Raw genomic sequence first — 56837 nt, forward strand, 5'->3', positions numbered from 1 at the left:
GAAGACCTGGCGGGCGCGTTCGGTTACGGTCACTTCACCGCGATGCAGGTCCGCGACGGCAAGGTCCGTGGCCTGGACGTCCACCTGAACCGGCTCGTGACGAGCACACGGCGCATGTTCGCCAGCGAACTCGACACCGACGCCGTACTCGGCTACGTCCGCCACGCCATCCAGAGTGACGACGCGCTGTCCGTCCGGGTGCTGATCTTCTCCCGCGCGATGGACTGGTCCGATCCCGGCGCGCCCGCGGCACCCGACGTCCTCGTCCGGACCGGCCCGCCGAAGGAACACGAGCTGACGCCGCTGCGCCTGCGTTCCGTGCGCTACGAACGGGTGCTGCCCGAGGTCAAGCACGTCGGCACGTTCGGCTTGGTGCATCACGCGCGTGAGGCGATGCTGGCCGGCTACGACGACGCCCTGTTCGTCGACTACCAGGGCCGGGTCAGCGAAGCGTCGATCTGGAACGTCGGTTTCCTCGACGGCGGCACCGTGGTCTGGCCGCAGGCGCCGGTACTCGACGGCATCGCGCAGCAGCTGGTGCGCAAAGGCCTGGACCGCAACGGGATCCCGCAGGAGACCCGCGACGTCCGGCCGGCCGATCTCCCGAAGTTCAACGCCACGTTCCTGACCAACTCGGAGTCGGTCGGCTGGCCGGTCGCTTCCGTGGACGACGTCGAGCTGCCGTTCGCGCCGGAGACCACCCGGATCCTGACCGAGGCGTACGAGAGCAATCCCTGGGACGAAATCTAGATCGAACCGTCACCCGCCTCCGCGCGTGTAGTGAGTAGCCGTCTCCGGAAAGGGAGGACCCTTGGCTGCTCAACGGGTTCGAACCAGCTCCGCTTTCGCTGTGGCCTGCGCGGCCCCGATCGCCGCCGTTTTCCTCGGCGGCGCGGCCCACGCTCAGGAACAGCCGCCAGACGCGGTCGTCAAGTACTTCGTCGTCCCGTACTCGGCGAACCCCGACGAGAACACGCTGTTCCGGATAGCGGAGCAGACGTTGGGCGCGGGGGCGCGCTTCACGGAGATCTTCCGGCTCAACGAGGGCAGACCCCGGCCGGACGGCACGACCTTCACCAACCCGGCCTCGATCCAGCCGGGCCAGGTCCTGCAGCTCCCGGACGACGCCCGCGGCGCCGTCAACGGTCCGCTGCCCGCCGGGCAGACTCCCGCGCCGGCCGCCGCTCCCCCGCCCCAGCCCGCACAGACCACCGTCGCGACGACCACGGGCGCGACGTCCGGGAGCCTCGTGGCGTCATTGGCCACCGGGATCGGCGGAGCGCTGCTGGGCCTGCTCGGCGGGCTCCGGCTTCGCCGCGGCTGGATTCAGCGCTCGGCTTCCACCGGCTCCGAGGATCCGCCGACGGAGCCGATGATCAAGCCGGTCGAGCGGGACGAGGAGTACGCCCCCAGCACCGGGACCCTCGACCTGCCCGCCAGGCACCGGCTGGAAGAGACCGGCCCGATCCGGGACTGGTTCCCGCTGCCGAGGCCGCCCGACGAGCATTCGTACTTCTTCCTGAGCATGGCCGACACCCAGCTGATCGCGGCCATCCACCCGGATGCCCGGATCAACGTCACGGTGATGACCGCGCCCCTGCCGAAACCGGTGATCATCGACATGCCGAGCCGTACAGAGATCGTGAGCGGCAACGACGGTCCACCGCGTTTAGTCCTCTAATGGCGGTCTGCCGGTGGGTCGGGTCAGCGGTGGGTGAACTTCGGCGGGCGCCGCGCGAGGAACGCGGCCACACCCTCGGCGTAGTCCTCGCCGTGCAGGGCGCCGAGCCGGATCTCGTCCACCTCGGCGTCGGATTCCTGCTGTCCCGCGACGATCTTCTCGATGATGCGGTTCATCCCCCGCACCGACGCCTGTGAGCGCGAGGCCAGTGTCTCGGCGAACTTCGCCGTCGCGGCCTCCAGTTCGCCGGCCGGGAAGACGTCGTTGAGCAGGCCGATCTCCCGCGCCCGATACGCGTCGACGAGTTCGCCCGAGAGCAGGAAGTACTTCGCGTGCGCGGGCCCGACCAGTGAGACCAGCTGACGCGTCGAGGCGAAGTGGTAGACGATGCCGAGTTTCGCCGGCGTGATCCCGAATCGCGAGCCTTCCGCGGCGAACCGGAAATCGCAGGCGACCGAGATCTGGCAGCCGCCGCCGATGCAGTTCCCCTGGATCATCGCGACCGTCGGCTTCCGCAACGCGGTCAGCGCCGCCACGGCGCCTTCGACGGCCTTGTCGTAGGTCTCGGCCGCGTCGGCGGTGGACCGCAGCTCCTGGAACTCGCTGATATCCGCGCCCGCCGAGAAGTGGGCGCCCGCGCCGGTCAGCACGAGGACCTTGATCGCGGGGTCCGCCTCCACCTTCGCCACCACGTCCGGGATCGCCGACCACATCCCGTAGGTGATCGCGTTCATCTTCTCCGGCCTGGTGAACGTCAGCCGCGCGACATCGCCGTCGTGGGTGAACTCGAACCCGTCAGTCATGTCCGCACCCTAGGTGCGCGCCTCCAGGGGAACCAGCCGAATGTGGTCAAGACGGCCGAACGCGATCTCAACCGAAAGGCGGCTTGCAGCGCGTTCCCGATGTGGTTTTCTGGGCGTCCACGAGCTAGGGGGAACTCGATGGCGAAACGTGTGTCCGGAATTGTGGCGGCCTGTCTGATCGCCTCGCTCTCGTTGAGCGGGCAAGCCGGCGCGGCGGTGGTCACGCCGATCCAGCCCGATCCGCTGCTGATGTTCCCGCAGAGACTCGAGAAGACGGATTGGGCGGCGGTCTCTCGTGATCGCGCGGCGAAGACGCAGGCGCGATCACAAGCACAGGCCGCGCAGAACCCCTTGCCCTACCGGGAAAAAGAGCCATCCGGCACGAGCGGCGCCAACGACTCCCCCGCCAAGGCCGAGCACATCGCGGGGTTCGGCACCCCGCGCGGCAAGAACTCCAAGGTCAGGCTGACCGGCGATCTCAAACCGGACGGCACGATCCCCACGCTGCCGCCGTTCGCCGAGACCAACGACGCCGTCGGTCTCGCGAGCGACACCGGGGTCGGCGCGACCCGCAAGGCCGTCCGTACCAGCGGCACCATCGGCGACGGGCCGCACGGCAGTGCCGGGGACGGCACGGGTGACGCCGACTTCTACCGGGTGAGCGCGGCCGCCACGGCGACGACGTTCACCGCGCGGACGCTGACGCCGACCGGCGATCTCGACACCTTCCTCGCGCTCTACGACGCCGACGGCAACCTCTACCAGTTCAACGACAACGCGGGCGGCACCACCGACTCCTCGCTCACCTTCACGGTCGCGCCGGGCCGGGACTTCTACCTCCTGGTGGCCTCCGGTCCGTCCGGGCTCCCTGCCGACCCCAAAACGCCCGGCACCGGCAAGGGTGTCCTGACCGAAGGCGCGTACGACCTGGGGATCACCAGCGGCAAGAGCGGCGGCGACCTCGACTACTACTCGTTCGACCTGCGTGCCGGTGACGTCCTGGGCGCGTCCCTGGCCGGTGGCGGGACGCGGCTCGCGGTGTACGACCCGGCCGGGCGGGAGGTCTTCGGCTCGTCACAGGACTTGACGGTCATTTTCTCCACCGCCTCGCCGATGCCCGGCGGGGGCAACGCCGTCGTCGACTTCGTGGCGCCGAAGGACGGCCGCTACCGGCTCGGTGTCGAGGCGGGCGAGAACGCGTACGACATCAAGCTCGAAGCGTTCCGGCCGGGCACGGAGACGGCCCCGCGCGGCGGCGTCCACACGATCTTCCTGGACTTCGACGGGGCCAGGGTGAACACGTCGATCTACGGGACGGGCGGCGGTATCCGCGACCTCTCCCCGCTGTCCAGCTTCCTTCCGCGATGGGGCCTCACCGCCCGCGACGAGCGTGCGCTGATCGACGGCGTGATCGCGACGGTGCGGGAGAACCTCGAACGGGATCTGGCCGCGAAGGGCACCAACCCGAGATTCGCGCTGCGCGTCCTCAACAGCCGCGATCACGCCGACCCGTGGGGACAGCCGAACGTCAGCCGCGTCGTCGTCGGCGGCACCATCGCCGAGTCCGGCATCCCGACCATCGGCATCGCGCAGTCCATCGACGCCGGCAACTTCGGCAAGGAGGAGACCGCGCTGGTGCTGCTCGACGAGATCAGCTCGCCCGCCGGCCCCGCGTGGTCGCTGAACACCTACGTCGGGCCGGGGAGCGACAAGGTCGCGTTCGTCGGCCGCGCGGTCGGCAACATCACCAGCCACGAGGCCGGGCACATGTCGGGAAGCTGGCACACGAGCGGGGTCAACGACGTCCCCGGCATCATGGATCCCGGCGGGAACCCGGCCGTGATGTTCGCGGTCGGCCCCGACGGCCGCGGCGGCACCGCCGACGACCCGGATCTCGACCTGGTCGAGGAGGAGATCAGCCCGGCCGAGGGCTTCACCGGGATCGAAGACACCCTCAACCGCAGTGCCTGGGCCTTCGTCCGCGGAACCGGCTAGGCGGCTGAGGTGACCCGATACACGTCGTAGACGCCTTCGACGCCCCGCACCACCTTCAGCACGTGGCCGAGGTGTTTCGGGTCGCCCATCTCGAACGTGAACCGGCTGACCGCGACCCTGTCGCGCGACGTCGTCACCGACGCGGACAGGATGTTGACCTTCTCGTCCGCGAGGACCTTGGTCACGTCCGAGAGCAGGCGATGCCGGTCCAGCGCCTCGACCTGGATCGCGACGAGGAAGACCGAAGACGCCGAGGGCGCCCATTCGACCTCGACCAGCCGCTCGGGCTGCGCCCGCAGGTCGTCGGCGTTGGTGCAGTCGGTGCGGTGCACGCTGACGCCACCGCCGCGGGTGACGAAACCGAGGATCTCGTCGCCTGGCACCGGCGTGCAGCAGCGGGCGAGTTTGGCCCAGATGTCGCTGGCGCCCTTCACCACGACGCCGACGTCGTTCGAGCCTCGGCGGCGGGTGACCGTGGACGGGGTGGCCCGCTCGGCGAGTTCCTCCTCCGCCTCGTCGACCCCGCCGATGAGCGCGACCAGCCGCTGCACGACGTGCTTCGCGCTGGTGTGGCCCTCGCCGACGGCCGCGTACAGCGAACTGATGTCGGGGTGGCGCAGTTCGGTGGCGACCGAGCCCATGGACTGGGCGGAGACCAGCCGCTGGATCGGGAGGCCGACCTTGCGGACCTCCTTGGTGATGGCCTCCTTGCCGCCTTCGATCGCCTCGTCGCGGCGTTCCTTGGCGAACCACTGCCGGATCTTCGCGCGCGCCTTGGGCGAACCGGCGAACTGCAGCCAGTCGCGGCTCGGGCCGGCGGTCTCGGCCTTCGAGGTGAAGATCTCGACGACCTCACCGTTCTCCAGCTTGCGTTCGAGCGCGACGAGCCTGCCGTTGACCCGGGCGCCGATGCAGCGGTGCCCGACCTCGGTGTGCACTGCGTAGGCGAAGTCGACCGGGGTCGACTCGACCGGCAGGGTGATCACGTCGCCCTTGGGCGTGAACACGAAAATCTCGCGCGACGCGAGTTCGTAGCGCAGTGATTCGAGGAAGTCGCCCGGGTCCGCGGCTTCACGCTGCCAGTCGAGTAGCTGGCGCATCCACGCCATCTCGTCGACGTCCACCGAATTGGCCCCGCCGGCGCCGTGGGTGCCCTTGGTCTCCTTGTACCGCCAGTGCGCGGCGATGCCGTACTCGGCGGTGCGGTGCATCTCGTACGTGCGGATCTGGACCTCTAGCGGTTTGCCGTCCGGGCCGATCACCGTGGTGTGCAGCGACTGGTAGACGCTGAAGCGCGGCTGCGCGATGTAGTCCTTGAACCGGCCGGGGACCGGCTGCCACAGCGCGTGGACGACGCCCATCGCGGCGTAGCAGTCACGGACGTCCTCGACGAGGATCCGCACGCCCACCAGGTCGTGGATGTCGTCGAGGTCGCGGCCGCGGACGATCATCTTCTGGTGGATCGAGTAGTAGTGCTTCGGACGGCCTTCGACCTTGGCGGTGATCCGGGAGCCTTCGAGGTTGCTGGTCAGCTCGATGATCACGGAACGCAGGTAGGTGTCCCGCGAGGGCGCGCGATCGGCGACCAGCCGGACGATCTCGTCGTACTTCTTCGGCTGCAGGATGGCGAAGGCCAGGTCCTCCAGCTCCCACTTGACGGTGGCCATGCCGAGCCGGTGCGCCAGCGGGGCGAGGACCTCCAGGGTCTCGCGCGCCTTTCGGGCCTGCTTCTCCGGCGGCAGGAAGCGCATCGTGCGCATGTTGTGCAGCCGGTCGGCCAGCTTGATGACCAGCACCCGCGGGTCGCGCGCCATCGCGATGACCATCTTGCGGATGGTCTCGGCCTCGGCGGCCGTGCCGAGTTTGACCTTGTCCAGTTTGGTGACGCCGTCGACCAGTTCGCCGACCTTCTCACCGAAGTCGGCCTTCAGGCTCTCCAGTGAGAATCCGGTGTCTTCGACGGTGTCGTGCAGCAGCGCGGCCACCAGCGTCGTGGTGTCCATGCCGAGCTCGGCGAGGATGGTCGCGACGGCGAGCGGATGCGTGATGTAGGGGTCGCCGGATTTGCGGCGCTGGTCCCGGTGGAGTTCCTCGGCGACGTCGTAGGCGCGTTGAAGCAGCGCCAGATCGGCGTTGGGATGCAACTCCCGGTGGATGACGGCGAGCGGTTCGAGGACCTGCTTGACCGGGGCGGCGCGCTGCGCGGTGATCCGGCGGGCGAGGCGGGCGCGGACACGGCGCGTCGCTGACGGCGTCGGAGCGGCGCCCTGTCGCGAACCACCGTTCTGCTCGGTGCCGTCCTTCGAGGACACCGCGGCATCGAGCTCTTGACTCACCCGCACCTCCTGCGCTTCGTGCGGCCTACGGACGTCAAGGGTAACCGCTCGTCCTCGCGGCACACTTGGCGCGCCCGATCAACACACCCGGAGGGCCTCCACAGAGAGTCCCCCCAGCACGGAACGGCCACCGAGCGCGGCGAGTTCCATGACCACCGAAACGCCGGTGACCTGCGCTTTCGCGTCTTCGAGCAGCTTGCACGTGGCCGCGACCGTACCGCCGGTCGCCAGCACGTCGTCCACGACCGCGACACGCTGACCGACCGTCACCACGCCTTCGGGCAGCTCGACCGTCGCCGTGCCGTACTCCAGCGTGTAATCGACGCGGCCCGCGACCCGCGGCAGCTTGCCGGGCTTCCGGATCAGCGCGACTCCGAGACCACGGGAGTAGCCGACGGCGGCGGCGAGCAGGAACCCACGCGCCTCCACGCCGGCCAGTAGTTCGGCTTCGGGGTCGATGGTGTCGGCCAAGGCGTCGGTGACGGCCTTGAATCCGGCGGCGTCGGCGAACAGCGGGCTCAGGTCCCGGAACAGCACGCCGGGTTCCGGGAAGTCCGGCACGTCGGCGATCAGGTCGAGTGCCTTGTCCAGATCCATGACTTCCCTGCTCTCGGCTTGGTGGGTTTCGTGACCGGTCGTTATGAAGGGGCCCAAATCATTGCAAAATTCGCAATGAGCGGGCCCCTTCTAAACGGCTCGAAACCGGTTACCTCTTGCGCTTGCCCGTCGGACGCCCCTTGTGCGCCTTCTGGTTCCTGGCCGGGACGCTCGCCGCGGCGGCGTACGCCCTCTCCTTGCGGAGTTCGGCCTCCAGCGCGTCGTCGTCGGTCGGATCGAAGTCGGCGTCGTCCCGCGCGGCCGCCTTGCGGGCCTGGCCGGCGCGCCGCGAAGCGACCCGCTCGGCCTGCTGACGGAACTTCGGGTCGCGCATCTTCAGGTCCACCAGCAGCGGGGTGGCCAGCGCGACCGAAGACAGCACGCCGACCACGGTGCCGGTGAGCTGCACCAGCGCGAGGTCCTGCAGTGTGCCGGACCCGAGCAGGATGTAGCCGACCACGAGCAGGCCGAGGATCGGCAGCATCGCGATCAGGGCGGTGTTGAACGACCGCATCAGCGTCTGGTTCAGCGCCAGGTTGGCCGCCTCGCCGAAGGTGCGGCGGGTGAGCCCGAGCAGGCCGCGGGTGTTCTCGCGGACCTTGTCGAACACCACCACCGTGTCGTAGAGCGAGAATCCGAGAATGGTCAGCAGACCGATCACCGTCGCCGGCGTGACCTCGAAGCCGATCAGCGAGTACACACCCGCCGTCACCACGATGTCGTGCAGCAGCGAGATCAGTGCCGCGGCCGCCATCCGGGTGTCGAAGTACAGCGCCAGGAACAGTGTGACCGCCAGGAGGAACACCCCGAGCGCGATCAGCGCCTGCCTCGAGATCTCCCCGCCCCAGGACGCGCTCACCGCGCTGTCACTGATCGCCTGGACACTCGGCTGCCCGTTGGTCCCGATCGGGCCCAGTTCCCGGAACAGCGCCTGCTTGATCTTGCCGACCTCGGCCGCGTCCAGGGTGTCCGAACGCAGCTGGATGGTCGACGAGACGCCGCTGCCGACCTTCTGTGCCTCGTCGGCGGGCCGGCCCAGAGCGTCGGCGAAGACGTCCTTGGCCTGCTGCTCGGAGATCTGGCCGTTCTTGCCGTTGGACGGCATCTGGATCTGGGTTCCACCTTCGAAGTCGATACCGAAGTTGAAGCCCTTGATCCCCATCGACAGGATGCACAACAGCACCAGCCCGCCGAAGAAGATGTACCAGCGCTTGCGCTTTCCGACCACGTCGAACGCGCCGGTTCCCACGTACAGGCGGCGGAAAACGCTCTCGCGCTTGCCCGCGGTGGTGTTCTGGTCGTCGACCACGGTCACGCCTCCTTGACGTTCGGGCGACCGGGGGCGGGGCGAGCCGCCTTGCGCTCCGAACCCAGCTGCTGCACGGCGCCGAGGCCGAGGTTCTTGGGGTTGGACAGGAACTTCGACTTGGACCGGGACACCATCGCGACCAGCGGGTGCGTCACGAGGTAGACCACGACGAGGTCGAGGACCGTCGACATGCCGAGAGTGAACGCGAAGCCCTTCACGTCACCGACGGCCAGCCAGTAGAGGATCGCCGCGGCCAGGAAGCTGACCGCGTCCGACGCCAGAATCGTGCGCTGGGCACGGGACCAGCCGCGCGGAACCGCGGAGCGGAATGTCCTGCCTTCGCGGATCTCGTCCTTTAGTCGCTCGAAGTAAATGACGAACGAGTCCGCGGTGATACCGATCGCGATGATCAGACCCGCCACGCCGGCGAGGTCGAGGGTGTACCCGATCCACCGCCCCAGCAACACCAACACCGCGTAGACGATCGCGAACGACAAGCCGAGCGACAGGATCGTCAGCACGCCGAGAAGCCGGTAATAGAACAGGCAGTAGATGAAGACGATCAGCAGGCCGATACCGCCGGCGAGCAGGCCCGCCTGCAGCGAGGCGAGACCCAGCGTCGCGGACACCGTGGTCGCGTCCGAGGACTCGAACGACAGCGGCAGCGAGCCGTACTTCAGCACGTCCGCCAGGTCTTTCGCCTCGCTCTGGCTGAACCGGCCGGTGATCTGGGTCTGGCCGCCGAGGATCGCGGACTGGATGGTCGGCGCGGAGACGACCTGCGTGTCGAGGACGAACGCGGCCTGCTTCTGGGTGTTCTTCGAGGTGAAGTCGCCCCAGATGCGGGAACCCTCGCTCTTGAAGTTGAGGTTGACGACCCACTGCGAGTTCTGGGTGTCGTAGGCCGAAGAGGCGTCGGAGATCTCCGTACCGGGGAGGAACTCCGGCTCCAGCAGGTACTTCATGGTGTTCTTGTCACCACAGGCGACCAGCGGCCGGTCCGTCAGGTCGTTGCCGACCAGCGGGTCCGAAACGTTCGCGGCGCAGTTGAGCGACGCGAAGGCCTTCTCGGCGGCGGCGGTGAGCTTCGCCTGGTCCGTCGACATCAGATCGGGGTTCTGCCGGACGCTCCGGGCTTCCTCGATCTCCTTCTTGGTCTTCTCGTCCGACGACTCGTCCGGCTGCTGCTGCGGCGCTGCGGCGGCGCCACCGCCGCCGTTGGCCGGGCTGCTCAGCGGAGCGCTCGAAGCGCCCGGGGCACCCGACGACGCCGGCGGGGCGGACGAAGGCGCGCCGGAGGCCGGCGGGGTCGACGGCTGCGGAACCGGGGTCACCGGCTGCGACGTCACGACCTTGCGGAAGCCCAGCTTCGCGGTCTTGCCCAGGGCCTTGGCCTGGTCGCCCTGCTCACCGGGAACGGTGATGACGACGTTGCTGCCGTCGAGGATCACCTCGGTGCCGCCGACACCGATGCCGTTGACCCGGCGCTCGATGATCGAGCGGGCCTGTTCGAGGGACTCTCGCGGAGGGTCGCCGCCGTCGGGACTACGGGCGGACAGGGTGACCCTCGTGCCGCCTTGCAGATCGATGCCGAGCTTCGGCGTCGGCTTGCCGCTACCGGTGAAGAACACCAGGGCGTACAGCGCCACCACGATCAGGGCGAAGAAGGCGAGATAGCGTCCCGGGCGGAGATGCCCGGCCGGTGCGGCCACTGTGCTTCGGTCTCCTCGAACGGACTGGGTTTTCCCCAATGGACTTGGCTGTTCACACGCCGGGCGGGAGCCCCGCGGTACTGCGAACACGCCTTGACGACCGTGCCCGGTGAACGGGCACGACTATGACGACGGACACGCACGCAGCACCGAGACAGTACTCGGTGCTGCGTGAGCCCGGCGTTGACCCCACACCTACGAAAGTCTGGTGTCGGGGATGGCCTTACAGGCGCTACTTCTTGCCGTGCTCCAGCGGAGGAGCGATCTGCGCGCCTGCCTTCTCCTCGACGCGCTCGTCGTCCTTCGACTCCACGACCACCGTCTCCTCGACGGCCTCATCGGCGTCAGAGGTGTCGGTGGCGTCCTCGTCCGACTCGACGACCGGCTCGATCTTCTCGCGCACGGCCTGACGCAGCCACGTGCTGATCTGGCCGGGGGTGACCTCGAGGTCGATCGTGGTGTCGGCGGAGGCATCCGCGACGGTCGCGTAGAGACCGGAGGTGGTCATCACCCGGTCACCGGGAGCGAGGCTCGCGAGCAGCTCCTGCTGCTTTGCCGCCGCCTTCTTCTGCTTACGGGTGCCCATGACGAGCGGAATCGCCACAACGAGCATCAGGAGCAGCGGCAGCAATAACTGATTCATGACTCTCCAATTCGAGCGGACGCCGCGCGGTGCGCTGTTATGTCCGATTTGGCGGGGTGTGCTCTTCCCGAGTGTGCCAGGTGCCAGCGGAAACTCCACCACCACCCGTCGCCACTGTGGGCCCCGTACCGCGTGAACGGTCCGGTCAGTCCTCGTCGAACAGGGTCGGGCCGCCCTGGTCGCCGCGTGTGAGACCGGCCGGGGCCGGCAGGCCGAGGTGTTCCCAAGCGGCCGCTGTGGCGACCCGGCCGCGAGGAGTGCGGGCGAGCATACCGGCGCGGACCAGGTAAGGCTCACACACCTCTTCCACGGTGGTCGGTTCCTCCCCCACCGCGACGGCCAGTGTCGACACGCCGACCGGGCCACCGCCGAAGGACCGCACCAATGCCGTCAGCACCGCGCGGTCCAGCCTGTCGAGGCCCAGTTCGTCGACGTCGTAGACCTCCAGCGCCGCCCGCACGACCTTGCGAGTGGCGTGCCCGTCCGCCCGGACCTCGGCGTAGTCGCGCACCCGGCGCAGCAGCCGGTTCGCGATCCGGGGCGTGCCCCGCGAACGGCGCGCGATCTCGGCGGAGCCGTCGCGGTCGATGGGGATCTCGAGGATCGTCGCCGCTCGACGGACGACGAGTTCGAGTTCGGCGTCGGAGTAGAACTCCATCTGGCCGGTGAACCCGAACCGGTCGCGCAGCGGACCGGTCAGCGAACCGGATCTGGTGGTCGCCCCGACCAGGGTGAACGGGGCGATCTCCAGCGGGATGCTGGTCGCGCCGGGCCCCTTGCCGACCACGACGTCGACGCGGAAGTCCTCCATCGCGAGGTACAGCATCTCCTCGGCGGGGCGGGCGATGCGGTGGATTTCGTCGATGAACAGGACGTCGCCGGGCGCCAGGTTGGACAGCATCGCGGCGAGGTCGCCCGCCCGTTCCAGCGCCGGACCCGAAGTGATCCGGATGGCGGCGTTGAGTTCGGCCGCGACGATCATCGCCAAACTCGTCTTGCCCAGCCCGGGCGGGCCGGAAAACAGGACGTGGTCCGGCGGGACCCCCCGGCGCCGCGCGCTCTCCAGGACGAGTTCCAGCTGCTCACGCACCCGTGGCTGGCCGACGAACTCGTCCAGCTTGTGCGGGCGCAGCGTGGTCTCGACCTCGCGTTCGCCGTTCTGCGACAACGCCGAAAGCGTCTCGTCTTCGGCGTCGAACTCCGTCACTGCCTCATAGTCCATGGGGCGAGCTACCGCTTACGCCCGAGGGTGGCCAACGCGGCACGCAGCACGGAGGACGTCGTGTGCCCGTCGCCTTCGCCGAGCACGTTGTCGACGGCCAGTTCCGCCTGTTTGGCCGGGAACCCGAGCCCGGCGAGCGCCTCGACGACCTCGCCTCGCAGCACGCCGGGCGCGGTGACCACCGGTGATCCGTCGGTCGGGCCGGCGAGCGCGGTGACCTTGTCGCGGAGTTCGAGGGTCAGCCGCTCGGCGCCCTTGCGGCCGATGCCGGGCACCTGGGTGAGCACGGTGATGTTGCCTTCGACCAGCGCGGACCGCAGTTTGTCCGGGTCGAGCACGGCCAGCGTCGCCAGCGCGAGACGCGGGCCGATCCCGGACACCGTCTGCAGCAGGCCGAACAGTCCGCGCGCGTCGGCGTCGGCGAACCCGAACAGCGTCAAGGAATCCTCGCGGACCACGAGCGCGGTGTGCAGCATCGTCTCATCACCGCGGCGAAGCGTCGCGAGAGTGGCCGGCGTGGCTTGCACGGCGAAACCGACCCCGCCGACCTCGATCACGACGTGGTCGAGACCGATGGAGAGGACTCCACCGCGTACCGAGGAGATCATCGAGCCGCTCCCTGTGTTTTCGCTTCGTGTTTTTTGGCGCGCTGTGCCGCGGCGGCGAGCCTGGCCTTGTGGTTCTTGGCGATCTCGGCCGCCCTGGCCTCGGCTTCGGCGAGCCGGGCCCGCATCGGCTCGCGCCACAGGTGACAGATCGCGAGCGCGAGCGCGTCCGCGGCGTCCGCCGGATGCGGTTTGACCTCGAGACCGAGCAGGCGCATGACCATACTGGTGACCTGCGCCTTGTCCGCGCGGCCGGAGCCGGTGACGGCGGCCTTGACCTCACTCGGCGTGTGGAACACGACCGGCAGCCCGCGTCGGGCCGCGGCGAGCGCGACCACCCCGCCCGCCTGCGCGGTGCCCATCGCGGTGCGCACGTTGTGCTGCGCGAAGACCCGCTCGACGGCGACGGCTTCCGGCTTGTAGCGATCGAGCCAGCGCTCGACGGCGTCGGAGATCCCCAGCAGGCGCACGGAAAGATCGGCGTCCGGCGAGGTGCGTACGACGTCGACCGCCACGGCACGGACGGTGCGGCCCTTGCCGCCGTCGACCACGCCGAGCCCGCACCTGGTCAGACCGGGGTCGACCCCGAGTACCCGCACGCGTTTCCCTCCGCTGCTCCGACTGTTCCGGCGAACATCCGTTCGAGCCTGAGGCTACCCGGAGCGATCGACGGCAGGATGAAGACATGCCGAGCTCCACCGACTTCACCGCCTACATCGACCAACTGGGTCTCCAGCCGCTGCCCGTGGAGGGCGGCCGCTGGGCGCAGAGCTGGCGCGACGAAACCGCGTCGGCGATCTACTACCTGCTGGTGGCACCGGAAACCTCGGCGCCGCACCGGCTGGACCGGCTGGAGATCTACGCCCACCACGCCGGTGCCGCGGTGCGGATGCTCCTGCTCTTCCCGGACGGCCGGATCACACGGCCGGTGCTCGGGCCGGACGCCGCGGCCGGCGAGCGGCCGCAGGTGGTGGTGCCGGCCGGGGTCTGGCAGGCGTCGTCCAGTACCGGTGAGTGGAGCTTGGCCGGGACCGTGGTGGTGCCGCCTTATACCGACGATTGCGTCGAGTTCGGGGATGCGGCGGCGTTGGCTTCGGGGTGGCCGGAGGCCGCCACGGATCTCGCACCCTGGCTGAAGTGAGCCTGCCGGGCTGGCCGGCTCGCGTGGGGCGGTGTGGGTCGCTGCGTTTAGTCCTCTAGTTGCGTTCTCCCTGTGGATGGCCGCGGCAGAGCTGAAGGAACCACGCTCCGCTACCAGTCGACGATGAAGGAATTGGGGCGTTGAGTGTCCCGATTCCTTCATCGTCAGCCCGCGACCACGCGGAAACGCCGTCGCCGGTCATGGGTATCCCGACCGAGGTTCACCAGAACCCGACTTGCCACTCACGCCCCCCGTACCGACACCTCGCGTGGGCAAGTATGTGAATCGCCTCAGTGGCCACATTGGTCACTGGAGTCTCAGCGCGAGTCCTTCGCTTTGGTGAGTGGTCCCGTGAACGCCATGAACGGGCCTTTCCTTGCAAAATTTGCAAGGAAAGGCCCGTTCATGGCACAGCTGTTCAGGGCACAGCGTCAAGGACCGTCGGCTCCGGGCGTCCAGCTCTCCGGGTCACCGGATTCGGTCAGCACCGGCTGGTACCGCGCGAACCCGTCCGGAGCGTCCGGGTGCCACGGGAAGTGGCCGTCCGGTGTGGCGACGATCAGTTGCAGCGCCGGGAAGTCCCCGTCCGGGTAGATCAGGAACGCGCTCCCGAAGTACTCGGGATAGTGCCCCTTCGCGACCCGTTCGAAGACCACCGCCGCGCCCTCGAAGAAATCGTCATAACGCCTGCCGACCTCGAAGATCTCACCGTTGGCCGCACGGTCGACGTAGGCGTCGAGCAGGACAGGGCCCATGTGCTCGGGCAGCCCGATCACGACCGCTTCCGGGACGTTGTGCAGTGCCCAGGCGCACGCGGTGAAGCAGAAGTTCGCCTCTTCGTCGTCGCCCGCGACCGCGATGACCGCGTTTCCTCTGGCCTGCGCCTGGGACTCGATCCACTGGATCAGCTCGAGTTCTTCGGCGGTGAGGGCGTCGGTTTCGGAGGTCGTCACGCGCGACATTGTGCCCCACGTGCGCGTCCATACCTAGTCCCGGGATCGCTTTTCCGGCGCATGACGGGAAAAACGATCAGCCGACCTCGGCCATGACTTCGTCGGACACGTGGAATCTCACGCAGTGCGTAGACGTTCACCCCTCGAACACGCAGGCAACCGTCAGCCGACCTCGGCCATGACTTCATCGGACACGTCGAAGTTCGCGTAGACGTTCTGGACGTCGTCGCAGTCTTCGAGCGCGTCGATGAGCTTGAAGACCTTCTTCGCACCTTCGACGTCCAGCGAGACGCTGACCGACGGCAGGAACGTGAGATCCGCGGACTCGTACTCGAAACCTTCGTCCTGCAAGGCTTTCCGGACCGGGACGAGGTCGGTGGCCTCGGAGACGATCTCGAAGTTCTCGTCGAGGTCGTTGATCTCCTCGGCGCCCGCGTCGAGTACGACCATGAGGACGTCGTCCTCGGTGGCCTCACCCTTGGGCATGATCACGACGCCCTTGCGGTTGAACATGTAGGAGACCGAACCCGGGTCGGCGAGCGAGCCGTTGTTCCGGGTGAGCGCGGTCCGGACCTCCATGGCGGCACGGTTCTTGTTGTCGGTGAGGCATTCGATCAGCACGGCCACACCGTTCGGGCCGTAGCCTTCGTAGGTGATGGTCTGCCAGTCGGCGCCGCCCGCTTCTTCACCGGCGCCGCGCTTGCGGGCGCGCTCGATGTTGTCCTGCGGGACCGAGTTCTTCTTGGCCTTCTGGATGGCGTCGTAGAGCGTCGGATTGCCGTCCGGGTCGCCGCCCCCGGTCCGGCCGGCCACCTCGATGTTCTTGATCAACCGGGCGAAGAGCTTGCCGCGCTTCGCGTCCAGGTTGGCCTTCTTGTGCTTCGTGGTGGCCCACTTGGAGTGGCCGCTCATCTCTCCTCCATCTACTCCTGTGCCCGCCGCTGAGCACAGAGTCGGTTTTGCTTAAGCCTGCCGCACGAGGTCGACGAACAACCGGTGCACGCGCTCGTCCCCCGTGAGTTCCGGGTGGAACGACGTGGCGAGCACCGTCCCCTGCCGGACCGCGACGATCCTAGCGGCCGCGTCCTCCGAGCCCGGCATTTCGGGGACACTGGCGAGTACCTCTACTCCGTCGCCCGCCTTTTCGACCCACGGGGCGCGGATGAAGACGGCGTGCACGGGGCCGCCGTCGATACCGGCGAAATCGAGGTCGGCCTCGAACGAGTCGACCTGCCTGCCGAAGGCGTTGCGCCGGACGACGACGTCGAGACCGCCGAGTTGCTGCTGGTCAGGGCGTCCATCGAGGGCCTGCCGGGCGAGCAGGATCATCCCGGCACACGAGCCGAACGCGGGCAGGCCGCCCGCGATGCGCTCGCGCAGGGGTTCGAGGAGTTCGAAGGTCTCCAGCAGCCTCGACATGGTCGTCGACTCGCCGCCCGGCAGCACTAGACCGTCTACTTCGGACAGTTCGTTCTCGCGCCGGACCGGCAGCGCTCGCGCACCGGCGCGCTCCACCATCGCGGCGTGCTCACGCACGTCACCCTGCAGTGCGAGCACGCCGACCACCGGCCGTGCCCCCGACGCGATCGCCACCCGACCTCCCGAAAGACCTTCCCCCCAGCTTAGGCGCTTCCAGGAACGGCCAGGTCAGGGGACCCCGGCGAGCCGCAGGAGGGCGGCGGTGGCGGCGGCCGCGACGACGACCAGGGCGAACGGCACCTTCCGCCAGGCGAGTACGCCGCCGACCAGGACGCCGGCGGGCCGGGCGTAGCCGGCGAACTCGTGTCCCTCGGTGAACGCGGCGACCGCGACGAGCGCGGCCAGCAGGACGACGGCCGCCCTCGCCATCAGCTTCTCGGCCTTGGGCGAAACGGTGAACCGGGCCCGCAGGACAGGGCCGGCGAAGCGGAAGGCAAAGGTGCCGACGGCGAGCACACCGCCCGCGATGATCAGGTCGAGCGGATCCATCAGTGCACTCCCTCGGGTTCACGTTCGGTGGATTCCCCGGGTCCCGCCGGTTCCTTCGCGGCCACCCCGGCCAGCACGCCGACCAGCGCGAGCAGCACCGGCAGCCCGGCGGGCAGGAACGGCGTCGTGCCCAGCGCGACGGCCACCCCGAGGAACACCGGCAGCCGGGTCGCCCGGTCCTTGAGCGACGGCAGGACCAGCGCGAGCAGGACGGCGGGGAAGGCCGCGTCGAGACCGAAGGCGTCCGTGTCGCTGATCGCCGTCCCGGCGTACGCCCCGGCGAGGACACCGACGTTCCAGCACACGAACAGCCCGATCCCGCAGACCCAGTAGGCCGCGCGACGGCGGTGCTCGTCGCGCTGGGCCAGCGCGAACGCGACCGATTCGTCGATCATCAGGTGGCTGCCCACGATCCGCGACGACCACCGCTTGCCCAGGACGTCGCCGATCGCGAAGCCGAACGGCAGGTGCCGCGCGTTGGCCAGCAGGCCCGCCGCGACGGCGGCGACCGGATTGCCGCCCGCGGCGATGATGCCGACGAACATGAACTGCGAAGCACCGGCGAAGACCAGCACGGAGAGGAACATCGGCGCCCAGACCGGGAAGCCGGAGCTCACCGCGATCGCGCCGTAGGAGATGCCGACGATGGTGTCGGCGAGGCAGACCAGCCCGATGTCACGGAGAAGATCGCGTCCCAGGACACGCGTGGTTGTTCGCCATATCGAACGCATAGCATCATACGATGAACGAACACCCTCGTGTTCGTCAAGGCGAACGCAACGACCGATGGAGCGAACGCATGTCTCCTTCCGCGTCCGACGGCGCACCACTGGACGTCATCGCCACGTCCCTGCGCCGGGAGCGCGCCCGCACCGGGCTGTCCCTCACCGAGGTCGCCAAACGCGCCGGCCTCGCGAAATCGACGCTCTCCCAGCTCGAATCCGGGACCGGGAATCCGAGCGTCGAAACGATGTGGGCACTGTGCGTCGCACTCGACGTCCCGTTCTCCCGGCTCGTCGAACCCGAGCGCCCCCGCGTCCAGATCATCCGCGCCGGGAGCGGGCCGACCGTGTTCGCCGAACACGCCGACTACGCCTGCACACTGCTCAGCTCCTGCCCGCCCGGAGCCCGGCGCGACGTGTACCTCATCCGCGCCGAACCCGGGAAACCGCGGCTTTCCGAGCCGCATATGAGCGGGATCGTCGAGCACATCACCCTCAGCGCCGGGCGCGCCCGGGTCGGGCTGCAGGAGGATCCGGTCGAACTGCTGCCCGGCGACTACATCTGCTACCCCGGCGACGTCCCGCACATCTTCGAAGCGCTCGAACCGGGCACCTTCGGCGTCGAGATCGCCGAGTACACCTAGGCCACGTCCCCTGCTTCCTCCTGCGCGGTGTCCTCGGTGACCTCGGCCAGCCGCCAGCCGCCCTTCCGCCGCAGCACGACGAGGTAGTACCCGACCGAAAGCAGCGCGATCCCGGCCGTCACGATCAGGCTCGGCCTGCCCACCGCCGGGTCGAGCACGTTCTGATAGACCACGAACACCAGCACGGCCAGCGCGAGGACCGGAGCGACCGGGAACCAAGGCATCCGGTACTTCGCGTGGGCGGTCACTCCCGTGCGGCGGCCGACGATCGCGCCGAGGCACAGCGCGGCGTACACCACCACGATCGACGTGCTCGTGACCACCAGCAGCAGCTTCGGGTCGACGAAACAGAGCAGCGCGGCCACCAGCCCGGTGCCGACGGTGGCCACCCACGGCGTCCCGAACCTCGGGTGCACCGCGGCCAGCGCGCGGTTGACCGGCGACGGCCACGCGCGGTCGCGGCCGCTGCTGAACAGCATCCGCGAGCTGATCAGGACGATCGCCAGCACCGCGTTGATGATCGCCAGCGCGACCGCCAGGCCGAGCACGGTGTCGAGCGTGCCGCCGCCGCGCGCGCCGATGAAGGAGGACAGCATGTTCTCCGAGGCGAACAGCGCGTTCAGATCCGGGGCGCCGATGAGTACCGCGGTCACCGGGACCAGTTCGGCGACCACCGTGATGCCGAGCGCGAACAGGATCGCGCGGGCGATCCCGCGGGAAGCGTCCTGGGTCTCCTCACCGAAGTACACCGCCGAGCCGTAGCCGTTGTAGGCGAAGATCGCGATCGAGGTGGCGATCGCGATGGCCCCCATCGTCGCCGGCCCGCCGTCGGCCGCGACCGGGCTCGCGAGCAGGTCGCTGAACGGCCGCACGGGGTTCAGCAGGCCGAGCACGCTGACCACGATCAGCGCGAGGATCTCGATGGCGAGGAAGATGCCGGTGACCCAGGCGTTGAGCTTGATGTCGAAGACCCCGACGACGGCGGCCACCACGCAGGTCACGGCCGCGATCACCGGCCCTGGCACGCCGGGCAGCAGGACCCCGAGGTAGGTGCCGACGCCGAGCGCGATCACCGCGACGATGAGCACCTGCGTGATGATCATCAGGCCCAGCACGGCGAACCCGGGCAGCTTGCCGAGGGTGCGGGCGACGATCGCGTACTCGCCACCCGCCACCGGGAAGGCCGACGCGAGTTCGGCGTAGACGAAGGCCATGAACACGCCGACCACCCCCGCGGCCACGAAGCTGTAGAAGGCGCCCGTACCGGCACCGGAGATCACCCCCGGCGCGATGATGAAGACCGATGAGGCGGGGCTGATCGCGGACAGCGTGATGAGCAACGTGCCGAGGGTGCGCAGACCGCGGCGTAGGGCGGGAGTGGACACGGCCGACCTCCTACAAGGGGCGGGATACCGGTTCTTTGAGTCTCCTTCGAAGAACTGTTGAGCACGGATCAAAGGCCCTTCTCGCTGCCGCGTCAAGACCTGTTCCGAATCGGTACTTGCGTTTTTCGAACAAGCTTCGAAGAATGAGAGGCATGGCGAGACCGAGCAGAGCACCGGAGCGACGAGCCGAACTGATCGAGGTGGCGAGACGCGCCGTCGTCGACCGCGGGGTGCTGAACCTGCGGTTGCGGGACATCGCCGAGGGCGCGGGCCTGTCGTCGGGCTCCGTCCTGTACTACTTCCCCACCCTGGCCGACCTGCTCCAGGAGGTGCAGCGCGAGGCGGTGGCGCGGTTCTGCTCGGCACGGGAACTGGCCGCGAGCACGAAGTCGAGCCCCGGCGAGCGATTGCTGGCGATGATCCGCAGCGGCCTGCCCACCGGCCCGGACGACGAACTGTGCGTGCTGCTCTACGAACTCGGCACGATCGCCCGCCGCGATCCGGTGTACGCCGCCCGGCACATCACGCTCTACGAACAGCAGGTGCGGATCTACACCGGCATCCTCGAAGCCGGCGCGGCCACCGGCGAGTTCGCGCTGACCGCGGACGCGGTGGCGATCGCGCGGAACCTGGTCGCGCTGGAAGACGGCTACGGCCTGCACCTCACCCAAGCCGTGCCGACGCTGGAAACCGCGACCGCCGAAGCGATGTTGCTGTCCTACGCCCGCACCGCCACCACGAGCCCGTTGGAGGAACCGTCATGACCCGCGCCCGCGATCTGGGTGTCCCCCTGCCCGGCCGGACCGGCCCGCACAACGCGCTCACCGACGTCGCCGGCGTCGAGATCGGCTACACGACGCTCGTCGAAGGCGAGTCGGTGCGTACCGGCGTCACCGCCGTGCTGCCGCGCGGACGCGAGGACTTCGCCCTGCCCTGCGCGGCGGGAACCTATGCCCTCAACGGAAACGGGGAGATGACCGGCACCGCGTGGCTCACCGAGACCGGGTCGCTGACCCTGCCGGTGCTGATCACCTCCACGCACGCGGTGGGCGCGTGCCACCGCGGAGTCATCGACTGGGTGGTGCGGGAACGGCCCGACGTGGCGGCGGAATGGCTGCTGCCGGTGGTCGCCGAGACCTGGGACGGCTATCTCAACGACAGCACCGCGCCGACCGTCCACACTGGACACGCGATGGCGGCCATCGACGCGGCACGAGGCGGCGCGCTCGACGAAGGCTCCGTCGGCGGTGGCACCGGGATGACCTGTTATGGCTTCAAGGGCGGCACCGGAACGGCTTCCCGCGTCGTGTCCTATGGGGACGACGAGTACACCGTGGGTGTCCTGCTGCAGGCCAACTTCGGGTCGCGCCGCGAACTCACCGTGGCCGGCGAACCGGTCGGTCTCGAACTGTATGGCGACAACCCGATGGAAGAGGCCTGGTCGGCGCCGGCGGGCGCGGGGTCGGTGATCGTCATCGTGGGCACCGACGCGCCCCTGCTGCCCGGGCAGTGCACCGCACTCGCCCGCCGGGTCCCGCTCGGCCTCGCCCGCACCGGGACGGCGGGCTCGCATTTCTCCGGCGACCTGTTCCTTTCCTTCAGCACGGCCAATCCCGGTGCGCTCACCAGCCGCTTCCCCCGGACCGCGGAGGCCGAGTACGAGAACCTCCGGTTCGTGCCGTGGGGCAGGCTCGACCCGTTCTTCGAGGCCGTGGTGCAGGCGACCGAGGAGGCGGTGCTCAACGCGCTGTTCGCCAACCAGGAGATGACCGGCCATCGTGGACACCGGGTTCCCGCGCTGCCGACGTCGCACTGGCTCGGCTAAGAAGCGGACAAGGCGCCCAGCAGGCGGTCACAAGCGGCCGCGCTGCTGCGGTTCCCCGCCCCGGTGAACTGCGAGGACGCGCCGGTCAGCACCAGCGTCGCGGCCTTCGTCTTCCCCAGGATCGTGTAGGTCCGGCCGATGTCGAGCCGGACCTGCGCGGCGCACAGTTCGTCGCCCAGCGACTCGAGCAGGTCCAGCGCCCGGTGCAGGCACGACATCGCCCCCCGCGGATCCCGGCGCCGCAGGTGCAGTTGTCCTTGCCTGCGCAGGACGTGTGCCATCCGGTGCTCGTCGTCCAGTTCGGCGCAGAGCCGCCAGGCCTCGTCCAGTTCCGCCTCGGCCTCGTCGAGCAGGCCGAGTTCCGTGCTGGCGACGGCGTGCGAGGTGCGGAGGTGCGCCATGCCGAGGACGTCACCGATCTCCGTGACGATGGTCAGCGCGCGCTTCGCCGTCGCCCTCGATTCTTCGGGCCTGCCCGTCGAACGGGCGAGCACGCAGAGCCCGGTCAGCGCGCCGGCCATCCCGGCGGGATCGTCGATGCGCTCGCTGATCCGGTACGACTCGGTGAGCGACCTCGCCGCCTCCGGATAGTCGTCCCAGTAGAGGTGGATCTGGCCGATTCCGCGCAGCAGCGCGGCTTCCCCCCGTGCCCGTCCCGAGGCCCTCGCCGCGTCGAGCGCGCGCCGGTGACACCGCGACCATTCCGCGTACAGTCCACTGTGGTCGAAGTACGAAGCGGCCACGACGGCGAGCTCCCAGGCCAGTTCCCCGAGACCGGCGTCCGCCGCGTGCGAGACGGCGGCCTCGATCGCCGGAAGCTCGGCCTGGAACCACGAAAGCGGGTCGGCGACCAGCGATTCGTCCAGCCGGGTACGGGTGGCCTGCCCGGGTCCGGGCCGCAGAACGCTGCGGGGCAAGCGATCCGTGGCCTTCTCCGCGAGCCACAACCAGCCGCCGAGCACCCGTTCGACAGTGTCGGCCCGATCCTGTTCCGGCTCCGCCACGACCTCTTCGACGGCGAAGGCGCGCAGCAGGTCGTGCACCCGATAACGCGGTGCGCCCGCACCCCGGGAAACCGGCTGGATCATGTGCCGGTGTCTCAGGTCCTCGAGCGCGACGGCGATGGCGCCGGACTCGCCGCCATCGGCGACCGCGGCCGCCCAAGCGGGGAAATCGGCCGCGGGCAACAGACCCAGCCGGCGGAACAGCCGTTGCCGGTCCGGCGCCAGCTGCCGGTAGCCGAGGGCGAGGCTGCTGCGGACGGCCAGATCCCCGGCGCACAGCCAATCCAGCCGCCGACGCTCGACGGACAGCTCGATCGCGACGTCGGCGAGTTCCCAGCCGGAGCGATCACCGATCCGGCTGCCGACGATCCGCAGAGCGAGCGGGAGACCACCGCAGTACTCCAGAACCTGCTGGGCGGCAACGGACTCCTCTTCGATCTCGCCGTTCCCGGTGAGCCTCGCGAGCAAGGCGGCCGCGTCGGCGGGTGCGAGGACGTCGACCGGGACCGGACGGCCGAGTTCGAGACCGTCCAAGGCGAACCGGCTCGTGACGATCACCGCGCAGCCGCCACCGGCCGGCAGCAACGGCCGCAGCTGGGCTTCGCCGGCGGCATCGTCGAGGACCAGCAGAACCCGGCGCCCGTGGACCATGCTGCGGAACAGACAGGCGCTTTCGTCGATGTCGGCGGGGATCGCGTCGTGAGGAACGCCGAACGCTCGCAGGAATCCGGCGAGCACGGCCTCCGGTGACCGTGGTTCGTTCGTGGTCCCGCGCAGGGCGGCGAACAGCCGTCCGTCCGGATACGCGCCGGCCACCCGGCGCGCGAGCCGGACCGCCAGCGAGGACTTGCCGATCCCGCCCGCGCCGGTGAGCAACAGGACGGGCGGAGTGTCGCGGCCGTCGTCCGAAGTCAGTTCCGCCAGCAGTTCCTCGACCAGGGCGTCCCGGCCGACGAAATCGGCGATGCCGGGCGGCAGCTGGCTCGGCACCGGGGGTTCCCGGTAGGCGGGGTGTTCCCGCGCTGTCATGCCAGAGCTGTCGCACAGCATCTCGCCCTGCAGCGCGCGGATCGCCGGAGACGGCTCGATGCCCAGTTCCTCGACCAGCCTGCGGCGCCATTTCCCGTAGACGTCGAGCGCCTCGGCCATCCGGCCGGCGCGGGCGAGCGCGGTCATCAGCTGTCCGCAGGTCCGCTCGCGGAACGGCGCCGCGGCGAACATGTCGCGCAGTTCGGGGACCAGCCGGTCGTGTTCGCCGAGCCCGAGTTCGGCCTCGGCGCGGTCTTCCAGGACCGAAAGACGCTGGTCCTCCCAGTGCGCGATGACCGCGGCCGCGACCGGCACCCCCGCCAGGACCGGCCCGCGCCACAACTCCAGCGCCTCCCGGAACCGCTGGGCCGCCTCACGAAGGCAGCCCCGGGCGAGCAGCTCGCGCCCCTGGGCGGCCAGGCAGCTGAACCGGCCGGTGTCGGTCTCCTGCGGCCGGGCGTTGAGCAGATACGCCGCCCCCTTGGTCAGGATCGGCTGGTCGCCCCAAGGCGAGCGCAGAGCGCGCCGCAAGCCTGAGATCAGGCCTTGGACCTGCACTTTCGCCGACGACGGCGGCCCGCCACCCCAGAGTTCGTCGATGATCCGATCGCACGAGACCAGCTGCCCGGCCTCGACCAGCAGTAACGCGAACACCCGGCGCGCCTGTGGCGGGCCGAGCGGGAGATCCACGCCCGCGCATTCGGCGGACGGCTCACCCAGCAGACGATAGAAGCGCTCCCCGGACCCCATGGAACCCCCTTGTGCTGTGACATCCAAGAACAGAGTGTCACAGTTTCCCGAGGGTCAGCACCATCCGATCGGGCGAATCGCTCAGCGGTCGGTCCGTGAAGCGCGTGGAGCGGGCTCTGTTCGCCGAGGCCGGCGGCACTACTGAGCCGACACCCGGACCCCGGCACGGTGCAGGCGGGTCCGCCTACCCACCCGGCGGGCCCGCTCGACCCACACGCTACGACCGGCCTTCAGCATCTGCTCGGTCCGGTAGTCCACCTCGGCCAGTACCCCGGCGAGCAAAACGTCGTTGCTGTTCATCACTGTTTCCCCTCAGGAACTCACTACCGCGTTCGGTAGTGACCAGATTCGTCCTGAGGGGCGCGCTACAGCATCGGGTGATCACCTACATACCGGCGCGGATCGACCCCTTACTCTCGCTCACACCTGCTCAGGCGCCGTAAGGGGTCGTCCCGTACCCGCGATCGACGCTGGCTGGGTCAGAGCCAGTCCGCCTCGATACCTCGCGCCCGCAACGTCTCCAGAGACTCCTCGTTGCCCGTGTAGAGCAGCGTCATCGACTTCAGGTGGGAAAAGTGTTCGACGTCGGCGAACTCGTCGACGTCGAACAGTCCGTCCTCACCATCCCAGTTCGGCGCGATCTCCAAGTAGATCTCGTTACCGCCGTCCATCTCGATCTCAGTGACCTTCTCCGCGAGCTCAACGGGGACCTCGAACGCGTCGAAGAAAGCCAGGGCCTCGGGTACCGCCTCGACGCTCCCTCCGTCGAAAGTGAAACCCTGCTCGGCGGCGTACTCCAGCAGGCTGAACCTCGGCAGGAGTTCCTGGTTGTACATCAGCTCCTGGACGACGGCGAGCTTGAAGTTGCGATCGGCGAACTGGATCGGCTGACTCATACCCCGAACCCTATTGGCGGTGGCGACACCGCCAATAGGGTTCGAACACACCCCCGGCATCTCGCCAAGGGAACGAGGCGGCTCGACGTCACCATCTCGTTTCCCCTCGAAGGCGATCCTCGATCTGGCTATGATCGACTCGTGGTGCGATTCCACGGTGTGGCCAGATAGCAGGCCGGTTCCGCCAAGGGGGTGGAACGACCCGGTGTGATTCCGGGGCCAGGCGGTGAAACCCCGCGTTCCCTGTGTCCGGCCCTCGCCGGACTCTCCGGGGTACGGCCGTGAAAACGGGGTGTTGATCGATGTTCACTGGGCGAATCGGCGAGCTGGGCGCCGTCGAACAGATCAAGGGCGACGTGCTGCGTGTGCGGGCGCCGAAGAGCGCGGACCGCGTCCGCGACGGCGGATCGGCGTGCGTCAACGGGGTACGGCTCACCGTACGGCCGGCCGACGGCGTCTTGGAGGCGGTGCTCTCCGCGGAAACCCGTCGCCGGTCGACGTTCGACACGCTTGCGGCCGGAGACGCTGTCAACATCGAGACGCCGCTTCACGTCGGCGATCCGCTTGACGGCCACCTGGTCCAGGGTTACGTCGACGCCGTCGGGAAGGTGATCCGGATCGACGATGAAGGCGGCGCCCGCCGGATTTGGCTCCGGCCGCCGCAGCGTCTGCTGGACAGGCTGCTCGCGAAGTCCCCGATCGCCCTCGACGGTGTCAGTGTGACCATCGCCGAGGTCCTGCGTGACCGGATTTCGGTCGTGCTGCTCCCGATGACCCGCTCGGCCACCACACTCGGCGACCTGAAGGCCGGAGACCGGGTGAACCTGGAACTCGACCTGGTCGGCCGCTTGGCGGAGAAGACGCCTCCTTCAGCGGTGGTAAAGGCATTGCCCCAGCTGCCGTGGGCCGGTCACGTCGATGGACGCGCCGGCGTGGAGAAGGTGCTGCGCCAGCTCGCCGCCGGTGGCGGTGTCGTCGTGTGGGACCCGGAAACCGAGGGCGAGGGCGACGTGATCTTCGCCGGCGCCCGGCTCCGCCCTGAATCGTTCACCTTCCTGCTGACCCAGGTCTGCGGTTTTCCGGCGGTGCCGTGCGCGCCGGAAGTGCTGCGGCGCCTCGAAATCGCGCCGATGCCCGGCGAAGGCGACCGGCAGGGAACGGCGTGGTCGATACCGGTCGACCTGGCCACGGGAACGGGCACCGGCGTATCCGCTGCCGAACGTGCCGCCACCGTGCGGAAACTGGCCGATCCGGACGCGACAGCCAAGGACTTTCTGCGTCCTGGACACGTGTTCCCGCTCGCCGCCCGCCCGGGTCTGCTCGCCGAGCGGTCCGGGCACACGGAGGCGACAGTCGCGTTGTGCACCGCCGCCGGCCTCTCTCCGGTCGGCGTGTGCTGCGAAGTGATGAACCCCGACGGCGAGATGGCAGGCAGCGCCGACCTCGAAGTCGCGGCGCTGCGCTGGGGAATGCCCATGGTGGATTTGGCCGATCTGAAAGCGTGGCTCTGATGACCAGGAACGGTCCCACCTTCTGATGCACGCGGCCTGATCTCAGGACGGCCCGGCACTCATCGAGGAGCGCCGGGCCGGTCCGTATCGGAGCCGAGTCGTCGGCTTACCAGCCGCGCTCGGAGAGGCGGTGGGGCTCGGGCACATCGTCGACGTTGATGCCGACCATGGCCTCGCCCAGGCCGCGCGAAACCTTCGCGATGACGTCCGGGTCGTCGTAGAACGTGGTGGCCTTGACGATCGCCTCGGCCCGCTGGGCCGGGTTGCCGGACTTGAAGATGCCGGAACCGACGAACACGCCCTCGGCACCGAGCTGCATCATCATCGCGGCGTCGGCCGGGGTCGCGATACCGCCCGCGGTGAACAGCACGACCGGCAGCTTGCCCTTCTCCGCGACCTCCTTGACGAGGTCGTACGGAGCCTGGAGTTCCTTCGCCGCAACGTAAAGCTCGTCCTCGGGCAGCGAGGACAGGCGACGCAGCTCCGCGCGGATCTTGCGCATGTGCGTGGTCGCGTTCGAGACGTCGCCCGTGCCGGCCTCACCCTTGGAGCGGATCATCGCCGCGCCCTCGTTGATGCGGCGCAGGGCCTCGCCGAGGTTGGTCGCACCACAGACGAACGGCACCGTGTAGGCCCACTTGTCGATGTGGTTCTCGTAGTCGGCCGGGGTCAGCACCTCGGACTCGTCGATGTAGTCGACGCCGAGCGACTGCAGCAGCTGTGCCTCGACGAAGTGGCCGATACGGGCCTTCGCCATGACCGGGATCGAGACGGTTTCGATGATGCCGTCGATCAGGTCCGGGTCGCTCATCCGGGCGACGCCGCCCTGCGCGCGGATGTCCGCGGGGACCCGCTCGAGCGCCATCACCGCGACGGCACCGGCGTCTTCGGCGATCTTCGCCTGCTCGGCGGTGACCACGTCCATGATCACACCGCCCTTGAGCATTTCCGCCATGCCGCGCTTGACCCGGCCGGTGCCGGTGAGCGAGGTGGTGGCCGTGTTCGTGGACTCGTCAGACACTGCTGGACCTTTCGGAAAGCGCACTGGGTGGTGTGACCCTTCCGAGGGTAGGCCGCTTTTGGACCTCTGAAGCAGGCCATTTCGCGGCGATTTCAGCAGTCCACTGGGTGATCTGGCCCGCGCCCGGCCCCGCGTTTCGTCCTCTAGTCGCGGTAGTTGCGCGCGCAAGTATCGCGACTAGAGGACGAAACGCGGGAGGGGCTAGCGCGCGAGACCTTGCTCGAAGGCGAAGACGCCGTCTGGGTCGTACTTCCGTGCCACCCTCCGCAGCCGCGGGAGGCTCTCCCCGTAGTACGCCTTCGCCCAGTGCGGCATCTCCGCGTCGATGTAGTTGATGTACCCGGCCTGTCCGTACTCCCGGCCGAGTTCGTCCCTGACCCGGCCGATCGCCTGCCGCGCGTACGCCTCGCCGCCGTCCAGGCCACGCGTGACCTGGATGCTGCCGAGCGCGGACCGGTGCGGGAAGCACGACTCGCTCGACGGCACCCGCGCGATCGCGCCGCCGTACGCGTCGATGATCGAGTACAGATACGGGTCGCTGGTCAATAACGACGCCAGCGCGTCGGGATCCGGGACCGGATGGGTCAGCATCCTCGAAGTGGAGACGTACTCACCCCGCTGCGCCACCGCGGCGGGGAAATTCGTCTCTTCGGCGAAGGCGCGCATGGTCGCGAGATTCCTTTGCTCGGTCACGTCGCGGGTGAGCGGCTGGGTGCCGACACGGCGGACGAGGTCGTCGAGCAGCGGATTCAGTTGCGCCGCGCGGCCCACGAAACAGCCACCGCAGTTGACGGCCGTCGGCCCGAGCCCCATCCCGGACCACAGTTCGTCCGGCATCGCGGGCTGCCACTCCTGCCAGGCGGCGACCAGGGCGGCGAGGACGGCGGGAGGAAAGGTCAGGCCGAAGTTCGTCAGTGTCCTGGCCGCCGCCGTGCGGAAGGTGAACGAGGTGACGATGCCGAAGTTGCCGCCGCCACCGCCGCGCAGCGCCCACAGCAGGTCCGGCGCCGTCTCCGCCGACACGAGGCGCAGCTTCCCGTCCGCGCCGACGAAACGCACGGACTCGACGCTGTCGCAGGTCAGACCGTACTTACGGCCCAGGACTCCGATGCCACCACCGAGCGTCAGCCCGGCGATGCCGACCGAAGGGCAACTGCCCGCCGGCAGCGCACGTCCCGCGGCCGCCAGCGTTTCGTACACCTGGCCGAGCACCGCGCCCGCGCCGATCGCCGCGCGGCCGCCCGGCAGGATTTCGATCGCGTTCAGCCGGGAGAGGTCGACGACGAGGCCTTTGTCCACTGTGGAATAGCCGGCGTAGCTGTGCCCGCCGGACCGTGCCGCGATCGGGACCCGGTGCCTGGCCGCGAAATCGACGCAGCGCCGGACGTCGTCCTCGTTCGCACATACTGCGACACCGTGGGGCAGCCGATGGTCGTAAAGGCTGAAAAACCCGAGCCGCGCTTCGTCGTAGCCGGGGTCACCGGGCCGGAACAGTTCGCCGGCCAATCCGGCGCGCAAGCGTTCCCAGGGACCACCGCCTTCGGGAATCGCCGCTGGTACCGCCGCCATGGCCGGAACCGCGCCGGCCAGCTTCAGGATGGTCCGCCTGCCGAGCTCCATCGCTCATCCCCCCAGGATTCGCCTTCGGGCATCCGCCATCGAGCATAGCGACGGGTCGACATTCGGGGGGTCCCTCGCCGGTCACCTTGCCGCGACGGGTATCGCGGGTGTGTGATCGGGGACACACCTGTTTCCCGGGCGTCGTGTGGTGAGGAGACCGTCATGGCCGACAAACAGAGCAAGAACGGAGACTCCGGGGCCGCCGTCGCTGTGGCCGACCCGGCGAAGGTGCGCAACGTCGTCCTGGTCGGGCCGTCCGGCTCCGGCAAGACCACGCTCGCCGAAGCGCTGCTCGCCGCGTCCGGCACGGTGTCGCGGGCGGGCTCGGTCGTGGAGGGCACCACGGTCTGCGACCACGACCCCGCCGCGGTCCGGCAGCAGCGGTCGGTCGGCCTCTCGGTCGCGCCGGTGCTGCACCAGGGCCACAAGATCAACCTCATCGACACCCCCGGGTACGCCGATTTCGTCGGTGAACTGCGCGCCGGGCTCCGGGCCGCCGACGCGGCGCTGTTCGTGGTCTGCGCGGCGGAGGGCGTGGACGCGGCCACGGTCGCGGTCTGGGAGGAATGCGCGGCCGTCGGGATGCCGAGAGCGGTGATCGTCTCCCGGCTCGACCATCACCGCGCTGACCCCGAAGGCGAGATCGCGGCCTGCCAGGCCGCGTTCGGGGCCGGCGTGCTGCCGCTGTACCTGCCCGCGCGCGAAGGACTCGTCGGGCTCATCACCCGCCGCTACTTCGACTACTCCAACGGCTTCCCGCCCCAGGTCGGCGAGCCGGACAAGGCCGATCTCTCCCGGATGAACGAGGCCCGCAACGAACTGATCGAGGGAGTCATCGCCGAGAGCGAGGACGAATCCTTGATGGACCGGTACCTCGCCGGTGAGGAGATCGCCGAGGACACGCTGATCGCCGACCTCGAAACCGCCGTCGCGCGCGGATCGTTCCACCCGGTGATCCCGGTGTGCGCCACGACCGGGGTCGGGCTCGCCGAAGTCCTCGACGGGATCGTGCGCGCCTTCCCCTCACCGCTCGAGCACGTCCCACCGGAGGTCACCTCCCCCAGTGGCGAGCCGCACGCGAGCCTCCGCGCCGATCCCGACGGGCCGCTCGCGGCCGAGGTCGTCCGGACCGCTGTCGACTCCTACGTCGGCCGAGTGTCCCTCGTGCGGGTCTTCTCCGGAACGCTCCGGCCCGAACGCCCGGTGCACGTCTCCGGCCACGGCCTCGCCGAACGCGGGCACGAGGACCACGACGCCGACGAACGGGTCGCGCACCTCTACTCCCCGCTCGGCGCGAACCTGCGCGAGGTCCCGTTCTGCGTCGCGGGCGATCTCTGCGCGCTGACCAAGGTCGGCTCGGCCGAGACCGGCGACACCGTCTCCTCACCCGAAGACCCGCTGATCATGAAACCGTGGACGATGCCGGAACCGCTGCTCCCGGTCGCCGTCATCGCGAAAACGCGCAGCGACGAGGACACGTTGGCGCGCAACCTTTCCCGGCTCGTCGCGGGCGACCCGACCCTGCGCCTGGACCGCAACGCCGAGACCAACCAGCTCGTGCTGTGGTGCATGGGCGAGGCGCACGCCGACGTCGTGCTGTCACGGCTGCGCGCGGGCGGAGCCGACGTGGACACCGAACCGGTCCGCATCAGCCTGCGCTCGACCTTCGCCGGGCCTGCCCGCGGGCACGGGCGGCACGTCAAGCAGTCCGGTGGCCACGGCCAGTTCGCCGTCTGCGACATCGAGGTCGAACCGCTGCCGCGCGGTTCGGGGTTCGAGTTCGCGGTCAAGATCATCGGCGGTTCGGTGCCACACCAGTTCATCCCGAGTGTCGAAAAGGGCGTCCGGGCCCAGGCCCTGCGTGGCTTGCTCGACGGGCATCCGCTGATCGACATCCGGGTGACCCTCGTCGACGGGAAGGCGCACAGCGTCGACTCGTCGGACGCCGCGTTCCAGATGGCGGGCGCGCTGGCACTGAAGGAAGCCGCCGTGGCCGGGAAGATCGCGTTGCTCGAACCACTCGAAGAGGTGGCGGTGCGGCTTCCGGACGAGCACCTGGGCACCGTGCTCGGCGACCTCTCGTCCCGGCGTGGCCGCGTTCTCGGCACCGAATCGGGTGAAGGCGGCCGCACGGTCATCCGCGCCGAGGTACCCGCCGCGGAACTACTGCGCTACGCGATCGACCTGCGTTCGCTGACCTCGGGCACGGCGACGTTCACCCGCAAGCACGCCCGGTTCGAGCCCATGCCGGAAGGAGCCGTGGCCTAGAAATCAAACCCACCCGGCCGCTCGTTCCGGTCCGCGAGGAGACCGGCCAGGGTGGCGATGGCGATCTCGGGCGGCGTGCGGGAGCCGATGTTCAGCCCGACCGGGCGGTGCACCCGGGCGATGTCCTCGTCCGGGACGTCCAATGCCCTGAGCGCGGCCACATGCGGGCCGGCGTGGCGCGGATTGCCCAGTACCCCGATCCAGCGGGCCGGGTGACCCAGCGCGGCTTTGAGCACCGCACCGAGTTCGAGCCGGTCGTGATCGGTGACGACGACGTCGGCCCCGGAGCCGAGATCGGGCACCGTCGAGACGACCTCGAAGCCGTCCGCGACATCGGTCGCCCGTGCGCCGTCCGGCTCGAACAGCACCGTCGTGAACCCGAGATCCTTGCCGTACCGCAGCAGGAAGGACGCCACCGGTGTCGCGAAAACCGCTACCAGCACCCGTTCGCTCATGACCCCATCCTCCCGCAAGTAGTCCTCTAAGCGCGCTTTCAGAAGTCGGGTTCGGCGATTTCGAAGTACTCCGGGAGCCGGGCGGTTCCAGCGAGACCGAAGTACCGGACCTTCCGGCGCCGCCGCAAATGCAGCGTGTCCCGTACGGCGTCGTTGTGCACCCGTCGCGCGATGACCACGCGGTGCTCGGCGTCGGTCAGTTCCTCGGCCAGCGGCGGCGGCAACGTCGTCCGGTCGACGCGCGCCAGCAACAGCGTCAGCTCGTTCTCCTCGACTTCACGATCCGGCCGCTCGGCGTGCTCGGCACGCTCGGCCAGCCCGCGGAGTCCCTCGTCGCCCAAGATCACCGCGGCCGCCCTGGCGACGACGGCGCGCCGCGCGAGGGCCGCGTCGAGTGCCGCCCAGCCCGCGTCCGTGCGGACGTGCAGCCGGTCGAGCCGGTTCGCCGTCGCGAGCAGGAACAGCCCGCCCAGCACCACGATCGCGGCCACGAGGCCGCCGATCCACACCCATGTCGTCACCGGCTGAACTCGCGTTCGCCCGCGCCGACCCGCCGGGGGTCGGCGGCGATCGCCGCTTCGTACACACGCAGGACCTGGGTGGTGACCACGGACCAGTCGAAGATCGCGATCCGCTCCCCCGCGGCCGCGGCCAGCGAAGCCCGCCGCGCCGGATCGCCGAGCAGCTCACGCAAACCGTCCGCCAGCGCGGCGGCGTCCCCGGTTTCGGTCAGCATCCCGGCCTTCCCGTCGTCGAGCACCCGGCGGAACGAGTCCAGCCCGCTCGCGAGCACCGGCGTCCCGGCCGCCATCGCCTCGGTGAGGATCATGCCGAAGCTCTCCCCGCCCATGTTGGGCGCGCAGTAGACGTCGACGCTGCGCAGGGCCCGCGCCTTCGTCTCGTGGTCGACCTGCCCCAGCAGGTCGATATGCGGCGCCAGTTCCGGCCCTGCCTCGCGCCGGAGCTGATCGGCGTCCCCGCGGCCGACGACCAGCATCCGCAGGTCCTCGAACTCCGGCAGCAGTATCCGCAGCGCCTCCAGCAGCACGCCCATCCCCTTGCGGGGCTCGGTGTACCGCCCGACGAAGCCGACCGTGCCGCCCGCTCGCGGATACCCGTCCAGGGGAAGCGCGCGGGCGAAGAAGTCGACGTCGACGCCGTTGGGGATCTCGACCGCGTCACCGCCGGCGTGCTCGACCTGGACCCGCCTGGCCAGCGCCGACACCGCGATCCGCGCGGTGATCTTCTCCAGCAGCGGCCGCAGGACCGGCTGGAACGCCGCCAACGTGCGCGAACGGGTCGTGGCCGTGTGGAACGTCGCGACGATCGGGCCGTCCGCGACCTTCAGCGCCAGCAGCGAAAGACTCGGGGCGGCCGGTTCGTGCAGGTGCAGGACGTCGAACTCGCCGTCCCGGATCCACCGCCGCACCCGGGAGTAGGACACCGGGCCGAACTGCAGCCGCGCGACCGAGCCGTTGTACGGGATGCCGAGCGCCTTCCCCGCGGGGACGACGAAGTCCGGGACGTCGGAATCCTCGTCCGCCGGGGCGAGCACGGAGACGTCGTGCCCGCGCGCGAGCAAGGCCTTCGCGAGATCGATGACGTGCCCCTGCACGCCGCCGGGTACGTCGAAGGAGTACGGGCAGACGATCCCGATCTTCCTGACTCGCTGACCGGACGCCATGCCCTCAGCTCGCTTCGCCGAGACTCGCCTGTTCCTCGGATTCGAGGTCGGAGAGCCAGAACTTCTGCATCATGTGCCAGTCCGCCGGATGCGCGGCGATGTCGCCGGCGAAGATGTCGGCCAGTGCCTGGGTGGCCGCCGGGACCTCGGACCGGTTCGTGACCCGGATCCGCGGGTGCAGCCGGATCTGCCAGCCGTCCTCGGTGAACCAGCAGCCCGCCGGGATCAGCGCGGCGCCGGTGGTCGCCGCCAGCCGGGCCGGACCGCCGGGCATCTTGGTCTGCTCGCCGAAGAACTTGACCGGCACGCCCGAATTCGTCAGGTCCCGGTCCCCCACGAGGCAGATCGCTTTGTTCTCCCGCAGCCGCTTGAGCAGGACACGCATCGCGGAACTGTCGCCGGTCAGCGGCACGATCTCGAAGCCGAGCGATTCCCGGTAGGACACGAACCGCTGGTAGAGCGCCTCGGGCTTCAGCCGTTCGGCGACCGTGGTGAAGCCGCCGAGGTAGTCCGCGAGCCAGACCCCTGCGGCGTCCCAGTTCCCGCTGTGCGGCAGCGCCATCACCGCGCCGTTGCCCTCGGCGAGGGCGGCGTCGAGGTTCTCGACCCCGGTGATCGACTGGGCGACCTTGCGGCTGACCTCTTTGTGGTCCATCGACGGCAGCCGGAACATCTCGTGCCAGTAGCGGGCGTAGGACCGCATCGCGCGGCGGGTCAGTTCGTCCAGTTCGACCTCGTCGGCCTGTGGCACGACCCGGGCGAGGTTGCTCCGCAGCTGACGTACTCCGCCGCCGTCCCGCCGGACGGCGAGATCCGCGCCGAGCCCGAAGGTCACCGAGCCCGCCGACTCCGGCAGCCAGCGTGCGAGCCGCCAGCCCGTCGCGTAGCCGAAGTCGCTCAGGCGCTGGGAGAACCCGCTCATGAGCCGGCCTCCGCGGCGGGTGGCCCGGCCGCGTTCGCCGCCTTGGCGGCTTTGGCCACCGCGGCCATCCGCTGGAGCAGGGTGATCACCGAAAGCACGGCGAGGAGCCAGAGCGAGATGTCCACGGTGTACGGAACGCCCAGACCATGCAATCCGGTTCCCACGAGCGCGATGATCAGCCGTTCCGCCCGCTCGACGAGCCCGCCGTCCGCCTCCAGCCCGGAGGCTTCGGCGCGGGCCTTCACGTACGAGATCACCTGCGCGAGCACCAGGCAGATCAGCGCGGCGGCCGCGGCCGGGCGGTTGTCGTCGTGGACGAAGCACCACCAGGCGATCGCGGCGAACAGCGCGCCGTCGACCAGCCTGTCGCAGGTGGCGTCCAGGACGGCGCCGAACGGCGTGCCGTACCCGCGGGCGCGGGCCATCGCGCCGTCGAGCAGGTCCAGCATCGCGAAGCCCCACACGGTGAACGTGCCCCACAGCAGCAGGCCGTTGGGGAAGAACGCGAGCGCGCAGATCACCGCACCGGCGGTGCCGATGACGGTCATCGCGTTCGGGGTCAGACCGGCGCGTACGAGCGCCTTCCCCATCGGGTCGGTGACGCGGGAAACGGAGGCGCGCGCGAAAATGTTGAGCATCGGTTCTTCAGGTGCACCTAAGCAGCAGGGTCGGGTGGCCGCCCGAAGCCTATCGACCCGCACCGACGCCCGTCGTCGTGCCCGCCCCGGACCGGTCGCCGATCAGTCCGCTTTGGCCAGTTCGGCCGTGTCGCGGAGGTCGGCGAGATCGCCGGAAACGACCCCGGAATCCTCCTGGAGAGCCAGTTCCGCCTCCGCGGCGGCGCACTTGGGCGACAGCCGCCCCAGGACGGCGGCGCTGATGTCACCGAGCGCCTTCACCTGTTCGGGCGTCAGCGGGTCGAAGAGGCTTTCGCGGACGGCCTCGACATGGCCGGGCGCGGCCCTCTCCAGCGCGGCGAACCCGTCGGCGGTGAGCACCGCCCAGGAGCCGCGTTTGTCGCTGGGGCAGGACTCACGACGAACCCAGCCGTTCGCCTCGAGCCGCGCGACGGCGTGCGAGAGCCGGCTGCGCGACGCCTTGCGCGCGTCGGCGAGCTCGCTCATCCGCAGCTGACGCCCCGGCGCCTCGGACAAGGCGACGAGCACCTCGTAGTAGGTGTGCGGCATGCCCGCCTCGTGCTGGAGCTGGCCCTCCAGGTGCGCCTGCAGCATCCGCGTGGCAGCGGAGAAGTCGCGCCAGACTTTTTGCTCCTCGTCGGAGAGCCATCGGGGTTCGGACATGCCGCCCATTCTACCCCTGGTTGAACGCTCAACCAAACTGCGCTACAGTCGTGGTTGAGCGCTCAACCAGCTGAGGGTTCACCACCGGCAATCACAGACTTTTGGAGACCGACTTTCATGACCACCACCGAGATCCCGGGTTACGTCGCCGGCAAGTGGACGATCGACACCGCGCACTCCGACATCGCCTACACCGTCAAGCACCTCGGCCTGGCGAAGTCCCGCGGTAACTTCACCGGCTTCACCGGCGAGGTCGTCACCTCCGACAACATCCTCGAGTCCACGGTCACCGTCGAGATCGACGCCTCGTCGGTCGCCAGCGGTGTCGACGGGCGCGACACGCACCTCAAGTCCGAGGACTTCTTCCACGTCGACGAGCACCCGGTCATCACCTTCCGCTCGACCGGGATCCGCGAAGACGGCGGCGACTACGTCATCGACGGCGACCTCACCTGGCGCGGCAAGACCGTCCCGGTCTCGCTCGAGGCCGAGTTCAACGGCATCGGCACCAACCCCGCCAACGAAAACGCCACCACCATCGGCGTCTCGGCCACCGCGACCGTGAACCGCCGCGACTTCGGCATCGGCCCGGAGGGCAACGCCTTCCTGTCCGAGAAGGTCAAGATCGACATCGAGCTTCAGGCCGCGCTCAACGCCTGACCCGTACCACCCCTGGATGTCATGAAAGGGTCTTTCAGGACAAAAAACGTCCTGAAAGACCCTTTCATGACACTCGCGACCCGGGCGGACCTACCAGGCGTCCGCCAGCAGCTGCCGGGTCTCCCCCAACAGCTGCGGCAACACCTTCGTGTGACCGATGACCGGCATGAAGTTGGCGTCGCCACCCCACCGAGGCACCACGTGCTGGTGCAGGTGCGCGGCGATCCCCGCGCCCGCGATCACACCCTGGTTCATCCCGATGTTGAACCCGTGCGCCGAAGACACCTCCCGGATCACCCGCATCGCGCGCTGGGTGAACTCGGCCACCTCGACGGTTTCCTCCGGCGTCAGGTCCGTGTAGTCCGCGACATGGCGGTACGGCACGGCCATCAGGTGCCCGGGGTTGTACGGGTAGAGGTTCAGCACCGCGTAGACCGTCTTACCACGCGCGAGGATCAGCGCGTCCTCGTCGCGCTTCTCCGGAAGACGGCAGAACGGACAGCCCTCATCGGGCTTCTTCGCACTCTGCACGTAGGCGAGCCGGTGCGGGGTCCACAGGCGCTGCAACGCGTCCTGGACCCCCACACCGTCCTGTCCGACGACTTCGGGGCCATCGGGTCCCGTCACCGGAGGATCGCCTCCAGGCCCGCCACGGTCGGCGAGGCGTTCTCCCGGCGCTGGACCCAGCCGGCGATCGCCTCGACGGCGTCGGCCACCGAGACACCGTTGATCTGGCCGCCGTCGCGGAACCGGAACGACACCGCGCCCGCCTCGACGTCCTTCGCGCCGGCCAGCACCATGAACGGGACCTTCTGCGTGGTGTGGGTGCGGATCTTCTTCTGCATACGGTCGTCGCTCGCGTCGACGTTGACCCGGATCCCCTTGGCCCGCAGCGCCTTCTCGACCCCGCGCAGGTGCTCCACCTGGCCCTCGGTGATCGGGATCCCGACCACCTGGACCGGCGCGAGCCACGCCGGGAACGCGCCCGCGTAGTGCTCGGTCAGCACGCCGAAGAACCGCTCGATCGAACCGAACAGCGCACGGTGGATCATCACCGGACGCTGACGGCTGCCGTCGCCGGCGGTGTATTCGAGCTCGAACTTCTCGGGGAGCATGAAGTCCAGCTGGATGGTCGACATCTGCCAGGTGCGGCCCAGCGCGTCCTTCGCCTGCACGGAGATCTTCGGCCCGTAGAACGCCGCGCCACCCGGATCCGGCACCAGTTCGAGCCCGGAGTCCTCGGCCGCGGTGCGCAGTACCTCGGTCGCCTCGGCCCACACTTCTTCGGAACCGATGTACTTCTCTTCGTTCCGAGTGGACAGTTCGAGGTAGAAGTCGTTGAGACCGTAGTCGCGCAACAGGTTCAGCACGAAGTCCAAAAGGGACTTCAGCTCACCGGGGACCTGCTCCAAGGTGCAGAAGATGTGCGCGTCGTCCTGCGTCATGCCCCGGACGCGGGTGAGCCCGTGGATCACGCCGGACTTCTCGTAGCGGTACACCGAGCCGAATTCGAACATCCGCAGCGGCAGTTCGCGGTAGGAACGCCCTCGCGAGCGGAAGATCAGGTCGTGGAACGGGCAGTTCATCGGCTTGAGGTAGTAGTCCTGGCCGGGCTTGCGGACCGTGCCGTCCTCGTTGTGCTCGGCATCGAGGTGCATCGCCGGGTACATGCCGTCGCGGTACCAGTCGAGGTGACCGGAGGTCTCGAAGAGCGCGCCCTTGGTGATGTGCGGCGAGTAGACGAAGTCGTACCCGGCCTCGACGTGCCGCTGGCGCGAGTAGTTCTCCATCTCCTGCCGGATGATCCCGCCCTTGGGATGGAACACGGGCAGCCCCGAGCCGATCTCGTCGGGGAAGGAGAACAGGTCGAGCTCGACCCCCAGCTTGCGGTGGTCGCGGCGCTCGGCCTCGGCCAGGCGCTCCAGGTAGACCTCCTGCGCCTCGGCGGATTCCCACGCGGTGCCGTAGATCCGCTGCAGCTGCGGGTTCTTGTCGTTGCCGCGCCAGTACGCGGCGGCGACGCGGGTGAGCTTGAACGCCGGGATGAACTTGGTGGTCGGCACGTGCGGGCCGCGGCAGAGGTCACTCCACACGCGCTCCTTGGTGCGCGGGTCGAGGTTGTCGTAGATCGTCAGCTCGCCGCCGCCGACCTCCATCACCTCGGAAGTGTCCACAGTGGAGTCTTCGGACTTGAGGTCGACGAGTTCGAGCTTGAACGGCTCGTCGGCCAGTTCCTTCTTGGCCTCGTCGACCGAGTCGAAGACGCGGCGAGAGAACTGCTGCGAGCCCTTCACGATCTGCTTCATGCGCTTTTCCAGCGCCTGCAGGTCTTCCGGGGTGAACGGCGTGTCGATGGCGAAGTCGTAGTAGAAGCCGTCCTTCACCGGCGGGCCGATGCCGAGCTTGGCCTGCGGGAACTGCTGCTGCACGGCCTGCGCGAGCACGTGGGCGGCCGAGTGGCGGATGACGCTGCGGCCGTCCTCGGTGTTCGCCGCGACGGCCTCGACCTCGACCTCGGATTCGGGCGCCCAGGTGAGGTCGCGGAGTTGCCCTTCGGCGTCGCGCACGACGACGATCGTGTCCGGCCCCTTGGTCGGCAGCCCGGCTTCGCGGACCGCGGAGCCCGCCGTAGTGCCCGCCGGCACCACCACGCGCGGGGCGGTTGCGGCTGCTACTGACGACGGCTGGGACACGATGGACTCCTCGCGGTGAAAGCGGATGGTCCGTGTGATGTTAGTCGTCACGTACGGCACCGCTCACGCGCATTACCCCAAGCACCACGAAGGCCTCCTCCCATTGGAAGAAGGCCTTCGCGTTATCGAGCGACGAGGTCAGGCGGTCTCGACGACCTCGTCGAAGTCCAGTCGCGGCAGGCGGTCGAACCAGGGGTTGTCGCCCGGCTTGCCGACATTGATCACGACGAGGGACTTCCACGGCTTGTCCGCGAAGAACTCCTTGTCGATGCCTTCGCTGTCGAAGCCGGTCATCGGGCCGGCGGCCAGCCCGGCGGCGCGGACGCCGATGATGAAGTAGCCGACCTGCAGCAGGGCGTTGAGCTTCGCGACCTCGACGCGGCTCGCCTCGTCGGCGAACAGGTCCTTCGCGCCGGGGAAGTGCGGGAACACGCGCGGGAGGTTCTCGTGGAACTCGGTGTCGGCGGCCAGCACGACGGTCACCGGCGCGGCGTCGGTCTTCGCGCGGTTGCCCTCGGACATCAGCGGGGAGAGGCGCTTCTTGCCCTCTTCGGTGCGGATGACCAGCGCGCGCAGCGGCTGGTTGTTCATCGACGTCGGGGCCCACTTGACCAGTTCGTAGATCGCGCGGATCTGCTCGTCGGTCACCGGCTCGTCGCTGAAGTTGTTCGCGGTGCGTGCTTCGCGGAACAACAGGTCCTGGACCTCCTGCGAGAGGTTCAGGGCTTCGGTCGGCTCAACGATGGTGGTCATGATGTGGATCTTCCTTCCGGTGCGCTTCCTGTACCCGTCCCAACCTAGTTGAGCGCTGAACTATTTCGAGTTCAACTACTTCTGGCTATGGAGTGGATCACAAGAACGGCCGCCGTCCCGAGGGGGAACGGCGGCCGGAGAGCCTGAAGGAGCTGCTCAGTAAGCCCCGCGGCCGTGCAAGACGGCCCGGAAGGTCTTCCAGAGGATCACCAGGTCCAGGGCGAGGGACCAGTCCTCGACGTAGCGGAGGTCGAGGCGGATGCTCTCGGCCCAGCTGAGATCGCTGCGACCGCTGACCTGCCAGAGCCCGGTCAGGCCCGGCTTCACCAGCAGACGGCGCCGCGCGTCGGGGGCGTACTTCGCGGTCTCCTCCGGCAACGGCGGCCGGGGGCCGACGAGGGACATGCGGCCGCTGACGACGTTGAACAGCTGCGGCAGCTCGTCGAGGGAGTAGCGGCGCAGCATCCCGCCGACCTTGGTGATCCGCGGGTCGTTGCGCATCTTGAACAGCGGCCCCGCGCCTTCGTTGTCCGCCTCGAGATCCCGCTTGAGCCGGTCGGCGTCGGTGACCATGGTGCGGAACTTCAGCATGGTGAAGGTGTGGCCGTCGCGGCCGACGCGGCGCTGCCGGTAGATGACCGGGCCGCGGTCGTTGAGCTTGATCGCGACCGCGATCACCAGCAGCAGCGGGGAAAGCAGGGAAAGGATCAGGGTCGAGCCCGCCCGGTCGAGCACTTCCTTCACCAGACGGCGGCCGCCGGTGAACATCGGCGCGCTGACCCGCAGCAGCGGCATGCCCAAAACGCCGGAGACGTTCAGCCGAGGGCCGGCGACCTCCATCAGCACCGGGGCGACCACCATCTCCGCGGAGGTGCCTTCGAGGTCCCAGGCGAGCCGCTGCAGGCGCTTCGGGTTCCAGTGCTGGTCCGCGGTCACCGCGACCACCCGGTACCCGCCACGGCGGACGTGGCCCGCGAGGTCGTCGAGTTTCCCGACGACCGGGACACCTTCGACCTCGCCGCTCCCCCGCTCCGCGCCGGCGCCGGTGAAGGTGCAGACGGCCTCGACCCGCCAGCCGACATGAGGATCGGCCTTGGTGCGGCTGATGAGATCGGCGACCGTGTCGGGGTTTCCGGCCGCGAGCACCGGCAGCAGGCATTCGCCGAGACGGCGGCGACGGTGGAGCACCTGTCTCAGGAGGTACCGCTGCAGGAAGGCGAAGACCGAGATCATCGGGACGACGATGAAGACCCACGGCTGCACCGCGAGCGCGCCGAAGAGCAAGCCTCCCAACGCGACGAGCACCGCGGCGGTGACCAGGCCCCGGCCGAGCGTCCGGTACTCCTCCGCGCCTTCGCCCAGCACCCGCGGGCTCCAGGCGCGGCAGACCGACAGCCCGAACAGGAAAGCGGCGGCGGTGCCGAGCGCGTGCATGTCGTGCGGGTCGGACCGATCGATCAGGAAGGCGCTCATCGCGATGAGCACGAACGCGGTGAAAACGTCACTGCCGATGACCCAGGCGCGATAGCGCGATTCCCAAGCCGCGTAAGGCGGACGCGCCGACGTGGTGTCGACCGCGGCGGCCACACCCGTTCCCCGTTGCGGGGGAAGCGGGATGGCTTGAAGGTCGATGTGCTGCGGCGTCCCGCTCACGGTGGACGACGACCGCACCGACTCTTCCATCAGACCTCCCGAAGTGGGGACTCCGAACGCCGGATCAACACGCTGAGTGAATGAGAGTGATTTCGAAGAGTGATCGATTCTCACAGTCCAGCAGCGTCCGATGGGGCGACATACGCCAAGGTATCGGCCACTCTCCGGCCATCGTTACAAGGGTTTCCAGCCACATCCTGTGCGAGCTTCCGGCAAATGAATGCCATATTGATAACGAGATGATGACGATGCGTAATAGTCCGTATCCCTCGGACAACTACGCAACGTAGTCACGAATTCCCCGATTCCCGTGCACTTGGAGCACCACGCGCCCGAACGGCCGAACAGCCCTGGAAACTCCACAGTGGACGGTGCAGGGAACTCGATCTCCCGCCGGTCCAAAGTGGATTCCGAGCCTCCGGAGGACCCGGGCCCGCCGAGCCGGCCGACCGCGCGGCGATCTACCTTGTCAATCGGTCACCAGGGTGGCGTTTCGTCACATCACGTCAGCGTCACGGCGAAGCCGTCACCGGAGCCGGAAGAGTGAGGTGCCCCCGGGTGCCCCGCGTCACAAAAGCCGTGGTCTGGACCTTCTCACAGGGCACCCAGTGCCGAGGATCACAATGTTGTCTCGAAGGGTGCCGACTACGACAACTTCGCCGCGTTCCGCAGACATGAAGACGTATGTCCACACCGGTCGGACGGGCTCTCGTCGAAGACCCCTGAAGCGCCGCGTCCAAGCCATCGACGGCACGACGCCAAGATCGCGCGACTCTATTGGGATGGTTCGCGACGGTAGAACTGCCGCCCCCACATATCTCGCGTCCGACCTGGGGATCGGTTACCGCCGGACGGCTGCGTGGCGCCGACCCCGGCAAAGAAGCAAGGCCCCGAACCTTGTGGTCCAGGGCCTTCATCAGGTGGGCGATACTGGGATCGAACCAGCGACCTCTTCGGTGTGAACGAAGCGCTCTCCCGCTGAGCTAATCGCCCGCTCGCGGTGTTGTCGCGACTCTACCTCACAACTTTCGGGGGCCTGCAAACGGGTGGTTCGCGATGACCACACTCTGCTCACCAGCAAATACGGAGCGAACAACCACGAGCTAGCCGGGGCTATCGGGGCCTGGGGCCGCCTGCGACGCGCTTCGACATTCGTGCGACGGTGCTATCGCGCGTCGACTAAACCGCGCAATATGTACATGTGGACTGCCTGCAGGGCGCATGTAGGGCTGCGCGTCGCGCGGGTGATGATGGGGTGACGGAGTCAAGATCGGGGTCCGATGACCCCGACCGGGTGATCTGCGGCGAAACCGCGATCCGATCGGCCGGTTGATGCGTCACATCATCGCCACTCGGTTCGACCGGGCCGGGAAGGAGACGAAGGGTAGGACGATGCGCAACGATCACGTGACGCTCCGCTCGACGGCGGTGTTCGACCTCCTGGCGCCGCGGACACCCGCGGTGCCGGTCAAGGTGGAACTGCGATACGACACACGCGACCCCTACGCGGTCGTCGCAGCCTTCCGCACCGGCCGCGCCGGCTGGGTCGAGTGGGTCTACGCGCGCGATCTCCTCGCCGACGGCCTTCTGGCCGACGCCGGCGATGGCGACGTACGCATCCGCCCCTCCGTCGAAGACCCCGAGTCCGTCCTCATCGAGCTGAACTCGCCTTCGGGGCACGCCATGTTCGAGGCGTCCGCCCAGGAGCTCGCCGACTTCCTCGACCGGACCTACGACGTCGTGCTGCCGGGCAACGAGCACCTGTGGGTCGACGTCGACGACGCGCTCACTCACCTCATTCCCAACGATTTGTCCTGATAACAGACTTGCGAACACGAAGTGGCACCCCGGTTGCGGAGCCGTTTTCGAAGTCGGATAGTGTTCACACACACCACGGCGACGAGGTGAGGCGCAGAACCGCGAGGTTCTCACCTCTGATCCAACCGAGGATGTGCGGATGTAGCGCAGCTGGTAGCGCATCACCTTGCCAAGGTGAGGGTCGCGGGTTCGAATCCCGTCATCCGCTCGGTAGGCCCTCTCGGGCCTGACACGGTGGAGTGGCCGAGAGGCGAGGCAACGGCCTGCAAAGCCGTGTACACGGGTTCGAATCCCGTCTCCACCTCGCGCGATTAGCTCAGCGGGAGAGCGCTTCCCTGACACGGAAGAGGTCACTGGTTCAATCCCAGTATCGCGCACCATCTGTTTAAGCAGGTCAGAAGCCCTGTCCCTCCTCGGAGGGGCGGGGCTTCAGTCGTTAAAAGGCGATGGCCTTCGGAGCCGTCTCCAACTGCCCGTCACGGAAGGTGGCGTGCAGGTGCGGGAACCACTTCCCCCAGCTTCGTCCGTCCACTCGGCATCAGCAGGGTCACGTGGTCATAAGGCTGCACCACCACAGCGGACCGCGAGTGCTCCGCCTCGCTCCCGTCCCACACCGGCCGCCAGTAGCGGTTACGGCAGTTCGACCGCCGCAACGGCGCACCCTCGGCACTGCAGAGCACGAACGGGAAACTGTGACTGTCGATCAACTCTTCGTAGAACACTCATGCCGCTGCTGACCGACCAACTCACCCCACCGGGACCCGGTGTAGAAGTCCAGCACCCGAGCACGAGCCCCGCGAGACCGAGCCCGCTCTCGTAGAGACGCATCGCCGCGCGTAGTGCCTGCACCGGCGTCGCGACAAGGTTCATGATCAGGTTCTGCGCCGCGACCGCGCCTGCCGCGCCGATACTCTGGACGTCGTAGGCGGCCGCCGACCGAGCCGGGCTGCACCTGGCCGCGCGATTCGGCGGCCTTGACCGTCTGCCCGACGGTGATCGAGTTGAGGTCGAAAGTGACCATGAAGCCGCAGAGCTTGCCCTGTTGCTGCTGGAGCACCGATTCAGCGGCCGCCTGCGCCTGTACGTTCTGGAACTGCGAGTGGGCGACGAGGACCTTGTAGCCCGCCTGTTCCACGACGTCCTTGATCCCCTGGTTCCACAGGATCGACGCCGGGTCGTTGCCAGGGCCGTCGATGATCGAGATCGTCTTCGGCGCGTTGCGGCCGTCGCAATCGGACATCGCGCGTTTGGCGATCGACTGTGCCGCACCGTAGACGTCGACACCGACGAAGGCGTCGCCGAGCCGGGCGGACATCATGTTGAGCACCACCGTGTAGATACCGGCCTTTGTGCCCGGTCGATGGCGTTGTCGAGCGGGCCCAGATCCTGGTTCTGCAGCACCAGAACGTCGGCCGCCTTGCGCGCGGTCAGGTCCTTGATGGTGCTGATCATCCGGTCGCTGCTGAAGTTCGAGTCGTACACCTTGAACTCGGCGCCGAGTTTGTCGAAGGTGCGCTGCATCGTCGTGCCGCAGTTCTCCGTGAGCTGGTAGCCCTTGACGAGGATCGGCACGAACGCGACCTTCTTGCCCTTCATCGTGTCGAGGGCCTTCTGTCGCGCGGGCATCAGCTCCACAGTGGACCCGAACGCCTGGTTCCCGTTGCCGGACTGGGCTTCCGAAGAACCGTTGTCGACGGAGCTGCTCGCGACGGCGGTGGCCGTCACCGCGGCCAGCACGAGGGCGACGATCTTCTTGGGGAGTTTCATGGTTCCGTTCCCGTTCCCGTTCACGGTTCGCCGGATTTCTCGGTTTCGTCGTTGCGCGGATGCAGCCACGCGTCGAACGCGATCGCGGCAGCGAGGACGCCGTTGACCAGGCCGATCGCCAGCGCGGTCATCAGGGCGATCGCCTGCCGTTCGGGCATGCCGCGGTCGATGAACGCCAGCGTCGCCTGCGCGCATCCCAGGCCGATGCCCGCCACGGACAGATCGAGTCCCTTGCCGAGGATCACGATCGACTGGCCGATGGCCAGGATGCCGAACGCCGCCGACAGGTTCAGGATGCCGGCGAAGTTCCCGGTGCTCAGGAAGTTCGCCGTGGTCAGGCCGCCGGCCAGCGCCAGCAGGACGGTGATCGCGAGGACCGGATAGGTCTGGTCGTAGCCACCCAGGCGCGCGCGAAGCGACCCGCGTGGCTTCGTTGCCACAGTAGTCATGGAAATCCCGTACTCGGTCAGGAGGGAAGGCCCGGGCGGAGCCGTTTCGTGAACTCGGTGACGTCCTCGACATTCCGCAGGTCGAACCTGCCGGTCTCGCGCGCCGACAGGACGTCGCTGCATGTACGCCGTCCGGACACCTCGGCGTGGGCCGTGCCGGCGGCGGCTGCAGTTGCGACCACGAATACAGTCCCAGCACCAGCAAACTACCTTGCAGGACAGGTGTTCCGTCCATACCGAGCACGGTTCTCCATCACGTCTCGTGAGAGTCCAGGCCGTCATCGACGGCGACGTCACGGAAACGCCGATCGGCTGTGGACGGGTGTTTCATCGAAATTTAATCGACTGTAGATACCTTCGCGGAGAGATCGATGTCTCGGCTTTCAGGTGCATAGGCCGAGCCCAGAGGGGATGCTTCGCCCGAATGCACTACTTGATCACGGCCATTTGATCGATCGCGTTTCCGCACACATCACCGCTCTATCCCGTACGCGACAGCGATTGCTCTTTGACGGGACCACCTTTAGCTGAACCTGTTGATCCACAGGAGGGTCTTGGCATGTCTGCCATCGCGTGGGTTCGTCGTCCGGTGAGGTACCGCCATAAGGCTGTGGTGGTGGCGTTGATCTTGGCGTTGCTGGCGGTAGCGGTCCCGGGGGCTGCTCCGCCGGCCTCGGTGCGCGGGACGGGGCAGGCCTCGGGGGCGGATGGGGCGGTGGCGGCTCCGGAGCATCCGGAGGGGACATCGTTCGATCCCAATCAGATCAAGGACATCAAGGCAGGCGATCCAGGGGCCGGGGTGAACCTGATCGGGCCGCCGGCAGCGAACAGTGCGGGTGATGCGCGACTGTCGTATCCGTTGGAGGTGCCGAAGGGGCGGGCGGGTCTGGAGCCGAAGCTCGCCGTCACCTACAGCTCGGCGGTCACGAACGGCTGGCTGGGTATCGGGTGGGACATCGGCACTCCGACGATCACGGTAGACACCCGGTGGGGTGTACCGCGCTATGACGTCGGCCTGGAGACCGAGACGTACGTACTGGGCGGTGAGCAGCTCACGCCGGTCGCTCATCGGGGCGAGTTGCAGAAGCGGACGGCGGAGAAGGTGTTCCACGCGCGGGTGGAGAGCCGGTTCGACCGCATCGTCCGGCACGGGGACAAACCGGCGAACTACTGGTGGGAGGTCACCGACAAGCAGGGCACGCGGACGGTGTTCGGTGGCGCGGAGAACACCACGCTGGCCGACTCGTCCGGCAACGTCGCGTCGTGGGCGGTGCGCGAGGTCCGTGACACCAACGACAATGTCATGCGTTACCACTATGCCCGGGTGGAAGACGGCGGCACCGGGAAGTCGACGGTGCCGGGTAGCAACCTGTATCCGCGGCGGATCACCTACACCGGACACGGTGCGACCGAGGGCAAATACTCGGTGACGTTCCTGCGCGACCGGGACCGGGGTGAACCTCGCCGCGGCGATGTGCAAATCGACGCCCGGGGCGGGTTCAAGAAGGTGACCGCCGATCTGCTGCGGCGGGTTGAGGTCAAGCTGGACGACCAGCTGATCCGGGCCTACGAACTGAACTACCGGGCAGGCGCGTTCGCGAAGACGTTGCTGGCGTCGGTGTCGCAGTTCGGCGAGGACAACAAGCTGTTCAACACCCACTCGTTCGACTACTTCGACGACGTCCGGGACAAGGCGGGCAGCTACACCGGGTTCGCTGACACCGCCGGTTGGTCGGTCCCGGATGACGACCTGGGCGTGAACATCCGTGAAGGTGAGGCGAGTGCGATCTCGGCGAACACCTCCGTCGGGTTCGGCGCGCACTTGTTCGCCGGCTACAACGTGCAGGGGCTGCCGGTCAAGCAGGGTGGCGTCGGGCTGAAGGTCGGGTTCAACGCCGGCCAGTCCGATGGCCTGTCGGCGCTGGTGGACGTGAACGGCGACAACCTGCCGGACAAGGTTTTCCGCAAGAACAACGACGTGTATTACCGCCCCAATCTGAGCACCCCGGGGGGTGAACCGAAGTTCGGTGACACGCCGATCAGGTTGCGCGACCTCCCGGGGATCTCGACCGAGCGGACGTTGTCGGGCACGATCGGCGTCGAGGCGTTCGTCGCCGCTATCGCCGCGCAGCTGGACTTCGTGGGGACCACGACCACGTCGGATCGGTTCTTCAGCGACGTCAACGGTGACGGCATCACTGACCTGGTCAACAACGGCGGCGTGTTGTTCGGCTACCTGGACGCCAACGGGCAGCCCGCCTACAGCGCGGATTCCACCCGCACCCCGGTGCCGGTCGGCGGTGGCGCGGTGACCGGCGAGATCGTCGGTGACCAGACCGCGCAGTTCAACCAGCAGGTCGACAACTCGCCGCTGCTGGACTCGGTGCGCCGCTGGGTCGCGCCGTTCGACGGCACGGTCCGCGTCGACGGCCCGGCGCAACTGACCGCGGACCCCTCGCCTGCGCGCGCCGCGTACACCAAAGCCGACGGTGTGCGGATCGCCATCCAGGCCAAGGACAGCGAACTCTGGGCGCAACGAATCGGTCCGGACGACCACACTGAGTTCACCCCGGCCAATGTGTCGGCGATCGCGGTGAAGAAGGGCGACGCGCTCTACTTCCGCACACAGTCCATTCTGGACGGGAAGTACGACACGGTGGCGTGGGATCCGGCGATCACCTACACCGACCTGGCGGCCGGTACTGACGTGAACGGGTTGGCGAACACCGTGTTCCGTGCGTCGGCGGACTTCACGCTCGGCGGCCGCTCGTCGCAGGTGATGGTGCCGGTGACCGGCAAGCTTCGGCTGACCGGCGACGTGGTCAAGAGCAAGGCGACCTCGGATGACGTGACCGTGGTGATCACGAAGGGCAACGGGGTGCACGCTCCGGCGGAGGTGTTCCGCAAGGTTCTGCCTGCTGATTCGACCGGGACCACCAAGATCGACATGAGTCTCCCGGTCAGCCAGTTCGAGAAAATGTCATGGCACATCAGGACCGACTCCTCGATCGACGTTTCCGCGATGTCCTGGGTACCGAAGGCGCACTACACGGAGGCGCCGGGAGTGGAGTCGCTGGTCGACGACAAGGGTCAGCCGACCCTGGTGATCAGCCCGCCGTTCGACCTGGACATGTACCCCGCCGACACCCTCACGGCGCCGCAGCAGACCTACAAGGTGACCAAGACCGGCAAGCTGCGGATCCGGCCGGGCGTAAAGCTCAACTTCGGCCTGACCGGGGCGACCAAGATCGCGTTCACCGTCAAGAAACGCGGCGGGCAACTGCTGGGCAAGCGGGTCGTCGACATCGTCAACGGGCAGTACGGCTCGCCCGGCCAGGACCTGGACGTGGTCGTCCCGGTCACCCAAGGCGACGAGCTGTATTTCGACCACTCCACAACGGATTCCAACCTGTTCGGCTTGGTCGCCGAACAGTCCGCGAAGGTCACCTACGATCTCTCGTCCCCATGGCCGACGTTCAGCCCGGCGCCGAGCGCGGCACACGGCTCCGCTCAGCAGGGTGCGTTCCCGCAGCCCTACCGCGGCTGGGGTGTGATCGGCTACCAGGCCAACCGCGACCGCGCCACTCAGCCCATCAAGCAGGCCGAGCTCGCGATCGACCAGAGCTTCAAGAACGCCCTTCCCAAGGAACCCAAGGAAGCCGACATCCCGGGGTTCGCCGCGAATCCCCGGATCGCCATGCCCCGGCTGGCGATCTTCGCTCCGAACCCGGCCAAAGGCGGCTGGGCCGCGCAGGACGAGTCGTCCTGGTTCACCGCCACCATGGCGACCAGTTCCCGGCTCGGCGCGGACACCATCGACGTGGTCACCGACGCCGATGTCGCCGGTGACCGCACTGTGATGCGTCGCGGCGTGACCGGTCAGGTGTCCGGCACGCTGTCCGCCGGTCCGTTCGGGGGCACGGTCGTCGGTGGGATCACCGCAGGTTCTGTCGACTACGTTGACCTCAACGGTGACCGCTTTCCCGATGTCGTCGGCGCCAAGGAGATCCAGTTCACCGACATGAACGGTGGGCTCGGCGCTCGACGCGGCACGCTCGGCGGCAACGTCCGCGAGTCAGACAACGTGTCCGGCAACGTGTCGTACTCCGCCGGCAGTGAGTCGGCCACCTTTGCCAGCGCACAGGGCCTGGCCGCTCCGGAGGCCGGGAGCAGCAACAACACCGCCACCTCCGGACCGGTACAACCGGCGCTCGGAATCGGTGGCAGCGTCGGCGGCGGCGAGTCCGACACCCGCGTCGACCTCGTCGACATCAACGGCGACGGTCTACCGGACAAGGTCTTCGCCAACGGCGACGCCCAACTCAACCTCGGCTACAGCTTCGCCGCCAGGGAACCCTGGTCAGCGGGACCGATCAACGACTCCTCCACTCGCAACCTCGGCGTCAACCTCGGGTTCAACGTCGACAACTACGGCTTCGCCGGTGGACTGTCCGCCGAACTGGGCACTTCGATCACCAACGCGAGCATGCTCGACGTCAACGGCGACGGTCTCACCGACCGCGTCTTCACCGATGGCGCCAATTCGATCAAGGTGGCCATCAACACCGGCACCGGCTTCACCGCCCCCACTCCGTTCCGCGGCAGCTTCACCGATATCGCCGTGGACAAGAACGCCACTCTCGGCGCGGGCGTCTACTTCACGTTCCCTGTCCCCACCCCGATCGGCACGTTCGTCTTCAACCCCGGCGTCAACGCCTCCACCGGCATCAGCCGCGCCGAGATCGGCCTGCGTGACATCAACGGCGACGGCCTGGCCGACCATGTCAAATCCACCCGGGACAACGAGCTTCTGGTCGCGGTCAACAAAACCGGCCGTACGAACCTGCTCCGCACGGTGACCCGCCCAATGGGCGGGCGCATCGACCTCGACTACACCCGCACCGGCAACACCCAGGCCATGCCCGAATCCCGCTGGGTCATGTCCCGTACCACGGTGTCCGACGGCCATCCCGGCGACGGAGCCGACACCCAGCTCACCACCTACCGCTACGAACACGGCAAGTACGACCGGCTCGAACGCGAATTCCACGGCTTCGGCAAGGTCATCACCGAAACCCGCGACCCGGGGGCCGGCGACGCGCTCTACCGGACCAAGACCGAGGAATACCGCACCGACAGCCACTACACGCGAGGGCTGCTTGCCCGCACCCTGACCAGCGACAGCGCGGGCAAGCCGTATCTGGAGTCCGTCAACACCTACCAGCTCCGTGACGTCGTCGACGGCGGTCCGCCGCAACCGGCCAGTGTGTTCGCGCAGCTGACCAGGGTGGACAAACACTTCTACGAAGGTGCGGCCACACCCGGTAAGTCCACCCACGTCGAGATGTCCTACGACGAGTACGGGAACCTGATCCGGTCGCTCGACGTGGCCGATGACGGCGCCGCCGACGACGTGGAAACCACCTACGGCTACAGCGCGTCCGACCCGGCCTGCCGTGACCGCAACATCGTCGGCACCGCCAACCTGCTCAAGCAGCGCGGGACCGTCGGCGACACCGTGTCACGACATCGTGAATCCACAGTGGACTGTAGAAACGGCGCGGTACGGCAAATCCGCCAGTACCTCACAGGCACCACCTCGGCCGACACCGATATGGAGTACTACCCGGACGGGAACCTGAAATCGGTCACCAAGCCGGCCAACCGGACCGGTCAGCGGTACCAGCTGGAGTACGGCTACGACACCGTCGTCGGCGTCCACATCGAGTCCATCGTGGACAGTTTTGGGTTACGATCCGGCGCGACGCACAACCTCAAGTACGGTCAGACGGAGCGCACCACCGACCAAAACGGCCAGCAGGTACTACGCGGCTATGACAACGTCGGGCGCATAGACACCGTCACCGGACCGTATGAGATCGGGTCGGGCAAGGTCACGATCGACTTCGACTACCACCCCGAAGCCGTCGTTCCCTACGCCACCACCCGGCACCTCGACCGCGATGCCGGTGGCGTGCGCGAGGACACCATTGACACGGTCACCTTCACCGACGGCCTCAGCCGTGTCCTGCAGGTCAAGAAGGACGCGTCGGTAGCGGACACCCCGGGCGAGACACCGCGTGAGGTGATGGTCGTGTCGGGGCGGTCGACATTCGACTTCGTCAGCCGGGCGATCGAGCAGTACCACCCGACAACCGAAGCCAAGGGCTCCGGCGACATCACGTTCAACAACGGCCGTGACGCGGTGGCCCCGACGAAGACCTCGTTCGACGTGCTCGATCGCACCACCCGGACGATCCTGCCGGACGGTGTGACGACAACGGAGGCCTACGGGTTCGGTCCGGACCGCGGCGGCGTGAAGCGGTTCGAGACGATCACCACCGACGGCAACGACAAACAACACCGTACCTACGCGGATGTGCGTGAGCTGATCACCGCGGTCAAGGAATTCAACCCGGCGGGCGGGCAGCCGGTGATCTGGACCAGCTACGGCTACGACGCGCTCGGCCAGATCAGCACCGTGGTGGATGACAAGAACAACACCACTCGAGCCGAGTACGACGGCCTAGGTGCTCGTACCGTGTTGGAGAGCCCGGACACGGGACGGACCGAGGCTCGGTATGACTTGGCCGGCAACCTGACCGCCAGGGTCACCGCGAACCTGCGTCAGGCAGGTACGGCCGTGGAGTACGACTACGACCACAATCGCCCGACGCGGGTGCGGTACCCGAACTTCCCTGGCAACAATGTCACCTACGCCTACGGCGCCCCGGGCGCGGCCGACAACACGGCAGGCCGGATCACGGAAACCCGCGACGCCGCAGGCACAAAAACCCACGCCTATGGCCCGCAGGGCGAAACCACCCGGGAAACCCGCATCATCAAGATCGCCGGACAAGCGGACCGCGGCTACACCACCAAGTGGCGCTACGACGCGTTCAACCGCGTCCTGCAAATGACCTACCCGGACGGCGAGGTCCTGCGCTACGACTACGACACCGCAGGCCAGGTCACCCGCGCAACCGGGGTCAAAAACGGCACCGACTACATCTACCTCGGTCGCCTCGACTACGACAAGTTCGGCCAGAAGGTGCTGCAGCAGGCCGGAAACGGGGTGCGCACCACCTACACCTACGACCAGGACGACCGGCGGTTGGCGAACCTGAAGTCGCAGCAGCCCAACGGGTCGGACTTCCAGAACAGCACCTACACCCGCGACAAGGCCGGCAACATCACGAAGCTGACCAACACCCCAGACCCCGGCCAGAAGATCGGCGGGCCCTCGACGCAGTACTACCGCTACGACGACCTCTACCAACTCGTCGGCGCCGACGGCGAATACACCAACAAGAACAGCCAGAAAGACAAGTACACGCTGGCGTTGGGCTACGACTCCATCCATAACACCACAACCAAAACCCAGCACCACGAGATCACCCCGGCCGCCGGCCCGTCTCAGGTCTCCGCCGCGCGAGCAGGCGATTCGTCGCTGTCCGGCCCGATCAAGTCAGTCGCCGACGCGACCGACACGGCCGGGGTCCAGGAGAAGACCAGCTACGACTACGAGTACACCTACGCCACCGGAAAACCGCACGCACCCGGCAAAGTCGGCCCGATCACCCAGGCCTACGACGCAGGCGGCAATCTCACCGAAACGGTGGACACCACGGCAGGCGGGACACGACGCCAGTTCGTGTGGGACGAGGAGAACCGGCTCGCTTGCAACCACGACACCGCCACCGCCACCGCCACCATCCCCCAGAACCCGGCCGGTTGCGATGGTGCCACCGTCCGCTACGCCTACGACGACAAGGGCGGCCGGGTCGTCAAGAACGGCGACGGCCTGCACCTCTATCCAAGCCGTAACTACAGCGAACGCGACGGCACCGGTTTCAAGCACATCTTCATCGGTGACAATCGCCTGACCACCAAGACCGTCGAACCGGACGCCACCCGCGAAACCACACAGTCCTACTTCCACGCCGACCACGTCGGCTCCTCCGGGTACGTCACCGACGCGCAGGGCAACGTCACCGAACACCTGGGGTACTTCGCCTTCGGTGAAACCTGGGTCCAGGAGCACGCGGGCCAATCCGGCACCCCGACGCCCTACCGGTACTCCGGCAAGGAAATGGACGAGGAAACCGGCCTCTACAACTACGGCGCCCGCTACTACAACCCGAGAACCCAGCTATGGGCCGGCGCGGACCCCGCCTTGGCCGATTACCTGGACAGCGACGTCGCCGGCGGTATCCACGAACCCCGAAATCTCGCCACCTACACCTACGCCCACAACAACCCGGTCAACCGTACCGACCCCACCGGCAAATACGTCGAGCTTGTCCCCGCGGTCCCCGCGCTCGCAACGCCCGTCGGCGTCGCCGTCCTGGGCACCATCACGATCGCCGGCGTGCTGTATGCCATCTGGAACATAGAAGGAGGGGGAAGCGGTCAACCTGCCGGCTGTAACGGGAATCCTCCCCGCGCATGTCCGCCCACCAACCCCACGACGCCCCCGGCACCGACCACCGCAGCGCCGCCCAACCCCACACGCCCGCCACCACCGCCGCCTGCTGGGACGTCGGATGACGATGACGACGACTACGTCGATTTCGCCCACGGAGCCACCACGGAATCCGCGACGGATATCATGACAAATGGGCTCAGTAAGGCCAAATCCCTGCAGAACCTGGTCGGTTCCCAAGATCCCGGGAGTTTCTACACGATCCGCATTGACCCAGCTGACCCGATGGCGGCACTGCAAACGGCCGCGTCCTGGGGCTCACGCCACAAACCAGGACCCTGGAGCGTCTTGGTCTTGAGCCTGCCCGCGCACGCCGTCGATTCCCTGGAGGCGGCGGGGCTCCTCCGGACCGACTACACTCCATATCAGTCGGTCTTCAAGCCGGAGTCGTTTCCCATAATCGCCGCACTGTTGGCCAGTGGCGAAGCACGTTGGTCCATATACCCCGCGGGGTGAGGTGCGCGATGAATGAGTCTCGATCAGACAAATATTCGGATATGAATATCCGGCTGTTCCACTTCCCCGATCCGGTCCTGATCGAGGGGTGGTGGCGGAGCGACTGGCGGTTCACCCTCCCGGAAACAGCAGACACCTCGACCTTCGAGGTACCGGTGCCGCAGGAAGACTTCAGGGAGGCGGTCGTCGTGATCCGCACGACCGAACGCGGATCGGAGGTCACGGTTCGAACGTTCGACCGGAGCGGTCCGGAAATCGCAGTGCCGTTGATTACCTACCTGAGCCTGGTCGCGTTGAGCTTGAAGGAAGAATTTGGCGACGGGGTGGCGTTTGAAGGCCATCGAGACCATCCGCTTTTCACCGTCTCACGGAGGCCCTCGGATCGCCCTCGGACCCATATCCGCGAATAGTGCGGGACCCGCGGCGGAGAGGGTGATCGGGGTCGCTTTGATCTGGGATGGTCGTGGTCGCGAGGCCACGGTCATCCCGCCGTGATACGAGAACGACCGGTGGTCCGCCGGGACGGACGTCTCCAGCGGACCACCACCTCCTCGAACGGAGGGGAAAGACGCCAGCGGCGATGAACGGCGGCATCGCCGCCGTTCCCTCCACCGTCGCCGGCCGTCGCCCTCGACGGCCGAGCCAGGTCACGTCATCGCGACCAGGGTCCGCCGCTTGCCCGTGAACGGCTCGCGTCCGTGCGCCATCAGCATGTTGTTGATCACCATGATGTCGCCCGGCTGCCACGGGAACGCGTAACTGACCTCGTCGTACGTCGCCTTGATCGTGACCAGGTCCTTCTGCGGGATCGGCGAGCCGTCGGCGAAGGACGCGTTGCGGGGAAGGTCCTCCTCGGAGTACAGGTCCAGCAGCGCCTCGCTGACCTCCTCCCCCAGACTCGAGACGTGGAACAGGTTGGCCTGGTTGAACCACACCGTCGCGCCGGTGTGCGGTTCCGCGACAAAGGACGGACGCACGTGCCGCGTGCGCAGGCCCTCGTCGGTCCACTCGTACGTCTGCCCGTTGCCGGCGCAGTAGTCCGCCACCACTTGGCGGTCGTCGGTCTGGAACGCCTCCTGCCAGGTCAGCCCGAGGCCTTCACGGAACGCCCGCGTGTAGGTGACGCCGCCCGCGAACCGCTCGCGCAGGTCCGCCGGCAGCAGGCGGTACATCGCGCGGCTGTCGGCGATCGGCGTCGCGCCGCCGGTTTCGGCCGCCGTGTCGCACAGGAAGAACAGGCGGGCGGGCCAGTGTGCCGAGTACGAGTTCTCGTTGTGCATCGGGATCGACTCGGCAGGCGGGTACTCCGTCGAGGTGTAGATGTTGCCCGAGACCGCCGATCGCGGCGTCGACCGTTCCGTGTACTCCAGCAGCGAGCCGCCGATCTCCTCGGTGACCTGGTTGAACACTCTCAGGTCGGCCGGCATCCCGCGCAGCAGGATCGCGCCGTGCTCGCGCAGCCGGTCCTGCAGCACTTCGCGGTGCGCGCGCACCCAGTCCGGGCTCGTGGCCGCGTACACGGTGAGCTTCGTGTGTTCGTTGCCCTCGATGTGGCCGAGGTTCGCCGCGAGTTCGGCGGTCATGACTCCTCCAGTTCGAAACGGATCAGTTTGGCGGCCTCGGCGTGCAGCGCGGCGAGGTCTTCGGTGTCGGCGAACCCCGCGGCGAGTACGTTCACCGCGTAGATCTCCTGGTCGTCGGTGAGCAGTTGGCCGGGGCGCACGATCGTGACGACCTCCAGGACCTCGGGCAGGCCGGCGACCTCGTCGGTGCCGTCGACGCGGACCAGCCGCCCGGTGCCCTCGGCGTAGAAGATCAGGTAGCCCACCGGCACCGGCAGGCCGGTACCTCGCGCGGGCGGTGGCGTGCCCAGTGCCAGCGACACGGCCTCGGCGATGACATCGATGCCGGTCGCGAGCTTCAGCAGCACCGGCTGGGCGCCACCGGCCGGGCGGCCCGCGTTCACCTCGACGATCGCCGGGCCCAGCTCGGCGTCGTCGATCAGCTCCACATGCGCACAGGTGTTGTCCAGGCCCAGCGCGAGCGCGGCCGCCGTCGCCGCCGAGAACAGCCGTTCAGCGTCCTCTTCGGACAGTTCGAG

50 protein-coding genes and 4 tRNA genes (2 of these 54 running past the window's edge) are annotated in these 56837 nt (G+C 68.2%); 16 read left to right on the forward strand and 38 right to left on the reverse strand.

The annotated features are described in order from the left end of the window. A protein-coding gene (locus ACLJRL_RS27385) for an aminotransferase class IV family protein (RefSeq protein ID WP_410659164.1) crosses the window boundary here: on the forward strand, window positions 1-750 show its 3' portion. The gene continues 36 nt to the left of window position 1, outside the view; the window shows 750 of its 786 coding nt (coding positions 37-786); its start codon lies beyond the left edge, outside the window; the stop codon is at window positions 748-750. A 100-nt stretch (window positions 751-850) separates the two neighbouring features. Further along, the gene (locus ACLJRL_RS27390; protein ID WP_410659165.1) at window positions 851-1681 is read left to right on the forward strand and encodes a LysM peptidoglycan-binding domain-containing protein; all 831 of its coding nucleotides are present in this window, start codon (window positions 851-853) and stop codon (window positions 1679-1681) included. Between the two features lie 23 nt (window positions 1682-1704). Here ACLJRL_RS27390 and ACLJRL_RS27395 read toward each other — a convergent pair whose 3' ends face one another. Further along, complete coding sequence (locus ACLJRL_RS27395) at window positions 1705-2484, reverse strand: enoyl-CoA hydratase/isomerase family protein (RefSeq protein WP_410659166.1); 780 nt, start codon at window positions 2482-2484, stop codon at window positions 1705-1707. Between the two features lie 138 nt (window positions 2485-2622). Between ACLJRL_RS27395 and ACLJRL_RS27400 the strand changes: the two genes are divergently transcribed. Next, entirely contained in the window at window positions 2623-4479 is a 1857-nt protein-coding gene (locus ACLJRL_RS27400; protein WP_410659167.1) for a PPC domain-containing protein, read from the forward strand. On the opposite strand, the gene ACLJRL_RS27405 is transcribed toward ACLJRL_RS27400, so the two are convergent. The 8 genes from ACLJRL_RS27405 to ruvC all read right to left on the reverse strand — a co-directional run bounded on the left by ACLJRL_RS27405 (window position 4476) and on the right by ruvC (window position 13502). Further along, window positions 4476-6815 (reverse strand): RelA/SpoT family protein, encoded by a 2340-nt coding sequence (locus tag ACLJRL_RS27405; protein ID WP_410659168.1) that lies wholly within the window; start codon window positions 6813-6815, stop codon window positions 4476-4478. The two genes, ACLJRL_RS27400 and ACLJRL_RS27405, sit on opposite strands and share 4 nt — an antisense overlap. 78 nt (window positions 6816-6893) lie before the next feature. Next, a complete protein-coding gene (locus ACLJRL_RS27410; RefSeq protein WP_410659169.1) occupies window positions 6894-7412 on the reverse strand; it encodes an adenine phosphoribosyltransferase in 519 nt (172 codons plus the stop codon). Window positions 7413-7521: 109 nt separating this feature from the next. Next, on the reverse strand, window positions 7522-8727 hold the full coding sequence (gene secF / locus ACLJRL_RS27415; RefSeq protein ID WP_410659170.1) for a protein translocase subunit SecF: 1206 nt from the start codon (window positions 8725-8727) through the stop codon (window positions 7522-7524). Further along, window positions 8724-10433, reverse strand: coding sequence for a protein translocase subunit SecD (gene secD / locus ACLJRL_RS27420; RefSeq protein ID WP_410659171.1), 1710 nt, complete (start codon window positions 10431-10433; stop codon window positions 8724-8726). Before secD ends, secF begins: the two co-directional genes overlap by 4 nt. Window positions 10434-10665: 232 nt before the next feature. Next, window positions 10666-11076, reverse strand: coding sequence for a preprotein translocase subunit YajC (gene yajC, locus ACLJRL_RS27425; protein ID WP_410659172.1), 411 nt, complete (start codon window positions 11074-11076; stop codon window positions 10666-10668). A gap of 145 nt (window positions 11077-11221) precedes the next feature. Next, window positions 11222-12298, reverse strand: a complete 1077-nt coding sequence (gene ruvB / locus ACLJRL_RS27430; protein ID WP_410659173.1) for a Holliday junction branch migration DNA helicase RuvB — start codon at window positions 12296-12298, stop codon at window positions 11222-11224. Between the two features lie 8 nt (window positions 12299-12306). Beyond that, window positions 12307-12906, reverse strand: coding sequence for a Holliday junction branch migration protein RuvA (gene ruvA / locus ACLJRL_RS27435; protein WP_410659174.1), 600 nt, complete (start codon window positions 12904-12906; stop codon window positions 12307-12309). Next, window positions 12903-13502 carry a crossover junction endodeoxyribonuclease RuvC gene (ruvC, locus tag ACLJRL_RS27440; protein ID WP_410659175.1) on the reverse strand — a complete coding sequence of 200 codons (600 nt, stop codon included), beginning with the start codon at window positions 13500-13502 and terminating at the stop codon, window positions 12903-12905. Before ruvC ends, ruvA begins: the two co-directional genes overlap by 4 nt. A gap of 86 nt (window positions 13503-13588) precedes the next feature. Here ruvC and ACLJRL_RS27445 point away from each other — a divergent pair, with 86 nt between their 5' ends. After that, entirely contained in the window at window positions 13589-14044 is a 456-nt protein-coding gene (locus tag ACLJRL_RS27445) for a cupin domain-containing protein (RefSeq protein WP_410659176.1), read from the forward strand. Between the two features lie 431 nt (window positions 14045-14475). Here the strand turns inward: ACLJRL_RS27445 and ACLJRL_RS27450 are convergent, their stop codons facing one another. The 5 genes from ACLJRL_RS27450 to ACLJRL_RS27470 all read right to left on the reverse strand — a co-directional run bounded on the left by ACLJRL_RS27450 (window position 14476) and on the right by ACLJRL_RS27470 (window position 17696). Then, complete coding sequence (locus tag ACLJRL_RS27450) at window positions 14476-15006, reverse strand: DUF4262 domain-containing protein (protein WP_410659177.1); 531 nt, start codon at window positions 15004-15006, stop codon at window positions 14476-14478. A gap of 153 nt (window positions 15007-15159) precedes the next feature. Further along, the gene (locus tag ACLJRL_RS27455; protein ID WP_410659178.1) at window positions 15160-15909 is read right to left on the reverse strand and encodes a YebC/PmpR family DNA-binding transcriptional regulator; all 750 of its coding nucleotides are present in this window, start codon (window positions 15907-15909) and stop codon (window positions 15160-15162) included. Between the two features lie 51 nt (window positions 15910-15960). Beyond that, window positions 15961-16590, reverse strand: a complete 630-nt coding sequence (pdxT, locus tag ACLJRL_RS27460) for a pyridoxal 5'-phosphate synthase glutaminase subunit PdxT (RefSeq protein ID WP_410659179.1) — start codon at window positions 16588-16590, stop codon at window positions 15961-15963. A gap of 54 nt (window positions 16591-16644) precedes the next feature. Continuing rightward, the gene (locus tag ACLJRL_RS27465; protein ID WP_410659180.1) at window positions 16645-16965 is read right to left on the reverse strand and encodes an AzlD domain-containing protein; all 321 of its coding nucleotides are present in this window, start codon (window positions 16963-16965) and stop codon (window positions 16645-16647) included. After that, window positions 16965-17696 carry an AzlC family ABC transporter permease gene (locus ACLJRL_RS27470; protein ID WP_410659181.1) on the reverse strand — a complete coding sequence of 244 codons (732 nt, stop codon included), beginning with the start codon at window positions 17694-17696 and terminating at the stop codon, window positions 16965-16967. Before ACLJRL_RS27470 ends, ACLJRL_RS27465 begins: the two co-directional genes overlap by 1 nt. A 68-nt stretch (window positions 17697-17764) precedes the next feature. Between ACLJRL_RS27470 and ACLJRL_RS27475 the strand changes: the two genes are divergently transcribed. Beyond that, window positions 17765-18331 carry a helix-turn-helix domain-containing protein gene (locus tag ACLJRL_RS27475; RefSeq protein ID WP_410659182.1) on the forward strand — a complete coding sequence of 189 codons (567 nt, stop codon included), beginning with the start codon at window positions 17765-17767 and terminating at the stop codon, window positions 18329-18331. Here ACLJRL_RS27475 and ACLJRL_RS27480 read toward each other — a convergent pair. Beyond that, window positions 18328-19716 carry an APC family permease gene (locus tag ACLJRL_RS27480; protein WP_410659183.1) on the reverse strand — a complete coding sequence of 463 codons (1389 nt, stop codon included), beginning with the start codon at window positions 19714-19716 and terminating at the stop codon, window positions 18328-18330. The genes ACLJRL_RS27475 and ACLJRL_RS27480 overlap by 4 nt on opposite strands. Before the next feature lie 152 nt (window positions 19717-19868). On the opposite strand from ACLJRL_RS27480, the gene ACLJRL_RS27485 reads away from it, so the two are divergent. After that, window positions 19869-20480 carry a TetR/AcrR family transcriptional regulator gene (locus ACLJRL_RS27485; RefSeq protein ID WP_410659184.1) on the forward strand — a complete coding sequence of 204 codons (612 nt, stop codon included), beginning with the start codon at window positions 19869-19871 and terminating at the stop codon, window positions 20478-20480. Continuing rightward, entirely contained in the window at window positions 20477-21541 is a 1065-nt protein-coding gene (locus ACLJRL_RS27490; RefSeq protein WP_410659185.1) for a P1 family peptidase, read from the forward strand. Before ACLJRL_RS27485 ends, ACLJRL_RS27490 begins: the two co-directional genes overlap by 4 nt. On the opposite strand, the gene ACLJRL_RS27495 is transcribed toward ACLJRL_RS27490, so the two are convergent. From ACLJRL_RS27495 to ACLJRL_RS27505, 3 genes are all read right to left on the reverse strand, one after another. Continuing rightward, window positions 21538-24324, reverse strand: coding sequence for a BTAD domain-containing putative transcriptional regulator (locus tag ACLJRL_RS27495; protein WP_410659186.1), 2787 nt, complete (start codon window positions 24322-24324; stop codon window positions 21538-21540). The two genes, ACLJRL_RS27490 and ACLJRL_RS27495, sit on opposite strands and share 4 nt — an antisense overlap. A 138-nt stretch (window positions 24325-24462) precedes the next feature. Next, window positions 24463-24624, reverse strand: a complete 162-nt coding sequence (locus ACLJRL_RS27500; protein WP_410659187.1) for a hypothetical protein — start codon at window positions 24622-24624, stop codon at window positions 24463-24465. Between the two features lie 179 nt (window positions 24625-24803). Further along, complete coding sequence (locus tag ACLJRL_RS27505; RefSeq protein ID WP_410659188.1) at window positions 24804-25220, reverse strand: DUF6892 domain-containing protein; 417 nt, start codon at window positions 25218-25220, stop codon at window positions 24804-24806. A gap of 302 nt (window positions 25221-25522) precedes the next feature. Here ACLJRL_RS27505 and ACLJRL_RS27510 point away from each other — a divergent pair, with 302 nt between their 5' ends. Continuing rightward, window positions 25523-26731 carry a 3,4-dihydroxy-2-butanone-4-phosphate synthase gene (locus ACLJRL_RS27510; RefSeq protein ID WP_410659189.1) on the forward strand — a complete coding sequence of 403 codons (1209 nt, stop codon included), beginning with the start codon at window positions 25523-25525 and terminating at the stop codon, window positions 26729-26731. A 106-nt stretch (window positions 26732-26837) separates the two neighbouring features. On the opposite strand, the gene pdxS is transcribed toward ACLJRL_RS27510, so the two are convergent. Both pdxS and ACLJRL_RS27520 read right to left on the reverse strand, forming a co-directional pair. Further along, the gene (gene pdxS, locus ACLJRL_RS27515; RefSeq protein WP_410659190.1) at window positions 26838-27752 is read right to left on the reverse strand and encodes a pyridoxal 5'-phosphate synthase lyase subunit PdxS; all 915 of its coding nucleotides are present in this window, start codon (window positions 27750-27752) and stop codon (window positions 26838-26840) included. Window positions 27753-27953: 201 nt separating this feature from the next. Beyond that, window positions 27954-29372, reverse strand: a complete 1419-nt coding sequence (locus ACLJRL_RS27520) for an FAD-binding oxidoreductase (RefSeq protein WP_410659191.1) — start codon at window positions 29370-29372, stop codon at window positions 27954-27956. Window positions 29373-29534: 162 nt separating this feature from the next. On the opposite strand from ACLJRL_RS27520, the gene ACLJRL_RS27525 reads away from it, so the two are divergent. Further along, window positions 29535-31640: an elongation factor G-like protein EF-G2 gene (locus ACLJRL_RS27525; RefSeq protein WP_410659192.1), complete on the forward strand. Its 2106-nt coding sequence runs from the start codon at window positions 29535-29537 to the stop codon at window positions 31638-31640. On the opposite strand, the gene ACLJRL_RS27530 is transcribed toward ACLJRL_RS27525, so the two are convergent. The 6 genes from ACLJRL_RS27530 to ACLJRL_RS27555 form a co-directional block, all read right to left on the reverse strand. Continuing rightward, window positions 31637-32095 carry an XdhC family protein gene (locus ACLJRL_RS27530; protein ID WP_410659193.1) on the reverse strand — a complete coding sequence of 153 codons (459 nt, stop codon included), beginning with the start codon at window positions 32093-32095 and terminating at the stop codon, window positions 31637-31639. The genes ACLJRL_RS27525 and ACLJRL_RS27530 overlap by 4 nt on opposite strands. A gap of 38 nt (window positions 32096-32133) precedes the next feature. Continuing rightward, a complete protein-coding gene (locus ACLJRL_RS27535; protein ID WP_410659194.1) occupies window positions 32134-32616 on the reverse strand; it encodes an NUDIX hydrolase in 483 nt (160 codons plus the stop codon). Beyond that, window positions 32613-33779 carry a glycosyltransferase family 4 protein gene (locus ACLJRL_RS27540; RefSeq protein ID WP_410659195.1) on the reverse strand — a complete coding sequence of 389 codons (1167 nt, stop codon included), beginning with the start codon at window positions 33777-33779 and terminating at the stop codon, window positions 32613-32615. Before ACLJRL_RS27540 ends, ACLJRL_RS27535 begins: the two co-directional genes overlap by 4 nt. 4 nt (window positions 33780-33783) lie before the next feature. Then, the gene (locus tag ACLJRL_RS27545; protein ID WP_410659196.1) at window positions 33784-34701 is read right to left on the reverse strand and encodes a phosphatidylinositol mannoside acyltransferase; all 918 of its coding nucleotides are present in this window, start codon (window positions 34699-34701) and stop codon (window positions 33784-33786) included. After that, window positions 34698-35339, reverse strand: coding sequence for a phosphatidylinositol phosphate synthase (gene pgsA / locus ACLJRL_RS27550; RefSeq protein WP_410659197.1), 642 nt, complete (start codon window positions 35337-35339; stop codon window positions 34698-34700). Before pgsA ends, ACLJRL_RS27545 begins: the two co-directional genes overlap by 4 nt. A gap of 102 nt (window positions 35340-35441) precedes the next feature. Continuing rightward, complete coding sequence (locus ACLJRL_RS27555; protein WP_410659198.1) at window positions 35442-36002, reverse strand: MarR family winged helix-turn-helix transcriptional regulator; 561 nt, start codon at window positions 36000-36002, stop codon at window positions 35442-35444. 117 nt (window positions 36003-36119) lie between these two features. Here ACLJRL_RS27555 and ACLJRL_RS27560 point away from each other — a divergent pair, with 117 nt between their 5' ends. Continuing rightward, window positions 36120-36662: a YceI family protein gene (locus tag ACLJRL_RS27560; protein WP_410659199.1), complete on the forward strand. Its 543-nt coding sequence runs from the start codon at window positions 36120-36122 to the stop codon at window positions 36660-36662. Window positions 36663-36752: 90 nt separating this feature from the next. Here ACLJRL_RS27560 and ACLJRL_RS27565 read toward each other — a convergent pair whose 3' ends face one another. From ACLJRL_RS27565 to ACLJRL_RS27585, 5 genes are all read right to left on the reverse strand, one after another. Continuing rightward, window positions 36753-37289, reverse strand: coding sequence for an HIT family protein (locus ACLJRL_RS27565; RefSeq protein ID WP_410659200.1), 537 nt, complete (start codon window positions 37287-37289; stop codon window positions 36753-36755). Next, a complete protein-coding gene (thrS, locus tag ACLJRL_RS27570) occupies window positions 37286-39355 on the reverse strand; it encodes a threonine--tRNA ligase (RefSeq protein ID WP_410659353.1) in 2070 nt (689 codons plus the stop codon). Before thrS ends, ACLJRL_RS27565 begins: the two co-directional genes overlap by 4 nt. Before the next feature lie 138 nt (window positions 39356-39493). Beyond that, the gene (locus ACLJRL_RS27575; RefSeq protein ID WP_410659201.1) at window positions 39494-40108 is read right to left on the reverse strand and encodes a malonic semialdehyde reductase; all 615 of its coding nucleotides are present in this window, start codon (window positions 40106-40108) and stop codon (window positions 39494-39496) included. Window positions 40109-40264: 156 nt separating this feature from the next. After that, window positions 40265-41791 carry a sugar transferase gene (locus ACLJRL_RS27580; protein WP_410659202.1) on the reverse strand — a complete coding sequence of 509 codons (1527 nt, stop codon included), beginning with the start codon at window positions 41789-41791 and terminating at the stop codon, window positions 40265-40267. A gap of 891 nt (window positions 41792-42682) precedes the next feature. Beyond that, window positions 42683-42754 (reverse strand) — tRNA-Val (locus tag ACLJRL_RS27585). 399 nt (window positions 42755-43153) lie between these two features. On the opposite strand from ACLJRL_RS27585, the gene ACLJRL_RS27590 reads away from it, so the two are divergent. The 4 genes from ACLJRL_RS27590 (at window position 43154) to ACLJRL_RS27605 (ending at window position 43959) form a co-directional block, all read left to right on the forward strand. Next, window positions 43154-43579, forward strand: a complete 426-nt coding sequence (locus tag ACLJRL_RS27590) for an SsgA family sporulation/cell division regulator (protein ID WP_020672550.1) — start codon at window positions 43154-43156, stop codon at window positions 43577-43579. 135 nt (window positions 43580-43714) lie between these two features. Continuing rightward, window positions 43715-43787 (forward strand) — tRNA-Gly (locus tag ACLJRL_RS27595). A gap of 25 nt (window positions 43788-43812) precedes the next feature. After that, window positions 43813-43883: transfer RNA gene (locus tag ACLJRL_RS27600), tRNA-Cys, on the forward strand. Between the two features lies 1 nt (window position 43884). After that, window positions 43885-43959 (forward strand) — tRNA-Val (locus ACLJRL_RS27605). A gap of 96 nt (window positions 43960-44055) precedes the next feature. On the opposite strand, the gene ACLJRL_RS27610 is transcribed toward ACLJRL_RS27605, so the two are convergent. From ACLJRL_RS27610 to ACLJRL_RS27630, 5 genes are read right to left on the reverse strand one after another with little or no spacing between them, the layout of a single operon-like run. Then, window positions 44056-44301, reverse strand: coding sequence for a hypothetical protein (locus ACLJRL_RS27610; RefSeq protein ID WP_410659203.1), 246 nt, complete (start codon window positions 44299-44301; stop codon window positions 44056-44058). Continuing rightward, window positions 44283-44909: a substrate-binding domain-containing protein gene (locus tag ACLJRL_RS27615; protein WP_410659204.1), complete on the reverse strand. Its 627-nt coding sequence runs from the start codon at window positions 44907-44909 to the stop codon at window positions 44283-44285. The genes ACLJRL_RS27610 and ACLJRL_RS27615 overlap by 19 nt, the downstream gene beginning before the upstream one ends. Further along, window positions 44894-45346 carry a hypothetical protein gene (locus tag ACLJRL_RS27620; RefSeq protein WP_410659205.1) on the reverse strand — a complete coding sequence of 151 codons (453 nt, stop codon included), beginning with the start codon at window positions 45344-45346 and terminating at the stop codon, window positions 44894-44896. The genes ACLJRL_RS27615 and ACLJRL_RS27620 overlap by 16 nt, the downstream gene beginning before the upstream one ends. A gap of 20 nt (window positions 45347-45366) precedes the next feature. Continuing rightward, the gene (locus tag ACLJRL_RS27625; protein WP_410659206.1) at window positions 45367-45795 is read right to left on the reverse strand and encodes a hypothetical protein; all 429 of its coding nucleotides are present in this window, start codon (window positions 45793-45795) and stop codon (window positions 45367-45369) included. 17 nt (window positions 45796-45812) lie between these two features. Further along, complete coding sequence (locus ACLJRL_RS27630; protein ID WP_410659207.1) at window positions 45813-45977, reverse strand: hypothetical protein; 165 nt, start codon at window positions 45975-45977, stop codon at window positions 45813-45815. A 434-nt stretch (window positions 45978-46411) separates the two neighbouring features. Here ACLJRL_RS27630 and ACLJRL_RS27635 point away from each other — a divergent pair, with 434 nt between their 5' ends. Both ACLJRL_RS27635 and ACLJRL_RS27640 read left to right on the forward strand, forming a co-directional pair. Then, window positions 46412-54736, forward strand: coding sequence for a SpvB/TcaC N-terminal domain-containing protein (locus tag ACLJRL_RS27635; protein WP_410659208.1), 8325 nt, complete (start codon window positions 46412-46414; stop codon window positions 54734-54736). A 41-nt stretch (window positions 54737-54777) separates the two neighbouring features. Then, window positions 54778-55146, forward strand: a complete 369-nt coding sequence (locus tag ACLJRL_RS27640) for a hypothetical protein (RefSeq protein ID WP_410659209.1) — start codon at window positions 54778-54780, stop codon at window positions 55144-55146. Between the two features lie 237 nt (window positions 55147-55383). Here the strand turns inward: ACLJRL_RS27640 and ACLJRL_RS27645 are convergent, their stop codons facing one another. Then, on the reverse strand, window positions 55384-56319 hold the full coding sequence (locus ACLJRL_RS27645; RefSeq protein ID WP_410659210.1) for a TauD/TfdA family dioxygenase: 936 nt from the start codon (window positions 56317-56319) through the stop codon (window positions 55384-55386). Continuing rightward, on the reverse strand, window positions 56316-56837 hold the 3' end of the coding sequence (locus ACLJRL_RS27650; protein ID WP_410659211.1) for an ATP-grasp domain-containing protein. The gene runs 756 nt beyond the window's last position; only the last 522 of its 1278 coding nucleotides appear in the window; its start codon lies beyond the right edge, outside the window — the gene reads right to left on this strand; it ends in the stop codon at window positions 56316-56318. Before ACLJRL_RS27650 ends, ACLJRL_RS27645 begins: the two co-directional genes overlap by 4 nt.

Source organism: Amycolatopsis sp. lyj-112 (assembly GCF_046549055.1).
Taxonomy (GTDB): Bacteria; Actinomycetota; Actinomycetes; order Mycobacteriales; family Pseudonocardiaceae; genus Amycolatopsis.

Coding starts and splice junctions, on each gene's coding strand:
- ACLJRL_RS27485 (WP_410659184.1), top strand. CDS start 19,869: ATGGCGAGACCGAGCAGAGCACCGGAGCGACGAGCCGAACTGATCGAG.
- ACLJRL_RS27450 (WP_410659177.1), bottom strand. CDS start 15,006: ATGTCGCGCGTGACGACCTCCGAAACCGACGCCCTCACCGCCGAAGAA.
- ACLJRL_RS27640 (WP_410659209.1), top strand. CDS start 54,778: ATGAATATCCGGCTGTTCCACTTCCCCGATCCGGTCCTGATCGAGGGG.
- yajC (WP_410659172.1), bottom strand. CDS start 11,076: ATGAATCAGTTATTGCTGCCGCTGCTCCTGATGCTCGTTGTGGCGATT.
- ACLJRL_RS27555 (WP_410659198.1), bottom strand. CDS start 36,002: ATGTCCGAACCCCGATGGCTCTCCGACGAGGAGCAAAAAGTCTGGCGC.
- ACLJRL_RS27525 (WP_410659192.1), top strand. CDS start 29,535: ATGGCCGACAAACAGAGCAAGAACGGAGACTCCGGGGCCGCCGTCGCT.
- ACLJRL_RS27505 (WP_410659188.1), bottom strand. CDS start 25,220: ATGAGTCAGCCGATCCAGTTCGCCGATCGCAACTTCAAGCTCGCCGTC.
- ACLJRL_RS27590 (WP_020672550.1), top strand. CDS start 43,154: ATGCGCAACGATCACGTGACGCTCCGCTCGACGGCGGTGTTCGACCTC.
- ACLJRL_RS27395 (WP_410659166.1), bottom strand. CDS start 2,484: ATGACTGACGGGTTCGAGTTCACCCACGACGGCGATGTCGCGCGGCTG.
- ACLJRL_RS27400 (WP_410659167.1), top strand. CDS start 2,623: ATGGCGAAACGTGTGTCCGGAATTGTGGCGGCCTGTCTGATCGCCTCG.
- ACLJRL_RS27445 (WP_410659176.1), top strand. CDS start 13,589: ATGCCGAGCTCCACCGACTTCACCGCCTACATCGACCAACTGGGTCTC.
- ruvB (WP_410659173.1), bottom strand. CDS start 12,298: ATGGACTATGAGGCAGTGACGGAGTTCGACGCCGAAGACGAGACGCTT.
- ACLJRL_RS27645 (WP_410659210.1), bottom strand. CDS start 56,319: ATGACCGCCGAACTCGCGGCGAACCTCGGCCACATCGAGGGCAACGAA.
- ACLJRL_RS27580 (WP_410659202.1), bottom strand. CDS start 41,791: ATGGAAGAGTCGGTGCGGTCGTCGTCCACCGTGAGCGGGACGCCGCAG.
- ACLJRL_RS27510 (WP_410659189.1), top strand. CDS start 25,523: ATGTTCACTGGGCGAATCGGCGAGCTGGGCGCCGTCGAACAGATCAAG.
- ACLJRL_RS27490 (WP_410659185.1), top strand. CDS start 20,477: ATGACCCGCGCCCGCGATCTGGGTGTCCCCCTGCCCGGCCGGACCGGC.
- ACLJRL_RS27455 (WP_410659178.1), bottom strand. CDS start 15,909: ATGAGCGGCCACTCCAAGTGGGCCACCACGAAGCACAAGAAGGCCAAC.
- ACLJRL_RS27410 (WP_410659169.1), bottom strand. CDS start 7,412: ATGGATCTGGACAAGGCACTCGACCTGATCGCCGACGTGCCGGACTTC.
- ACLJRL_RS27530 (WP_410659193.1), bottom strand. CDS start 32,095: ATGAGCGAACGGGTGCTGGTAGCGGTTTTCGCGACACCGGTGGCGTCC.
- ACLJRL_RS27545 (WP_410659196.1), bottom strand. CDS start 34,701: ATGAGCGGGTTCTCCCAGCGCCTGAGCGACTTCGGCTACGCGACGGGC.
- ruvA (WP_410659174.1), bottom strand. CDS start 12,906: ATGATCTCCTCGGTACGCGGTGGAGTCCTCTCCATCGGTCTCGACCAC.
- ACLJRL_RS27540 (WP_410659195.1), bottom strand. CDS start 33,779: ATGGCGTCCGGTCAGCGAGTCAGGAAGATCGGGATCGTCTGCCCGTAC.
- ACLJRL_RS27465 (WP_410659180.1), bottom strand. CDS start 16,965: ATGGATCCGCTCGACCTGATCATCGCGGGCGGTGTGCTCGCCGTCGGC.
- ACLJRL_RS27625 (WP_410659206.1), bottom strand. CDS start 45,795: ATGACTACTGTGGCAACGAAGCCACGCGGGTCGCTTCGCGCGCGCCTG.
- pgsA (WP_410659197.1), bottom strand. CDS start 35,339: ATGCTCAACATTTTCGCGCGCGCCTCCGTTTCCCGCGTCACCGACCCG.
- ACLJRL_RS27520 (WP_410659191.1), bottom strand. CDS start 29,372: ATGGAGCTCGGCAGGCGGACCATCCTGAAGCTGGCCGGCGCGGTTCCG.
- ACLJRL_RS27475 (WP_410659182.1), top strand. CDS start 17,765: ATGTCTCCTTCCGCGTCCGACGGCGCACCACTGGACGTCATCGCCACG.
- ACLJRL_RS27470 (WP_410659181.1), bottom strand. CDS start 17,696: ATGCGTTCGATATGGCGAACAACCACGCGTGTCCTGGGACGCGATCTT.
- ACLJRL_RS27495 (WP_410659186.1), bottom strand. CDS start 24,324: ATGGGGTCCGGGGAGCGCTTCTATCGTCTGCTGGGTGAGCCGTCCGCC.
- ACLJRL_RS27575 (WP_410659201.1), bottom strand. CDS start 40,108: ATGACCACCATCGTTGAGCCGACCGAAGCCCTGAACCTCTCGCAGGAG.
- ACLJRL_RS27620 (WP_410659205.1), bottom strand. CDS start 45,346: ATGAAACTCCCCAAGAAGATCGTCGCCCTCGTGCTGGCCGCGGTGACG.
- ACLJRL_RS27560 (WP_410659199.1), top strand. CDS start 36,120: ATGACCACCACCGAGATCCCGGGTTACGTCGCCGGCAAGTGGACGATC.
- ACLJRL_RS27500 (WP_410659187.1), bottom strand. CDS start 24,624: ATGAACAGCAACGACGTTTTGCTCGCCGGGGTACTGGCCGAGGTGGAC.